Raw genomic sequence first — 54,860 nt, forward strand, 5'->3', positions numbered from 1 at the left:
GCCCTTTACGTTCCAAACCGAGGCGGACTCACAAGGCAGCAGGCGTGGCACCTGCGCCGAGGGCGCACCAAACGCACACCACGAGCGCGAACACGACAGCAGGCCTGGGCGCACGTCACCGACGCCACAACCTTGAAGAAGAGACCCTCCGAAGCCGACGATCGGAAAGTCGCAGGCCACTGGGAGGGAGATCTCATCATTGGTCTCAACCGGTCAGCGATCGCGACTCTGATCGACCGCACGACACGTTTCGCCATGCTCGTCCATCTGCCCCGACAGAAGGGTTACGGACTGGTCAAGCCAACAAAGAATGGGCCCGCATTGGCTGGCTACGGGGCGGTCTCGATGAAGAACGCACTCGTCCGGACCTTCGAGCCACTCCCGGCAAACCTACGCCGCTCTCTGACCTGGGACCGCGGGAAGGAGATGTCCGCGCACGCCACTCTGACCCAGGAAATCGGATTGTCGGTCTACTTTGCCGACGCGAAGAGCCCGTGGCAGCGCGGGAGCAACGAACATCTCAATGGGCTACTCCGGCAGTACTTCCCGAAAGGCACCGACATATCCCGCTGGAGCATGCCAGAGATCCAAGCTGTTGCCGACATCATCAACAACCGGCCGCGCGGCGTCCTAGGATGGCGCACCCCAGCGGAAGCCTTCGCGGACCAGCTAAAGTCAGTCCCAATAGCAACTGTTGCTTCGATCGGTTGAATACGCCCAGTACCGTGCGATCCGCTACACCCAGCGGCTGGAAGAAGCAGACGCTGTGGCCTCCGCCTGGTCCAAGGGCGATAGCTATGACAATGCCCTCGCCGAGGCGTTCAACTCACTGTTCAAGGCCGAACTTGTCCGCAACAAGGGCCCATGGCGGGACATCAGCCACCTCGAGGTTGCCGTGGCTGAGTACGTAGATTGGTTCAACCACCGGCGTCCACACGGCGAGATCGGCCATGTCCCGCCAGTCGAATACGAGCAGCTCCACGCAATCCACCCGGCCCCGGAACTGCTCTCAATTTCCAACTAAAAACGCCTCCACAAAACCCGGGGCTTGACATGAACGAACCCTGTGCTGCTGCCGCGCCCACCCCGCTGACCACCACCAACCCACGTAAGGACACAGATCATGACCACAAAAAACGTCACGGACGCCTCATTCGCTGAAGACGTCCTCCAATCGGACAAAGCCGTCATCGTCGATTTCTGGGCCGACTGGTGCGGGCCCTGCCAGAAGGTATCCCCGTGCTGGACCAGATCGCCGTCGAATACGCCGACAAAGTCCAAGTCGTCAAGGTCAACATCGACGAAAACCCTGCCGTGGCCGCGAGCCTGGGAATCACATCGATCCCCGCCATCTACCTCTTCAAAGACGGCGAAAACAAGGCGTCCGTCATCGGCGCGCGGCCCAAGCAGTTCCTTGAAAAGGAATTCTCGGACTACCTGCGCTAAGCCCGGTGCCCGCCGGAGGCGGGAGGCCCTGACGGTTCCGCGAGCCGTTCCTTCTCTCCGCAACCGATGGCGGCAGACTTGAACTGGCGACCTGCACACCACCACAAGGAGAACCCATGACCACCACCCCGTCAGTCATTGTCTTTGATGTGAACGAAACCCTCTCGGATATGTCCCCCATGGGGACGCGCTTCAGCGAGGTCGGGGCGCCGGCGGCATCGGCCAAACTCTGGTTCGCGACGCTGCTGCGCGACGGCTTCGCCCTCACCGCCAGCGGCGACAACGGCTCCTTCGCCGGGATCGGGGCCGACGTGCTTCGGGACCTGCTAAGCGGAGTGGAGCTGAACCGCCCCCTAGACGCGGCGGTCGAACACATCATGAATGGCATGACCGGCCTGAAGGTTCATCCGGATGTCCCCGACGGGGTCAGGGCACTCTCCGCGGCCGGGTTCCGGCTGATCACACTCAGCAACGGCTCGGCCCGGATCGCCGAAAAGCTATTCAGCGCGGCCGGAATCCGGGACGAGTTTGAGCTGCTGCTCTCGGTCGAAGATGCTCCCGACTGGAAGCCGGCCCGTGCCTCCTACGACTACGCGGCCACCGCTTCCGGGACCGATCCGGCCGGCATGCTGCTGGTAGCCGTCCACCCGTGGGACATCCACGGCGCGGCCCGCGCCGGGATGCGCACGGCGTGGCTGAACCGGACCGGGGGACGCTACCCGGAGCACTTCGAAGCACCCGAATTCACGGTGAGCGCCCTGACCGGCCTCCCCGCGGCCCTCGCCGGGGCAGCCTGACGGGGCCTGTAGCCGTGCCCGGGCGCGGCACAGCGGCGGGTAAGCGCTGTGCCCCATCCCCGGATGGTTCGACTATCCGATGAATCCTTTGCCTTTGAGCCAGACGGCGGCCGCGTCCCGGGGGTTCATTTTGCGGTCGCCGGAGACATCCTGGTTCAGGTTCAGCAGGTCACCGGTCGTCAGTGCCTGTGAGACTTTATTCAGGACCTCCGTGCTCTTCGCGTCCAGACGGTCCTTGAGCGCGAGCGGCAGTACCTGCTGGGCCGCGAAATTATTCAGCGGATCCTCCAGGACCACCAACCGGTTCTGCACGATCAGCGGGGAAGTGCTGAACACGTCTGCGGCCTGGATCCTGTCATCCAGCAGCGCCCTAACGGTGACCGGTCCGCCGCCGTCGCTGAACGGAACGAACTCTTTGGGGACACACCCGTAGGTAGCTTTAAGCCCCGGGAGACCCTGGGGCCGTTCCTTCGCTTCCGGCGGCATGCCAAGCGCAATCTGATCACAGACCTTCCCCAGATCGGAGAGGCTCTTGAGCCCGTATTTCGCCGCCGTCGACTCGGTCACCACGATAGAGTCTTTGTCCCCGGCCTTGGCCGGTTTCAGGACGGTCAGGTCCGCGGGAAGTTTGCCGGGGAGTTCCTTCATCACGTCTTCGGCGCTGACGGCGGTGGCCGTCTTGTCGACGTAGCGCAACAGATTGCCGCTGTAGTCGGGGACAAGGTCGATGGACCTGTCCTGCAGCGCCCTGACGTAGACTTCGCGGGATCCGATCCCGGGCTTGGTCGACGCCGGGATGCCGGCCGCGTTCAGTGCCCCGGCGTAGATCTCGGCCAGCGTCTCGCTTTCGGGGAAGTTGGCCGAGCCGATGATCAGGGCGCCTCCGGAGCTGGCCTGGCCGGAGGGCTGGGCGTTGTTCAGCGGGTCCGCGCCGGCGCCGCAGGCGGCCAGCCCGAGCGTGAGCAGGGTCCCTGCTGCCAGGGCAACGGTCCGTGTCAGGGGATGTCTCATGATTATGTTCCTTTTCTTACCCCGGCAGTTCCCGGGCGCGATGATGGGTGAGGTCGACCGTGGGGGCCACGGACCGTCAGGTTCTGCCGGTGGCCATGACTGCGGCGGCAATGTCTCCTGGGGTGGGTCCGCCGGTGTCCGGCGGGCCGGGGATGAGGGCCCGCGCGGAGACCGGGATCGTGAGTCGAATGGCATCACCGGCGCCCAGCAGACGGCCCCAGGGCGCCTCTGCCTGAAGGGTGATGCCGGAAACATCAACGGTGACCAGCCGTCGGGGTCCCAGCACCCGGATGTCCGTCACGATGGCGGGCACACCGTGCCCTGCGGTGCCCCGGGCGTTGTCCTGGATGCTGATGCTTTCCTGGCGGATGACCATCACACCGGGGCCGTCGGGCCAGTCGGTGTCCGCGGACAGGTCAAGGTCGCCCAGGGCCGAGTAGTGGACTCCGTCCCGGACGATTCCTGTGATTTCGTTTGTGCCGCCCATGAGCCGGTGGACTTCCAGGGACGCGGGTCGGGAGTATACGAGGTCGACGCGGTCGTGCTGGAGCACCCTGCCGTGGCTGAGGAGCGCGATGCGGTCGGCGACGGCGGCCGCTTCGTCGCGGTCATGGGTGACCATGAGGATGGTGGGGGCCAGCCGCTCCCGCAGCTGTGCCAGCAGCTCGTGCATGGTGGAGCGCAGTTCCTGGTCAAGGGCGCTGAACGGCTCGTCCAGGAGCAGGATGGCAGGCCGTGCGGCCAGGGCCCGGGCGATGGCCACCCGCTGGGCTTGCCCGCCGGAGAGGGCCGTCACGGGGCGGCGGCCGTACCCTTGAAGCTGCACCAGGTCCAGGAAATGGGCGGCATCGGTCCGGGCTGCCCGGCGGCGGACACCACGGACGGTCGCGGCGAAGGCGACATTGTCCAGGACGTTCAGGTGGGGGAACAGCAGCGGGCGCTGGGAGACCAGGGCCATGCCGCGGTGTTCGGGGCTGACCCGGGCCAGATCGGCGCCGCGAAGAACGATCCGACCGGCGTCCGGGGCTTCGAGTCCGGCCACGGCGCGCAGCAGCGTACTTTTCCCCGATCCGGACGGCCCCAGGACGGCAGTGCACGAACCGCCCTCCAAAGTGAGGTGCACGTCGTTCAGGACCTGCGCTGATGAGCTGCTGAACGACTTTGAGAGTCCTTCGATAACCAATGTGTCGTTCATGGAAGATCTCCCGGGGGTTTGCGTGCGAAGAAGCCAAGAGCCAGCAGCACGATCAGCGGTGGAAGGACTGCCGTCGCTGACAGCACGGCAACGACGGCATCGTTGCCGGTGCCGGAGGCGGCCGAGGCGACGAGCAGCGGAACGGTGGTAAATGCGCCGCCGCCGACCAGAAGCGTGATGAGGTAGTCGCTCCAGCCGACCAGGAAGGCCAGGAACGCACTGCGTGCCAGTGCCGGGGCCAGCAGCGGCACCTGCACCCGGGTAAAGACCTGCCACCGGGTGGCTCCCAGGGTGCGGGCCTCGTCTTCAAAGCCACGGTCATGCGCCCCGTAGGCCACACGCATGGTGTACGTCGTGTATGGCAGGGCGTAGACGCTGAGGATGAGGATCACCCCGGCCAGGGGCGGGACCTGCAGCCTCAGGAGCAGCACGTTGAGCCCGAAGGCCGCCGCGAACGCCGGGAGCGCCAGCGGAGCAAACAGCACGGCGTTGACTGCCGCGGGGAACGGGACCCGGTGGTAGGCCAGGGCCCGGGCGGCCAGCATGCCGAGCGGGGTGGCGACGGCGCTGACCGCCAGCCCCAGGCCCAGGGAACGGGCGAAGGCCGGGACCGCGCCCTGGGCCAGGGCCGACCGGACGCCGTCGAAGCCCCAGACATCGGGCAGGGCGGCCGGATAGGACCAGCGGTCCGCGAACAGCCACAGTCCCAGCGGTGCCAGGGGAAGGAGGAACCACGCCGCCAGCGCCAGGGTCAGCAGGGTGCGTCCCGCCCGGCCCGGGTTGCGGGAGGCCCGCAGGGCCGTGCCGTCCCCGCGCGGCGGCGTCCATGGTGTCCTAGGGCCGGCAGGAAGTGTCACCGCCATAGCGGAATCCTCCTCAGGAGGGCGAACGCTGCGGTGGCGGCCCCGATGGACACGATTGTGGTCACCATCGCGAGGGCTGCGGCCTCGGGCCGGGACGTCAACGACGCGGAGCTGAAGACCCGCAACGCCATCACCGGAAGAGGTTCGGGATAGGGCCGGCCGAGGAGCCAGGCGACCTCGTAGGAGCCGAAGGTGTAAACGAAGACGATGGTTGCGGAAACGGTCAGCGCCGGAAGGCTCAGCGGCACCAGGACGTGCCGGAGGCGCCGGAGGCGGCCGGCTCCCAGGAGGGCCGCCGTTTCGTCATAGCCCGTTGAGCGGGTGATCAGGGCGCCGGTGACGACGAGGGCGACGAAGGCTGATTCCTTCCAGCTGTAGTCGGCAATGACCGCGATCCACCAGGGTCCTCCCACCAGCCGCGGCCAGGCCTCCCCCGCCCCGGTTAGCCGGGACAGCAGGCCGGAGTCCGAGAGCAGCAGCCCGACGGACGCGGCCCCGACGATGTGCGGAATAGGGATCGTGAGGGTACTGACGGCGGCAACGACCCGGCCGCACCAGCGGCCCTGAACGATGATCAGGGCCGCCGTGAACCCCACGACGGAGGCTGCGATGGTTGACGCCGCCGCGATGGCCAGGGACAGGCCGATAGCGGCGGGGAGATCCGGGGCCACCGCGGTGTACGCCCCGAGGGTCAGTGTCGGGCTGCCGGTCAGCGGCAGCAGGCCCAGGCTTTGGGCAGCTGCGGTCAGCAGCCCGCCCAAAACGACGAAGGATGCCATCAGCACCGCCGGGGCGGCCGTCATCGCCGGCGGCAGGGGTCTGCGCGGGCTCAGCAGGTCACGGCTTGAGGGCACGGTGTCACCGGCCGATGAGGATCTGGCGCCGCCAGGCGTCGTCGAGTTCCGGCACCCATGCGGCCGAAAGTTCCGGGTTGGCGTTTTTCGACAGCACATCGTAGGCGGGCACCACCGGCGATGGCGGGAGGGCATCGAACATGGCCCGCTGAGGGGCGCTGAGCGCGGCCGGGTCAAGGACCGGGAACTGCCCCCAGATTCGGGGGTCCGCTTTGGCGGCCTGCTGTTCCGGGGAGAGCGCTAGGTTCGCGACGACCATTGCCCCCGCCTGGTGCCCGGAGGTTGACGGGATCGCCAGGAAGCTCGCGTTCCCCACCGTGCCCTCCTCCAGGGTGAGGACTTTCGTGGCCGCCGGGTAGGTGCCGTCGGCGACGAGTTTGCTCAAGGTGGCCGGGCCGTAGGTCATGGTGAAATCGACCTGGCCGCCGGCGAACAGGGCGTTCAGTTCCCCGGACGTTTTCGGGTAGGTCTTCCCTTCGCGCCACAGCGACGGGCCAAGGCCGGTGAGCGTGTCGAACAGGGCCGGGGTGAGCCTGTCGAATGAGGCCCGGTCGTAGCCCAGCGGCACGTTGGTGTATCCGCCGGAGACGCTGTAGAGCACCTGCCGGGTGAAGACGGAGCCGGTGAAGTCAGGCGGTGCCGGGTATGTGAAGCGGCCCGGGTGCGTCCGGGCCCAGTCCAACAGCCCTGCCAGGGTCCTCGGCGGGTTGGTGACGGTCGCGGAGTTGTACGCGAAGGTGAACTGGGCTTTGTTCCACGGCGCTTCGCAGCCCTCGACCGGTGTCCCGAAATCGTTGGCCAGCAGCGGATCCGACGGCGCGGTGAGTTTCATGTTGGGCAGCATCGGGGTCCAGCCGCACGACCATGCCCCGGCCTGCTTACCGGTGCCGAAGTTGTCGCCGTTGACCCAGACCAGGTCGACGCCGCCGTCCGGGGTTCCGGCCTGGACTTCGGTCAGGACACGGTTCAGGGCATCCTTCGTGTCGGCGACCGGGACGCGTTGAAGCTTGACGCCTTCTTTCGCTGCCGCGGGGGTAAGGGTGTTGTCGACGAAGGAATTGCCTTGCTCATCTCCGCCATACATCCATAGGCGCACGGTCTGGCCCTGGGCGGCTGCGGTGACCTGGTCCCAGCCGGTGAACCCCGGCTGCGCCGCCGGAGGGCCGGCGCAGCCGGCCAGGGCCAGCGCAGCGACCGCGATCGCGGCCGTCCCGGAGAGCATGTTTCTGGCGCGGAGCGTAAAAGTCATGGGCGGTGTGCCGGTCCTGTCAGGGCGGTGATCGTCTGCGGCAGTGCGTCGTGGCCGGGTGTTGGCTGTTCTCACGGCTGCGGTTTCCCGGCCGGTGCTGCCGGTGTGACGGGGCGGAGCGGCAGCATTTTGCGCAGCCCGGCGTTTTCCGCCGCGTCCAGGGTCGAATGCTGGACGCAGGCCGGGACCAGCCGCCCGGTTTCGGGGTGGCTCATCGCGTACATGCAGGATCCGAGGCGTTCCTGGGTTTCCCGGATCTTCGGGTCATCGCTGGTCACGCCGCGTTCCATCAGTGCCCAGGCCGGTGCGACGTCGGCGGCGTCCATGAAGTTGTGCACCACGAACGCTTTGAACGAGAGCCGGCGGCTCCAGGCTGCGGACGCCACCGCACCCAGGCCGCCGGCCCGGCCCACGAGGCGGCGGGCAAAGGAGGCCATGACGGGAAGGTCGTCCGGGTGGGCCAGGAGTGCCCGGACGATTTTAGCGGCCACGATCCACGCCGGGGTGCCGCCGAAATACATGCCGCCGTGGTGCTTCAGGAGCCTGTCGCGCGCGGCGAGGTCCCGGGGGTCGTCCGGGTCCAGCAGTGGAGTGAGCATCGATCCGGTGCTGAGGGCGACGGCGGTCCGGTTGCACCGGGCGTCCCCGAATTGGGTTCCCTGCCAGGGAATGGGTTGGCCGGCGCCTGCTTCGATGCGGGACCAGACGGCGTCGATGGTGATCTCGTCGAAGTCCTTGGACCATCTGCGGTCATCCCCGATGTAGGCGGCCGGCTGGAAGGAGAGCATGTCGTACGGCATGCCCAGCACCGCGCTGGTCACCTCGGGGACCTGGTCGACGTTGGCCGGGGTGACGGTCATGTTGTGGGCAAGGTAGGAGCTGACGCCGTGGTCGTGTTTGAGGGCGACGAACATTTCGGCGAACCTGGCGCGGAACGGGTTCAGTTCTGCTTCGTTGCGGGGGCGCACGGCCCCGCGCCGGCCCCGCATCAGGGAATCGAAGTGGGCGGCAAAGGATACTTTGCGGAATCGCGGGCTGCCGTCATTGTCCAGGACGACGTCCAGGAGGTAGTCGTAGTCGAAATCGCCGTGGGTCATGGACATGGGTTCGCGTCCGTTGGCGTGCATGGCCTGCAGGGCTGCGGCGTGGTCCTGGGCCTGGAGCAGGCTGACTTCCCCGCCGATCAGCTGGGCGTGGGCGCGGGGGCCGCGCACCCGGCGCAGGAACTCCATTTGTTGTGTGACGGCCGTGACGGTGTGTTCGCCGTCGATCCGGACTTTGTTCGCGTCCGCGGAGTGGTAGCACGGTGAGCAGGTCAGATTGCATTTGGGGAACACGCCGTGGGTGCCTTCGCAGCCGACGGCGCTTCGTCCCAGCAGCTGCGCCGGGGTCTTCACGTGCTCGGGCAGCCCGGCCCAGCGCTGATCCATCGCGGCCCTGCTCTCCGGGTGGACCGGGCGTGTGAGGAGCTCGACGCTCCGGAGGAGGGCTGCGATCTTCATGGTTCTCCTGCTGGTGTGAGGATAGTCGGGGCCCGGGTGGAGGGGGCGCCGGGTACGGGGCCGGGGGAAGGGAGCGGGCGCTCCCTTCCCCCGGCCTGCGGTGTCTCAGGCGGTCAGTTCCGGGACGGCCGGCAGGTCCAGTTCGGTTCCGGCGTAGTGGTTGAAGTAGTTGGTGAACAGGTTGGCCGCGATGTGGGCGAACGCCTCCGAAAGTTCCTCGGCGTTCCAGCCGGCGTCAAGAGCGGCCTGCCAGGTCGCGTCGGAGACGTTCCCGGTCCGGGCTGCGGCTTCACGGGCGACCAGAGAGATGGCTTCGAGTTTTTCGTCGAAGTCCACTTCACCGGCTCGGATCGCGATGATCTGGCCATCGTCCAGGCCCGCCCGGCGTGCCGAGAGGGTGTGGGCGGCCTGACAGTAGTCACAGCCGTTCTGGTTTCCGACGGCCAGGGCAATCGCCTCGCGGGTGCGGGCGTCAAAGCTGCCATGTTCGGCGATAGCGGCGGACATCCCCATGTAGGAGGCGATCACGGCCGGTGAGTGGGCCATCCCGGCATGGATGTTGAGCAGTTTGCCCATCTTCTGCTCCAGTTTCCGGGCGTTCCCTTGGGACGCTTCGGGTACTGTGGCAACGGTGTGGGCGGGAATGCGTGGCATGTTGTATGTTCTCTTGTCTTTGGGGACTTACAGGATAAATCTGTGGGGCGGAGGGAGCGGCAGATGCGTGGCTGCGTCCGGTCAGGGTCGGTCGCCGCTGACGATGACTCCCCCGCCGGGGGCGAAGGCGACATGGTCTTTGATTATCCGGGCCAGGGGTGTCGGCCGCGGGTAGGACCAGGCGGCGTTCGGTGCCCGGTGGTCCCCGGCGCGGACGTGGTGGTAGCGGGCCACACCCTTCCAGAGGCACAGGGTCCGGACCCAGCTGTTTTCCAGTGTGTCCGGCACCAGCGACTCTGCGGGGAAGTAGTGGTTGCCTTCCAGATACACCGTTTGCCCGGAGCGGGCGATCACCTGGCCGTGGAACGTGGCCGTGATCATGAGGAGCTCCTAGCCAGTTTTTGCAGGACGTCGCGGTCCTGGATGACGATGCGTCCGCGGCCCTGGCGGATGGCCATTTTGGCTGTGAGGTCACTCATGATCTTGCTGGTGGCCTCCCGTGAGGCGCCCAGGAGGCCGGCGAGCTGTTCGTGGGTCAGGTGGATGGTCCGGGCCTGCCCGAAGCGCGGCGGCCCCGCGGCGTCGCCGAGTTTGAGCAGAGTGGACGCCACCTGGGCCGAGAGCGGCCGCAGCGCCAGGTCGGTGAGGCGTTCTTCGAGCCGGGCGACCTGTTCTCCCAGGAGCCGCGAGATCCGGATCGCGATGCGCGGATCCGAGAGCAGGAACCGTTCGACCTCCTCCACGCTGAGCTGGCAGATCGCCGCGTCTTCGATGGCCTCGGCGTAGTTGTCATACATCCGCTGGCCCACGAGCATCATTTCCCCGAACACCGCGCCCGGTTCCAGGATGGCCATCGTCAGGGCCTTGCCATCTTCGGCGACCCGGAAAATACGCACCCGGCCCGACTTGAGGATAAACAGGGCCTTGACGGGCTGGCTCTGGCTGAACAGCAGCTCTCCGCGGCGGAACAGCCGGGCCGGGGCCATCAGGTCCATGGCCTCGATCTCCTGTGCGCTCAGGTCAGCGAACAGATCAACTTCATTCAAACAACTAAACGGGTCAGTGGGTCCTGCCATCAGCGGGTCAACCTCTCGTTGCCGCGGGGCCCACGGTCGCAGGTCTCCGGAAACGGTAGCCCCCACGTCCACCCGGCAGGAATCGGTCATGCCCGGCTCGTCAGGACGCGGACCGCAACCAGTCCCAGAATAGCGCCATAGATCGTGTGGCCCATGAGGCTCATCAGAGCGGTGAGGTCAATAGCGAACAGAGGCATGCCCATCATGGCCGGCATGATCATCAGCGGGCCCAGGACCCACCAGATCGCCCCGTAACCGAGCCCGACGAGGGCGCCGCGGCCATAGCCGGTCAGGAACCGGTTGCCGAAAAGTACCGTCAGGCCGAGCCCGATCAGCACCGAAATCATCAGGTGGACGCCGAACCCGATCACCGCCGAGCTGGAGCCGACCATGGACGCGATGACGGGCAGCATGCCCATCATCGCCATGAGCATGCCGAAGACGATACCGCCGGCGATGCCTCCTGCGACCCCGGCGAGGACGCGCCGTCCCATGCCGGTGCCGGACACGGGACGGGAAAGAGCTGATGCAGAAGCCATGACGGCGACCTTCCATGGAAGAGTTTTTTTGCTGACCTCTTCAAGGTATGGCCGGGCCGGGATGCCGTTCAGTAATCTGCACTACACAGCAGAAACTAATGAGGTCAGCGGTGCAATGCGCCCCCGCAAAGCCGGGATGTGGACATGGCGGCGGCGTTCCCCGCTACCTGTCGTGCGTCGTCTTCCCGGCCCGGATCTGCAGGTGTCCGCCGCGGGCCGAGGCGCGCACGACATCGACGCACCGTTCCTCCACGGCCTGCCATGGGGCGGCGGTGATGTCGGATCCTCCGACCGCGCAGGCCAGCCGTGCCAGCGGAGTCAACCACCGCGCCCATCCCTGCGGTTCCTGCAGGTCCACGACACCGACCCGCGCCTGTGCGGCCAGCAACCCGGTCATGTTCATCCAGGCCCGCCGCCAGCCCCCCATCAGGGACAGCGAGTAGGTTGCCAGGGCCGCATCCGAAACCGCGGTTCCCCCGCTCTCTTCGATGCGGGCAGCGATGGCCCCGGGCTCCAGCAGCACCATGTCCGCCTGGAGCAGGATCACGTTCTGCCAGCCGCGGGCCAGGGCGCGGCGCCGCGCCTGGTGGAGCATTTCGGCGCTGCGGTCGATCCCGACGATGGTCCCGGAGGTACCGATGCGTTCCTGCAGCAGCGGAAAATTCAGTCCGGTTCCGCAGCCGATGTCCAGCACCTGCTGGCCCGTTGTGAGGGCCAGGGCCTCGATGCCGAGCACCCGTCCGGCATGATAGACAGGGTATTCGCCCGAGAGCAGATCATAAAACGGGGCAAACAGCGTGTATTTATCGCCGATGGCGGGCTCCTTCTGGTTCGTTCCGCCGCAGCGGAACAGCCGCGGACGACCGCACCGCCGGGCGCTTTTGTCCGGCATTGAACATCACTTACGAGGAGTCCATCATGGCAGTTGAGAACCCGATCATTGACCTCCTGGTCGTCGGCGGGGGAACCGCCGGAATCGTGGGTGCCAAAACGGCGGCCAGGTTCGGAGCGCGAACCCTCCTGGTCGAACAGGCCCGCACCGGCGGTGACTGCCTGTGGACCGGGTGTGTGCCCTCCAAGACCCTCCTGTCGACAGCCGACCACGCCACGACAGCCCGCGCACTGACCGGGCAGCCCCCGGCATTCGCCGGGGTACGGAAACGCATCTTTGCCGCGATTAACACCATCGAACCCGTCGACTCCCCTGCGGCACTTGAAGCCGCTGGAGTTGAAGTCATCAAGGGCGCGCTGATGTTCCGCTCCCCCGGGGTGGCCGAGGTGGACGGCAGGACGATCCGCTTCCGGCAGGCACTGATCGCCACCGGCGGGGCACCGGTCAGCACCGGCATCCCGGGCCTGGACCCGGGGGCCACCGTGACCTCGGACACGATCTGGGAACTCGACACCCTTCCCGGGCGGCTGGCGATTGTCGGCGGCGGCCCGATCGCCTGCGAACTTGGACAAGCCTTCGCCCGCCTCGGATCCGAGGTCACCATGATCGTCCGCTCCCGGATCCTCCCCAAGGAAGATCCCGACGCCGCTGACATCGTCCGGGAGAGCCTGGCATCTGATGGTGTCCGCATCCTGGAGAACACAACCGTCGAGAATGCGGTCACCACGGACGCCGGGTCCCGGCTCCTGCTTGGGGCCGGCACCGCCGTTGACACGGATACGGTTCTGCTGGCCACCGGGCGCACGCCCCGAACCGCTGGGCTGGGCCTGGAGCGGGTTGGGGTAAGCCTGGACAAGGACGGTCAGGTAATCACGGACACCCGGATGATGACCTCCAACCCGCTCATCTGGGCCGCGGGAGACGTGACCGCGAACCCCCAATTCACCCACCTGGCTGGCGTCCACGCATCCGTGGCGGCCTCGAACGCGGTGCTCGGGCTCAAACGCCACGTCAGCGGCACCGTGCCCCGGGTGACGTTCACCTCCCCGGAGGTGGCCGCGGTCGGGCTCACCGTGGCGGACAGCCACCGGCAGCACCGCGTCCGGACTGTCCGTCATGCCCATGTCGACCGGGCCGTGACGGAGGACACCACGGGCGGGTTTACCCGGCTGATCGTGGACCGGCGGGGGAAAATCCTGGGCGGCACCATCGTGGGCCCGCGGGCCGGGGAATCCCTGGCTGAACTGACCCTGGCCGTCCAGAAAGGGATGACAACGTCCGATATTGCCGGGACGACCCACCCGTACCCGACCTTTTCGGACGGGGTCTGGAATGCTGCCGTCGCCGATGTCCGGGAGCGTCTGGCCTCTCCGGGCATGCGCGGGGCCATGGCGGTGCTGCTCTGGTTCCGGCGCCGCTGGCTGGACCGGCCCCTGCCTCACCGCAGGGACCGGTAGCCGGCTATGACCCGCTGGACGCCGCTGGCGGCGACCAGCAGCGCCCAGACAGACGCGATTTCCCACGCGGCGCCCGGGAAGATCAGCCAGAGGCTGTGCACGGCCACGGTCTCCGCGCCCTCGGTCAGGCCGCCCAGAAACGACAAGGACCGGCCGTCCCGGAGCTGGCGGCCGGTTTTTTCGGCGATGGAGGAGAACGCCAGGAACGCCGTGCCGTTGATGTAGTAGGCGAAGAGGACCAGCAGGAACGGCAGCCACGGGGCGCCGAACGCCGCGGTCGCGCCGATCCCGACGCCGACCACCGTGGCGCCGTAGACGATGAAATCGGCGCAGATGTCCCAGAATCCGCCCCGCCCGGAGTCCTCAGTCCCCGCGCGGGCGTTCCGGCGCCGGGCCAGCGGACCGTCGAGGCCGTCGGCTACCCGGCACAGCAGCCACGCCGCCAGGGCCGGCAGCCACCACTGCGATGCCGCCAGGACCGCGCTGGCAAGACCAAGAACCAGGTTCAGGCCCGTCAGCCGGTCAGGGGTGATCCACGGCCGGTCCAGCCAGCCTGCGGCCCGCCCCAGAGCCGGCTCCATGACCCGACGCAACCGGGCATCAAACATCGGCGCCCTTTTCCTTCCGGCGGCGCCGGACCGCGGCCACCAGCCCGGCCACCGTGAGCACGCCGAGGGCGCCGAGGGCGAGGTTGAGCTGCCATCCCGGCTGCAGGCCGAACGCACCCAGGGTCACGAAACTCACCGTTCCCGGGAGAATGCCGATGGCGGTCCCGAGGAAGTAGGGCCACCAGAGGATGGAGGTCAGCCCGGCCGTATAGTTGATGACCGTAAACGGCAGCACGGGTACCAGGCGGACACCGATCATGGCCGCCAGGCCGCGGCGCCGCAGCAGCTCATCGACTTTCTCCACCCGCGCCCCGGTGAATTTCTCCACCGCCTCCCGGCCCAGCCAGCGGCCCAGCCAGAACGCGGCGACAGACCCCAGGATCGCGGCGATAAAGACGACGGCGATGCCGCCGGCGAACCCAAAGACCAGCCCCGCGGCAACTGAGAGGACATTTTTGGGCACCGGCGCCAGCGTCAACGCGGCATAGCCGAGGATGAAGGCCGCCGGCGCCCACCAGCCGGCGGTGCCGAAATAACTCCGGATGTCCTCCACCGGTGGAAGCGGAAACAGCAGCGCCGCCACGGCAGCGGCGGCGACGAGAACCAGCAGGATTCCGAGCCGAATCACGGCCCGGCGCCGGCTGCCCGGGACAGAACCCGTCACGGGGTGTCCCCGGCACCGGCGTCAGGGATCCGGGTTTCGTCCTCGGCGGTGCGGATGGCCCAGGCGGCGTTGACGAGGCCGATATGGCTGAAAGCCTGCGGGAAATTTCCGAGCAGTTCGTTACTGTCCGGGGCGACCTCCTCGGCCAGCAGGCCCAGGTCGGTGGCGAAACCCGCGGCCCGTTCGAAGACGGCGCGGGCGCGCAGGGTCTGTCCGGCCAGGGCCAGGGCATGGGCCAGCCAGAACGTGCACAGCAGGAACGTTCCTTCCTCCCCGGCAAGCCCGTCGTCGCCCTGGTACCGGTACACCAGGCCACGGCTGTCGGTGAGCCGTTCTTCGATGGCGTCGATCGTTGCCAGCATCCGGGGGTGATCGGCGGGCACGAACCCCACGATGGAGAGCATCAGTGCCGACGCGTCCAGGTCCTCGGATCCGTAGGCCTGGGTATATGCGTTGGCTGGTTCGTTCCAGCCGTTCATCCGGATCGAGTCGGCGAGCAGCGCCCGGGTCCGTATCCAGTGGGGAACCCGGTCCTCCGCGTTCAGGACCCCGGCGAGATCGATGGCCCGGTCCACGGCCACCCAGCACATCAGCTTTGAGTGAAGGTAGTGCCGGGGCGCGCCGCGGACCTCCCAGATGCCCTGGTCCGTGGACTGCCAGCGCGATGCGGCAGCATCTGCCGCATCGGCAAGGAACTGCCGCGTCCCGGGTTCCAGATCGTTCAGGTACTCCGGAAGGGTCGCGGCGGCGTCGAGGAGTTCCCCGTAGACATCGAGCTGACGCTGGTCCCAGGCGCCATTGCCGACCCGCACCGGGGCGCTCTCGCGCCAGCCCGGAAGGTGGGCCAGCTCGCGTTCGGACAAGTCCCGTTCCCCGCCGATGCCGTACATGATCTGCAGCTCGTCGCCGCTGCGGAGCCGGCCCGCGGCCGCGGTTGCGAGGAAGTGGAAGAACTTCCCGGCCTCATCCGGACACGCGGCCACCCACAGGGCCTGCAGGGTCATGCTGGCGTCCCGGATCCAGGTGTACCGGTAGTCCCAGTTCCGGGTGCCGCCGGCGACCTCGGGCAGGGACGTCGTCGGGGCGGCAACGATCGCGCCGGTCGGATAAAACGTCAGCGCCTGCAGGATCCTGCCGCTGGAAGCGACCAGGTCCTGCCAGGGTCCGTCGTAACTTTGATGCATCCGGGACCAGCTGCCCCAGCCCTCCAGCGTGTCCTCAAGCCGGCGCGCAATGTCCGCCTGGCTCCAGAACGCCGGCGGTACCTGCCCGGCGGTGCGGTGGTGAAGGGCGAATCCCAGGGCGTCTCCGGTGCGGAGCACAGGTTTCGCGCGCGCTTGGCCATCATCGAGTTCGAAGAGCACCGGCGTGGAGAGAGTCAGCATGTTGGCCCCGCCATGGACGAGGATTCCGCCGGCGGTGTCCTCGAGGAGCGGCCGGACGAGGCCGTAGTCCGGCCGCGGCGCGAAGACCACCTCCATCTCAACTTCGCCGTCGACGCAGGCCACCTGCCGCAGCAACGTACCGGGAGCCCCCGCGCCGAGGTCATGTCCCCTGTTCCCGTCTCCCAGCACCAGGGAGTCGGTGACTTTCACGGTCCCGCCGGCTGTGGTGTGGAGTGTTTCCAGCACCATCGTGGGCCCGAGGTAACGCCGGGTCGAGGAGTGTGGGCACGCGGGCCGGATCGACCAGTAGCCCGCATCCTCGCCCAGGATCCGTCCGAACACCGAGGGGCTGTCAAAACGGGGGAAACACAGCCAGTCCACCGAACCTGCGGCGCTCACGAGCGCCGCGGAGTGGCAATCGGCGAGCATGGCATAGTTGGCGATGGGCTCACTGGTCATATGGACACCCTGCCTGATTCACTCAAGACGGTCCAGCGCGTCTTCAATGGCGCGGTGGAACGTCGGATAAGCGTAGATCATCCGCCGCAGTGTGCTGATCGGAATCCGGGCGTGGACGGCAAGAGTCAGGGCCGAGAGGACCTCTCCCCCGGCGGGCCCGGCGGATGTCGCACCGACCAGCACCCCGTGATCGGCGTCTTCGACGAGTTTGATGAACCCCTGATTGCCGGACTTGTGGAGCCAGCCGCGGGCGGACGTGGCCAGGTCGGTGAGACCGACACGCACGTTCAGGCCTTTCCCGCGGGCCTGGGCCTCGGTGATGCCGACGGAACCGATCTCGGGGTCCGTGAACGTCACCCGGGGAACCGCATGGTATTCGGCCCGGGCCGGGTCCTGGCCCAGGATGTGCGCGGCGGCGATGGATGCCTGGTACATGGACACGTGGGTAAAGGCGCCCTTGCCGGTGATATCGCCGATGGCGTAGACGCCGTCGGCGATCCGCATGTGACCATCAGGGTCCAGGAAGCGGGCGGCCGGATCCAGGCCCAGGCCGGCCACGCCGAGGGGCTCGAGGTTGGTGGTTCGCCCCGCCGCGACCAAAAGCCGTCCACCACGAAGGGTCGACCCGCCGAGGTCTACCGTGAAGGCGCCCGAAGAGTGCCGGATGCTTTCAATTCGTGCCCCGACGCGGACGTCGATGCCCTCTCCGCGCAGCACTCCCTCGAGGAGTTTGCCGGCCTCGGGCTCTTCCGGGGGCAGCAGGCCCGGTGCCGCTTCCAGAACGGTAACCCGGGTGCCGAAGCGTGCGAAGGCCTGCGCCAGTTCCGCGCCGATCGCCCCTCCCCCGACGACAATGAGGGATTCCGGTAACACGGTCGCGGCGATGGCCTCCCTGTTGGTCCAATACGGCACGTCGGCCAGACCCGGGATCGGAGGAATCATCGGTTCTGTGCCGGTATTGACCACGATGGCGCGGCGGGCGGTGAACTCCCGGCCAGCGGCGCTGACCGTCCGCGGCCCGGTAATTCTGCCCCGGCCACGAACAAAACGGCCGCCTTTGCCGGTGAAACGGTCCACGGCGACGGTGTCGTCCCAGTCATCGGTGGCTTCCGAGCGGATCCGGTCCGCCACCGGTGCCCAGTCCGGGCGGACGTCGGCATCCCCGGCGAGGCCGTGGATCCTTCGGCCCTCCGCTAGGGAGTTGCCTGCCCGGATCATCATCTTGCTCGGAATGCAGCCGTAGTAGGGACACTCCCCGCCAACCAGGCGTCCTTCGATTCCCACGACCGAGAGGCCCGCTTCTGCGAGATCGCCGGCGGCGGCCTCACCTCCCGGTCCCATCCCGATAACAACAACATCAACTTCCTCAGCCACGAAATCTCCTTACCATCATCAATCCGATCCTTCTGAAAAATTCATTCCCTGCCCGGACCGGGATCGGTGGGACCCCGTGCCTCCGGCGGTAATGCCCGGTCATTGGGGCCTCCGGCGGACCCGGACGGCGGTCGGCTGGGTGGACGCTCAGCGATGTCCTGCCGTGCCGGCCGGTTCCTGCGGGCCGCCGGGGCTGGCCCGGTCCCGGTGACGGTTGTGTCAATGTGGACTTCCGAATGCAGGGTGCGGTGCACGGGGCATTTGTCGGCAATCTCCCGAAGCCTCTGACGCTGACCGTTGTCCAGGTCACCATCCAGGCGGATGACCCGTTCGATCCTGTCCACCTGCCCGGTCCCGGTTTCGCATCCTTCGCAGTCCCTGGCGTGGATCCGGGAGTGTCTCAGCGACACGGTCACCTTTTCCAGCGGCCAGTTCTTGCGCCGGGCATACATCCTCACCGTCATCGAGGTGCAGGCCCCCAGACCGGCCAGCAGAAAATCATACGGGGACGGTCCGCTGTTCGTGCCGACAGGCTCGGGCTCGTCGGCGGTTAGCCGGTGCCGTCCGATCTGGACATGCTGGGCGTAATCGCCGGTGCCGCGTTCGGAGACCACCACGAGTCCCTCCGCCGGGTCAGCCGATTCCGGCACCGGCACCTCGTCAGGGCCCGGCACCGATTCGGGGAGCGAAGCGAAGGCATAGCGGCTGGCCCAGGTGGCGAGCATCGTCGCAGCGAAAACAGCATCCGCAGGCTTCGTCAGGAGATGGTCTGCGTTATCGAGTGCGATGAAAGTCTTCGGGTGGCGCGCGGCCTCGTAGATACGGCGCGCGTTATCCGCATCGACGGTCGCATCGACGGGCGAATGCATCACCAGCAGGGCTGCGCCAAGACGGCGGATGCGCTCCGATTGGGGCTGTGCGGCGATGTCGTCGAGGAACTGGCGTCTGATGCGGAATGTCCGCCCGGCGAGCAGCACCTCGGCTTCACCGCGCTCTTCGATCTCGGTGCGGCTGGCGCGCATCAGATGCGCTACGTGATCCGGATCCGCCGGCGCCCCGATGGTTGCCACGGCCCGCACCTCCGGGACGCGGTGGGCGGCGGCGAGCACCGCCGCGCCGCCAAGGGAATGCCCGATCAGGAGCGATGGCGCCGCGAAGCGCTCGCGCAGGAAATCCGACGCGTGGACAAGATCCTCAATATTGGAGCTGAAATTCGTGTTGGCGAAATCGCCCCCGGACTGTCCCAGACCGGTGAAATCAAACCTCAGGACGGCGATGCCAAAACCGGTCAAGGCTCGAGAGATCCTGGCCGCCGCCAGAACGTCCTTGCTGCACGTGAAGCAGTGCGCGAACAACGCATACGCCCGGGGCGCCGATTCCGGAAGATCCAGCCGGGCCGCCAGCAGTACCCCCTCCGACCCCGGGAATTCCAGCCTCTCGCTCCGCATGCTCAAGCCTTCCCGTGTCTGTGGATACCTCTGTGGATGGGCCAGATCTGACCGCTGCTGCCTAAATTGGCGCGCAACCCGGCCACTGGCCGGAGGCCTTCAGGCGGGAGCCCTGGCAGGTGCAGGATCCGCCCCTGGCTATTAGGTGATTTGGATTTCTCTCCAGAAAGCAACGTAGTTGCTGTAATCCCGGCCCACCCGATCCAGCGACGCGGGATACGGTTCGGGGTAACTGAAAGCGCGGTCCGCTAATAGGTTCCCGCCGCCGTCTTTGAGACTGAAGTACTGGCATCGGCCTTTCCACCCACAGGTGTACGGCGTTGGACTGGCAATAGGCAGGGCGGAGTCAACGCTCTGCGGCGGGAAGTACCAGTTTCCCTCGATCTTGATCAGCTCGTCCATGGGTGCTTCCGCAAGCACGGTGCCGTTAAATACTGCTTTCATGGGATCCGCCCTTTCAGGGTGAAATCATTCATTCCCACGAATCTAGGGGCGATCCTCGTCCGGGTTCTGCGATCCGGGACACACAAGAGACGATCCGTGAATTACCTGGTGCCGGTCTCACCTGCAGCCAGGGCCCGGGTCCCTTCCGACAGTCGATGAGCTTCCAAGGGGAGCATCAAGGGAGCCCACGGAACGAGAGTGGGTCTTAGGGCGGTAAGTTTCGGGACTATTGGGCCCCGGAGACAGTCGGTTTCCTGACCGGCACCTGGCCTCACTTCCGGAGCTGCGTCGTCCAAATGCTGTGTATCCCAGATTACGGATCTCCGTGCCTCGGGCGGCCTACTGTGGATTGGGCCGCCGTCGGGCTGGGGAACCGCCTGGATATAGAGCGGAGCCAGGCCCGCTGCGGGGCCGCTCAACCACTGATGCGGTGTACATCCTGCGCAAACCGAAAAGGAGCAGACATGTATCAAGCTATCTGGAACGACGTCGTACTGGCAGAGACGGATACGACAACCCGTGTGGAGGGGAACCACTACTTCCCGCCGGACTCCCTGAAGTCTGTGTACTTCAATGTCAGCCCTACGACATCCCACTGCCCATGGAAAGGCACTGCAAAGTACTACACGCTCTCGGTGGACGGGCACCAGAACGCTGACGCCGCGTGGTACTACCCCAGCCCCTCACCGGCCGCCGAACACATTCGCGACTACGTAGCCTTTTGGAATGGCGTCCGGGTTGTGAAAGCAAGGGAGAATCCGCTCACTGCCCTCTGCCGCCGGATCACGACGCGCAAATGACGTCCCCCGCCCCCGGAACAAAGCCGCGGGACGATCCGCGCGATACCGAAGGTTCCACCGGCGCCCCTTCGTTCAGGCGTGTTGCACTCGAGGCAGCCGCCGTGTCCTCCGCTGTGGCGCTCGGCTGGGTACTCATGGCCGTCTCCCACCCGACAACGACCTACCATTTCGCGCCGCTCGTCGCCGTGGTCGTAGGCGCGGTCCTCGTACGTGCCCGCACTCAGAAATCGATTCCGCTTCGACGCGCTCTGGTTCTTACCTCGGGCAGTGCTCTGCCCGCGTTGATTTCGACGGCTGTGATTGAGAGTCTCAATGCTCTTGGCGGGCCAACTCTGATCGGTGCTGGAAACGCGTTGGTGGAGACCCTAGTAGCCATTGCGGCGGGACTAATCATCGGCGTCACCACGATGATTACACCCTGGAGGCCGAGGGATAGGGGGTGATCAAGCCGTTAGCGTGACTTTCCCGAGCATTGGTCCAAGCCCCTTGACCATTTTGGTTTCGCGTCCGGCGTCACTGACTGGCAGCGCTCAAGCACCTGGGCGGGGGCTATTGTGAAATAAGCCACACCTTCACGCGTCCGGGTAACCTCTGGCAGGCGTGCAGCGGCCGTGTCCTGCAGGTGCCCTACCGGCCCCTCACAGGATATTCCTTTAAACGACTTCGGCACAGGACCCGATCGCTCCGGGCGCCCATGCGGCAGCCCATCCGGGAGGTGGTGCGGGATGGAAAGGCAAGAAGCGAGGGCCGACGACTTGCCTGCATTCCCGGTGCGGGGATTCGGGTTCTGGATTCCGGCACTGGTGTTGCCGCTGCTGCTATTGGGGGCAGCAGTAACAGTTTTCCTGCTGGGTTCGGGGGCAGTCGCCGTCATCCTCGGCGGCACACTGCTCCTAGGGGCGGTCTCGTCAGTCGCGTTCTATTCCGCGGGCGTCCGGCGCCGGCGCAGTGCCCGACGCCGACCCGGCGCGACGGATGCGACTAGCCACCGCAACCATCCCGATTAGTGTGATGTAAATCACTCATGCCTGTGCGTGACGAATTCCCTAACGGCGACGTCTCATTCCTGTAGGCATCCAGCCGGGTGCTGAATAACGATGGTTTTGAATACTTTTCCAGGAGTGATTCTTTTGACTACACAGCCCCAGAGCAAGACGCCTGCTGACCTGCCGACCGCATCGGCGTCCACCCCCGTGAATACCAATTCGGGTAAGGACGGCCGTGGAGCGACCACGATTGCCGACGGTGTGGTCGCGAAGATCGCCGGTATTGCCGCGAAGGACATCCCGGGGGTGCATGCCCTCGGCGGTGGTGCAGCCCGGATGATGGGTTCTCTGCGCGATGCGGTGGGACAGAAGGACCTGACGCAGGGTGTCTCCGTGGAGGTCGGGCAGACTCAGGTCGCTGTCGATATCACTTTGGTAGTGGAGTACCCGCATCCGCTGCAGAAGGTCGCCGATGATGTCCGCGACGCCGTTTTTGGCGCTGTTGAGGATCTGGTGGGCATGGAAGTCACCGAAGTGAACATCACGGTCACCGACATTCACATCCCGTCCGAAGATGAAGATGACTCGGACGCTGAAAAGGCCGCCGCATCCACCCGCGAAGGCCGCGTCTCGTGACCCCAATGTTCGCCGGCATCGCGATCGGGGCAACCCTGGCGATCACGGCTCTGGCCTTCGGTTTTTGGGGCTTACTGCTAGTGGCCCTCTTTATGGCCATCGGCGCGGTCCTGGGCCGCAGCGCGGAAGGCCGGCTGGATCTGGGCGGAGTCCTCGACGCGCTTCGCGGCAAGCGCTCCTCCTCATGAGCGCCAGCACCATCGAGCCCCGGCAAAAAGTCCGCGCAGCTCCTCGGGCGGGGCGCCGCGCTGGCCACACTAGAACCACATCGGCCGCCTTGCACCACACGATTGGGGCCATCACGGCGGATGCCTTCGGGATTCCGCCCCGGGCGGTCACAGCCCGTGTCCACGATGACCGGGGACACCTCAGCGTCACGGTCGCAGTGGCATTGCCGATGCCGTCCCTGACTGAGGCTGCCCGGAACCCCCTCGCTGTCACGTCATCCGGCGGGACCTTGTACGAGCGCGCCGAACGTGCAAGGACCGATATTCTGGCCCGGGCGCTGGCCATAGCGGGAACATCTGTCGCTCGGGTCGACATACGCCTCACAGGCCTTCTTCGAGAGAAAAAGGAGGCCACTCTCCGATGAGCACGAACCTGCAGATCCGCCGGATTGCACGCCGGGAGACCCGCCGGTCCCGGGCGCTGGCATCAATAATCACCGCGGCCGCCCTGATTCTCGGCCTGCTCTGGCTAAGCGCCGAAGCCGTCCTCTCGCTGACCGGTAACGCGGCCCTGCTGGCCGCACCGGGACAGATCGGGCAGTGGATGGCAACCCTGGCGGCCAACACCCTCCCGGCCGGGCTCGTCGCCGCCGGGGCGGGTCTGATCCTGACAGGCCTCCTCTACCTGGTTCTGGCGTTGGGCCCGGGCCGCCGGTCCCGCCACATTATGGCCAGTAACCGGGCCGCCGTCGTTGTCGATGACGATGTCATTGCTGCCTCGGTATCCCGCAGCGCGCGTACCGCCGCCGACCTGGCCCCAGAACAGGTCACCACCACCGTCGGCGGGCGCACCGTGGAGGTGGTCATTCACCCGAGTTCCGGCATCAAGGCCGACGCGGCAGCCGCCGACCTTGCGGTCCGTGAGGAAATCGCCCGGTACGGCCTCCCCGCCGCACCCCGGATCACGGTCCGGACCAGCACGGAAGGGGCGCTGGGAATATGAACGCCACGCACCGCGGCATGAACAGGTTACTCCTTGGGCTTCTCGGTCTAGTTCTGGTGGGCGTGGGCGCGCTCATCGGCGCCGCGGGCCTGAACACGTCCATCGCCGAGGGCTGGAACACCACCGGCGCAACACTGCTCGCAGATCTCAGCAACGCGCTTGCCAGCGCACCGATCCCCGGCGCGTCCAGCAGCTGGTGGACCATAGCGGTCCTCGCTCTGGCACTGGTCGTGATGGCACTCCTTCTTGGCTGGATCGCCTCACAAGGCGGCGGGCGTACCAACAGGGCCGGACGACGCGAAGATCCGGAGCACCACGGCACCACCACCGTGGAGACCTTACTTGCCTCCGCGGCGGTCCGAAAAGCAACCGTCGGCGATGACCGGATCATCGCAGCGACCGTCAGCACCTGGAAAGCAAAGCGCGCCGACGGTCTCAAACTGACACTCCAAGCCCGCAAGGGTGTCTCGCCCCGGGACTTGGCCGATGCCGGTGAAGAACTCATCTCCGGGCTCGACAATCTACTTGGGGACCGAGGCCCGGTCCTGATCCGCATAACCACCGGACTGCGCTCCACCCTGTCAGGCACCGACCGCGACCGTTGAGCCGTTGGGGGAACCAACGTTCTCCTGATCACGGATAACCAGTCCTCCGCACTCACCCAACACATCGAAAGGACACCCCCATGGGCATCGACGACAAAGCAGAAATCAGCGTTCAACACCACCTCGGCGCCGCCAAAGAAGGTACCGGCAAAGTCACTGACGACAGGCAGCTGGAACGGGAGGGCCAAAAGGATCAGGCCGCCGCAGGGATGAAGGAAGCCGGTGAGAAAGCCAAGGATGCCGCCGCCGACGTCGGCGAGAATATCAGGAATGCCGCCCGCAAACTCAAAGACGGCTTCAGCAAGTAACCCGCGGTGCCGAACTCCCGTCCCGGCCCGGCTGTTACCCCAACGACCTGCAGCTCTGACAAGGCAGAGAACTTGACTACTCTCGACACCATCGCCGAAGCCCTCGCCGAAGGCAGCGACGAGCTGTTGGCCCGGCGGGCCGGCGACGGCGACATGGACGCATTCGAGCTCTTGGCACGAAGGCACGGGACAATAATGCGCGCCTACGCCCGCCGAGTCCTGGGCTCGACGACAGAGGCCGATGACGTCGTCCAGGAAGCCCTGATCCAGGCCTGGAACCAGATCGGCGGGCTCCGCGACGCGTCCGCCGCTCGTCCCTGGCTGCTGCGGATCACAGGCAACCTGGCTGTTGACGTCCTCCGCCGCCGCAAATCCCACGCCACAATCGAACACACCCCAGACCTAGCCGACCCCGCGCCGGGGCCCGAGTCCTCCGCCATCACAATAACCGGCACGCAAGCCCTCGAACGCGCGCTGGCCGCGCTGCCGGAAGAGCAACGACGATGTTGGGTGCTGCGCGAACTGGGGGGGCAAACATATGAGGACATCGCCCAAACCCTCAACATCAGCCGAGCCGCCGTCCGCGGACGGCTGGCCAGAGCACGGACCACACTGGCCCAGAAAATGGAGGACTGGCGATGAACGACACGACCGACACCGGCTGCGGACGCACCATCGAAGACCTCAGCGACTACCTCGACAAAGGCACGTCCGATGATGTTGATCACATCAGTACCTGCCCACAGTGCCAGGCCGGGTTGGCCGGGCTTCGCAGGCTCCAGGCCTTTACCCGGGACCTTCTCGCCGAAGATCTCGCCGAGGCAGCCCGGGACGACTCGCCCTGGCTGGAAAACATCCTCGCTAACCTTAACCTGGAGATTAAGGCTGGGCGCAGCATCCCCGTCGCACCCGGGCTCGCCGGCGACGTGCTGTTCCAGACAGAAGGAGCCCTGACTGGCCTCGTACGCTCCGTCGGCGACACGGTCGAAGGCGTCATGATCGGCAAATGCCGCTTTGCCGGCGCCGTCACCACCCCTCGAGCGCCGATCATCGTGAACGTCGATGTATCGGCCAGGTATGGCTACCGCCTCCCCCAACTCGCAGCGACCCTGCGCGCGGAACTCGCCGCAGCCCTGGCCACACACTCCGAACTGAACATCGCCGCGCTGAACATCACCATCACCGAACTCCGTCCCCCCTCCCCGCCCGGAACGAAAGGACGGGACGATGACCGACACCGCCCGCCTCAGTAAACTGATCATGTCCCTGGAAGGGGTCCACACCCTCTACCCAGCAGACCCGGCCTGGAAATACCTGGCGCGCCGAGTCCAGGAGGCATTGGCCCCGGCACCCGGTGATCCGGCCACGGACCGTGTGTTCGTCAGCACCGAAGGTACCTCGACAACCGCCAGGGTCCGGGTCGGAGCGGACGGCACTGTCCCGGCCACCGACCTCGCCCGCAACATCGCCGAGATCCTCCGCACCAGCCTCGCTGACAACCCGAGGGGAAGCACCGTGAACGTCGTTGTGGAAATCAGTTCCATCCGGTACGTGCCGTGCGGGACAGGACCGACGACGTGACACGCCGGCCAGCGCCCGGCCCTTCCGTCGCCGGGAGCGGCAGACAGCCCACCCCGGCAGCGCGCTGCGCACTCCCTGACGGCACCGTCCACTGGCCACCACATCAGCCCACGGCCTCGACCGATATCCCGTCGAGGCAACGATCCATGGATCGTTGCCTCGACGCGTTTGTCTTTCTAGACACCCCATCGGACACCGTCCACGTCGAGATAGCGGGCAACCTCACCAAAGTCTCCCGGGGAGCGCTGATAAGTATTGCCTGCAGAATCCGGCAGATTCGGCCTACAGCCCACATCCTGGTCCGCTTGGGCCATGCCACGTTCGTGGAGTCAGCGGCCCTTGCCGGACTGCGCACAGACCTGGAAGCCGCATGCAACGACCCCGGAGCATTACCTGTCCGGGGCCGGGGCATCTCTCTGGACATACGCTCCCGGGAACGCAACCCATCATTGTCCGCACGGTCCGCGGTCAGCCCGGGCGGCGGCCACCGCACCCGCCTGAACGACTTCACCGACAATGAACTTCTCACGGCAAGCGACTTTGTCTTCAGTTGGCTTGATGACGAAAGCGGATGCCCCGGCACCAACGTGGCCGACATGCTCGCCCACTATGAGTTCATCGGGCAGGAGATGTCCGGCCGATCCGGGGCCGCCGATCCCGACGTGCCGGAAACGGCGGACCCGGCACGGCACAGGGATGATAGGTGATCGTAGTTGGCCAGCAACGAATTTGACGGCCGACGCGCAAGGACTAGCTGTGTCCGGGCCCGCCCCAACGCGCCAGGGCAACGGCGGCGAGCAGCTGGTGGCGACGAGATCGGCTAGTGGGTCTACCGGGCCGATAAATCCACTTGCCGCAGTGCCAGGACGCGGTGGGGATGCCCCGCCGATCACAGCCGGTGGGCGCAGGATCCTGATTCTTCCTGGGTCGGCAGGTAGTTCTGGGCCGCTTCGGTAACCTGGTCTCTAGCCGGGGGCGCGTTCTGGGCGTGGGCCTTGATCCTAGGCGCTTCTTCTTCGGCCTTGTTCAAGTACTGTTCCCAGCGAGCGGACATCGGTTTGACCAACCCGCCGCCGACGGGTGCCTGAACAACGGGCCATCCCTTCCACCCCCATCATGTCTTCTACCCGCCACGCAGGAGTCTGTCCTGTTGGGATTTCGCGGCGTCGACGGCGGCCTGGGCGACCAGGCCGCCTGACATCACCGCAAGACCGCCCCGCTACGGCCCGCACTAGCCGGTCTCCGGCGCTCCCATCGTCTGCCGGCAGGCGACCCTGACTTTGGCGACGAGGGGCGAGTCTGTCATGTCGTTGCTGTAGATCAGGCTGACGCGGGAGATGGCGCTGGTGTCCTCGATGTCCAGGTAGGCCAGGCCGGGGATGGCGAAGGCACGGAGCGATTCCGGGACGACTGCGATGCCCAGGTGGGCGGCGACGAGCCCGAGGATGGTGGGGAACTGGACGGCTTGCTGGGCGAGATCGAAGTCAACGTCGGCGGCGTGGAGCAAGGCGGCGATGTGGTCGAAAAGCCGCGAGATCCGGTCCCGCGGGAAGGCAATGAACCTCTCCCCCTTCAGTTCTCCGAGCCCGACTGAGGTGCGGGTCGCCAGGGGGTGGTCTGTCGGGACGGCAACTACGAGGCGTTCGTTTTGCAGGAGTGTGGTGCCCAGGCCCGGCACGGTCCGGACTTCCCGGGCGATTCCGGCGTCCAGGGCGCCGGCGGTGATGAGCTCGATCTGGGCGTCGGTGGTTTCCTCGCGGAGCTCGAGGTCGATGCCGGGCCAGTGGGACCGGAGTTCCCGGACCACGGGTGGAAGTGCCGAAATGGCCGCCGAGGAGACGAAGCCGAGACGCAGTTTGCCGATTTCGCCGTCGCGGGCCTGCCGGAGGGCCGCGGTCATGGCGCCGTACTGGCTGAGGACTTTACGAGCGTGCTTCAGGAGCAGTTCGCCGTCGGCGGTGAGCTGCACGTTGCGGGAGTTGCGCACGAACAGCTGGGTCTTGCATTCCTCTTCGAGTTTGCGGATCTGCTGGCTCAGCGGCGGCTGGGCCATGTGCAGCCGCTCGGCGGCTCGGTTGAAGTGCAGTTCTTCGGCCACTGCGACGAAAAGCTCCAGGCGACGAAGGTTCATACGAACAAGACTAAGTGAGTATTGATGGGAGTCAAATAGATACTTCTTTGGGCCGGGTTTCGGGTTTACCGTTGATCGTGAGGACAGTCACAGATCAACAAACACTAAGAGGTTCGAGAATGCCCGTCATGACCAAGCCCGCCAGCAGCTTTATCAACGGTAGTTGGGTTGAAGGGACCGGGGACACGACGTCCCGGTTCAACCCCTCGGCGCCGGAGGAAGCGGTCACAACGTATCACCAGGCCGGTTCCGCGGAGCTGGCGCAGGCGATCCAGGCTGCTGCTGACGCCGCACCGGCATGGGACAGGCTGGGGATTCTGGCCCGGGGCCGGATTCTGTCGGCGGCGGCGGCACTGATCCGGGAACGGGCCGAGGAGATAGCCCGCGTCATGACGGCCGAGCACGGCAAGACCCTGGCGGAGTCCAGGATGGAGGTCGACGCGTCCGCCGACACGTTCGAGTACCACGCAGGCTCTGCCAGGAACCCTGTCGGCACCGAATACCCTTCCAGCCACCCCGAGGAGCGGATCCTGACCGTGCGGCGCCCGCTGGGGATCGTCGGGGTGATCACGCCGTGGAATTTCCCGCTGCAGATCCCGGCCTGGAAGATCGCACCGGCACTGCTGCACGGCAACACGGTGGTCTGGAAGTCCGCCAGCAACACCCCCGGAGTGTCCGTCCTGCTGATGGACATCCTGGCCGCGGCCGGTGTGCCGGCCGGCGTTGCGAACCTGCTCCTTGGCCCGGGTCCGCTGGGCTCTGAACTCGTTTCCCATCCGTCCGTGGCGGGCGTGACGTTTACCGGGTCCGTTCCGGTGGGCCACCACATTCGCGGGATTGTCTGTGGACGCGGCGCGAAACTGCAGATGGAACTCGGCGGACACAACGCCACTCTCGTCCTGCCCGACGCCGACGTCGAACTGGCCGCGTCCAGCGCCGTCAACGCCGCGATGGGCTCCACCGGCCAGAAGTGCACGGCCACCCGGCGGATCATCCTCGTCGGCGACGGACACGAGGCGTTCCTGGCCAGGGTGAAGGAGAAAGTCTCCGCACTTGTCCTGGGCCCGGGCACTGACCCGTCGGTGCAGATCGGCCCCGTAGTTTCCGGCTCCGCCCGCGATGAAATCAACGCCGCGATCGAGACGGCCATCACCGAAGGCGGGGAAATCCTCGCTCAGGCCACCGCTCCCGCCGGGGACGGGCACTACGTCCTGCCCACCGTGCTGACCGGGCCGGAGTCGATGACGATCTGCCACGAAGAGGTCTTCGGCCCCGTGGTCACCATTCTCCGCGCCGCAACACTGGACGAAGCCATCGCCTTGGCCAACAACACCGAGTTCGGCCTCACGGCCGCGGTCTTTACCAGCGATGAGCGCGCCGCCCGGCAGTGCGTGACCTATCTGGACGCCGGCCTCGTCAAGGTCAATGCGCCCTCGACCGGTTCCGAACTGCATGCACCCTTCGGCGGAATGAAGGATTCAACCTTTGCCGGCCCCCGGGAACAGAACAGTACCGTCGCCGCGGCCTTCTTTACCCACGAAAAGACCGCATATCTCCGTCTGGCACCCGCGAAGGCATGATCATGACACTGCAGGACGAACGAACCGCACACGGGCTCCGGACCCCGGAGGAAGTACTCTCCGGCACCGACATGAACGGTGCCTGGTCCACCCGGCACAGCTTTGCCCGCACCATGCTCCGCCGCGCCGCAGCCCGGAAGTGGTCCGTGTCCAGGACCCGCCTGGATCTCGACGCCGACGCCCGGGGCACCGCCGTCTACACCGTGGACGCCGAAGGCCGGCAGCTGACCTTCATCGCTTTCTGCCGCACGCTGGAGGAAAGCGAACGCACCGACCGGGTCATCGCGGCTGCCTGGGACGTGACCGCGGCCCTCATTGAAGGGGACCTCACGCCGGAGCGCGAAGCTGAACTGCGGCGCAATGTTCCCGTCCAGGAACGCGGCCGCGTCGATCCGGACACCATCGTCCTGACCCGGGCGAACCGCAGCGCACGCTTCTTTGACTACGTCAGCGACTGTTTGGCCGCCGGGTCCCAGCCCGACGTCGACGCCATCGGCCCCAGCCCGTACCTAATCCGCAGCACCGCGTTCTACGGGAACGGAAAATTCGGGCTCAAGGAATTCACGGACATCCCCGCCGACCACCCGCTGGCCGTACCCTACCGGTCCCAGATGCTCACCGCCTGGCTGCTGCGAGAACTCAGCATGGACATGGTTGAACACGTCGCCCGCGCCAAAGCCTCGGCGGCTGGCACCACCGCGGTCCCGCTGGACGCGGCGTGGAGCCGTTACCTGGGACTGGGCAACGCCACCGGACTGGGCATGGTCCCATTCGTGATCAACCACCCGGACTATCTGGACGCCTGGTGCCGGCTGCGGGAAATTCCGCTCGCCGCCGGGCTCGGCCGGGACTACGCACCCGGGCATCCCGATCTTGCCCGCGTCGCGGAGCTTCTGGTTAAGGCTGACCGCCACCTGGAAGAGAAACACGCACTGAACACCGCCCCCTTCCTGCCCACCGATGCGATCCGACCCCAGGTCCAGCAGCTCCTGGAAGAGCTGCGGACCCACATGGCCGCCGCGACGGAACCCGCCCCGGTCCTGGCCCGCCTGCACGAGAAAGCCGCAAGCCTCAGCCCGGAAGCCCGGGGGATCTTTGCCTCCATCGTCATCGAACTCCGTACCGACTTCGACGAGGACGCCGAGTCCCTGCTCAGAGTTGACGGCGCCGCACCCTTCGACGCGGCCATGCCCTGCCGGGAACTGAGGCAGTTGCTGGAGACCAATTACGCCTGGGCCCGCGGCTACGACTTCAACGATCCGGAGAGGACGCGTTATTACTGGTTCTCTTCCGCAGCCAACGAAGAGCCCCGCCGGGACCTGCGCGCAGCCCGGCCCGAAGGTGCCGCCGAGCACGGCACGGACATCGCCCGCCGCATCAATGCCCTCACCGCGGACCTGGAACGGTTTCCGGCACATCAGAGCATCGCGGAGTTCCTCCTGGCCCACCCCGGGCACCGGTTCGCCGCGTCCCGGGTCCAGCAGACCCGCCCCTACCTCTACGGGGAGCTGCAGGACAACCTCATCGACGGTGGATTCCTGCCCCTGAGCACCCAGCGCTTTCAGCTGGCCAGCTACGGGATGAACAACTTCAGCCCGCAGTCAACGGACTGGCTGCGCGTGACCTTGTTCAGCGGAGCCCCCCGCGCGGTGGACATCAACCACGGAACGGACGAGGACGACTGGCTCTTCCCGACAGCGCCGAAGGAGCAGGGAAAATGAGCCTGCACCAGCAGCTGACCGTCGTGGACGGCCTGCAGATCAGCAACTGGAGCCGCCCCGTCCTGGAAGAACTGCGCACCGGGGGCGTCAGCGCGGTCAACGCGACCTGCGCCGTCTGGGAAAACGCCGCGGACACCCTCCGGTCCGTCGGCCAGTGGCTGGAGCTCGTCAACCGCAACCCGGACCTGGCATTCCTGGCCTCAACCGGGGCAGACATTGAAACCGCGAAGGAGCAGAACAAGATCGCCGTGTTCCTCGGGTTCCAGAATGCCAGCCCCTTCGAAGATGACTACCGCTACGTTGAACTCTTCCACCGGCTCGGGGTCCGGATTGCGCAGCTGACCTACAACAACCAGAACCTGATCGGCGGCGGATGCTTCGAAGCCGACGACGCCGGCCTGACCCGCTACGGGCGGGTAATTGTGGAAGAAATGAACCGGGTCGGCATGCTCATCGACCTCTCCCACGTCGGATACCGGACCAGCCGCGAGGCCATCGAAGCATCCTCGGTGCCGGTCTCCATCACCCATTCAAACCCGCTCTGGTTTTTTGATACGCCCCGGAACAAACCCCACGACGTCATCCAGCCGCTCGTGGACCGCGGCGGCGTCATCGGCTGCTGCCTCTACCCCACCGTCAGCGGCGGCGAACACGTCACCCTCGAAAGCTTCTGCACGATGGTGGCACGCATGGTGGACCAATACGGGCCCACCAGCATCGGTATCGGCAGCGACTGCACCCGCGGCTGGGACCAGGAATTCGTCGGCTGGCTCCGCAACGGCCGCTGGCAACCGACCGATCCGCAGAACACGCCGACCTGGCCCCAATGGCCGGACTGGTTCACCGGCCCCCTGGACTTTCCCCGGCTCACCGACGGCCTCGCAGCAGCAGGCCTCACCGACCACACCATCACAGCCGTGATGGGCGGGAACTGGGCCCGGCTCTTCACCCAAGTCATGGACACCACAAAGGAACACGCGCATGTCTGACACCATCACCGGTCCAGCCCTGGACGGGCAGCAGACGGACAGAACCACCACCGTCCAGCCCCGCGAAATCAAAGAAGCGGCCTTCCGGTCCCTCTGCGCGGCCGGCGCGGACCCCCTCGAGGCCCAGGAAGGAGCCCTCGCAGTCCTCCGCGCCGAAGCCGAAGCACACGCCGGTCTCCGCCTCCTGAAAGAACTGCTGGACGCGGACTGGAGAACACCCCTCCGGCCGGCGACGGCCCGGGACACGTCCTGGGTGGGAGGCACCCTGCGCGAGCTTGACTGCGCCGGACAGCCTCCCCTGCGGACCGCACTCCAGCTCCTCGACCTCGCCGCGGACGCCCCGGCCGGAGAAGTATCCGTGACCCGCACATCTGATGCCCGCATCCCGGGACTGCTCTGGAATGACCTGGTGCTGAGGCACACCGCCTCCCTGGGCCGCCGGATCATCATCGCCACCGCCCACGCCGGCGCGGCACCGGATGACGGAGACGCCACCGACTACCTCACCGTCACCGAGGGGGAGCTTTCGGCCACCCAGGCCCTGGCATCGGAGGCAGTCGCGGTCCTTATTCCGCAAACCGCCGGGGACAGCACCGTCGTCATGGCGCTACCCGAACGGGTCCACACGAACCCGGAAACAACCTTCATCGCGCCCAAACCGCTGACAATGTGGGAGAAAGAATGGCAGAGCATGTACCAGATGTCCCGGAAGTACCTGGTGCCGGACGCATGAGCGCGATCACCAGGACCCAGTTCACCGATGGTCAACCGCGTCCCTACTCCGCCTCCGCTGCAACTGGCGGCATCATCTACCTGTGCGGGCAGATACCGGCCCGGGAAGACGGCACCGTCCCGGCCGACATCGCAGGCCAGGTCACCCAGGCCTTCGACAACCTCGAAGCCGCCCTGGAACACGCCGGGTCAACCCTGTCCCACCTGCTCAAGCTCACGGTCTTCCTGGCCGACCTTGACGAATTTGATGACTACAACGCCGCCTACCTCACCAGGCTCAGCGGCCACCCCCTGCCTCCCAGGACCACCGTGCAGGTTGCGCGGTTCCGAGGCGAAAAACGCATCGAGATCGATGCGGTCGCAGCCGTAACAGCCTGACCGACCACGGCCACGGATCTGTTGGGTTACCAACGTCGTTTTCCCTCATCCCAGATCGGAACCACCATGCTTTCCCACGCACCAGCACCTGCACCTCAAATGACCATCGATTCAGCGCCGCTGAACTCCTTCCACAAACGCCTCACCCTCTTCAGCTCAGGGGGCCCGTTCCTCGACGGGTACATCCTGGCCATCATCGGCATTGCCCTGGTCCAGATCATCCCGGCCTGGCAGATGAATGACTGGTGGAACGGCCTCATCGGCGCCTCCGCCCTGATCGGGGTCTTCCTCGGCGGCCTGATCTTCGGCAACATCACCGACAAAATCGGCCGCAAGCTTATGTACACGATCGACCTCATGGCCATCATCGTGTTCTCCATCGCCCAGTTCTTCGTCCAGGAACCCTGGCAGCTGTTCCTCCTGCGGCTGCTCATCGGCATCGCCGTCGGCGCCGACTATCCCATCGCGACATCCCTGGTCGCCGAATTCGTGCCCAAGAACTGGCGTGCCCGGCTCCTCGGCGGCCTGAACGCCATGTGGTTCGTCGGCGCCACCGTCGCCGCCTTCGTCGGCTACTGGCTCCTCTCCTTTGACGACGGATGGCGCTGGATGCTTGCCTCCTCCGCCGTGCCCGCCGTCCTAATCCTCATCGCCCGGGCCACCATCCCCGAGTCCCCCCACTGGCTCGTCGGCAAAGGCCGGCACCAGGAAGCGCTGGAGATCCTGAAGAAAACCATCGGCGAGGGCGCCACCCTGGACGGCATCACCGCCCATGACCCCAACGCGGCCAAACTCAGCACCGCCAAGGCCTTCAAACTGGTTCTGACCGGCGGCTACCTGCACCGGGTCATCTTCATCTCCATCTTCTGGACCTGCACCATCGTGACCCTGTTCTCCATCTACGCCTTCGGACCCCAGATCCTGGCCCTGTTCAACCTCCAGTCCGGCGACGAAGCCAACATCGGCTACGGCCTGATCAACCTCTTCTTCCTCGTCGGCAACGTCGCCGCCCTCCTCGTCGTGGACAAGCTCGGCCGCAGGCCCGTCCTGATCTGGGGCTTCATCCTCTCCGGCGTCGGCCTGCTGTTCCTGGCGATCTTCCCCACCGCGCCCTTGGGCCTGATCGCACTGGCCTTCGCCTTCTACGCCATCTTCAACGGCGGCCCCTCGATCCTGGAATGGATCTACCCCAACGAACTCTTCCCCACCAAAGTCCGGGCAACCGCCGTCGGACTGTGCACCGGCACCAGCCGCATCGGCGCCGCCATCGGCACCTTCGCCACCCCGCTGGCCCTGACCCACCTCGGGCTCTCCGGAACGATGTGGATCGCCGCTGGCATCGCGCTGCTCGGCGCGGCCGTCAGCTTCTTCATGGCCCCCGAAACCAAAGGCCAGAACCTCGAACAAGCAGCCGCCCTCCACCCCTGACACCACCTACCAAACACAGCGAGCGGGAGCGACTGTCCATCCGAGGCCATGCCGCTCCCGCCACCGCGTGAGACGACCCCGCCCCCAGCTTTACCCCGGCGTTCCAGGGAAAGGGGCCGGGACTGTTTCGGGCCGCAGAGCCACGCCAGCCCCATCATGGTCATCTCCAGGCAATGTCGAACCGTGACAGGGTCCTCAGTTCCGCAGCGAGTCCGGCATTTTTCCGGAAGTCCTGCCCGAGGTACGGTCCAGTCCCCGGGTCAGGATCAGGCGTTCCCGGAGTACGGCGATGTGGTCATCCGGGTGGACAGTGAGTAGGCTGCGCAGGGTGGCCTTGACAGAGGCGTTTTGGGGGTCGGGGTCGGTCAGGACCGCTTGGATGATGTCCCGGGCCTGGTCGTGCAGCGACATGGCCGTGTCGTTTTCAGGTCCTTGGGGTCGGGGTGCCGTTCCGGTCCTGGGACCCTGGGGCTGTTTAGAGTTCATCGGCTCGTCCTTTGCTTGCGAGCGTTCGTTATCGGGACCTGCTGGCAAGGCCTTGCTTCGTCCAGCACAGACACCCACGGGACCGTGCATGCGCGTGCAGAACGCATCGGCGGCTGCGGGTCTTCGGGATGATTGGTTTCCCAAGATACTGGCTGGCCGGGAGTTTCGCTTTGGAATAGCGGCGCAGCAGGGCCCTCACCGGTTCGGGCTTTGATCCTTTTTCGGACGTACCAGGCTGCCACCGCGGCCGTGAGGACGGCCAGCAGCGCGATGGTTACTGTGGGTCCGAAGGTTTTGGCGGCCGTAAGGTAGGCGTTTCCGGCGAAGTATCCGGCGAGGACCACCGCGGCCCCCCAGATGGTGCCGCCGGCGGTGTTGAAGGCCAGGAAGCGGCGGTAGGGCATGTGGGAGAGCCCGGCGAGGGCGGGCATAACGGCACGGAAGAACGCTGTAAACCGTCCGAGGAACACGGCGGATCCTCCCTTGCGGGCGAGCAGTTCCCGTGCCCGGTCCAGTTGGGTCCGTCGTTTTTGGAGTAAGGGAATCTGCAGGATCCGGGACCCGAAGTGGTGGCCGATCTGGTAGCCGACGGTGTCTCCGATGATGGCTGCGGCTATGACGAGGACCAGGACCAGCCAGAGCTGGAGATGGTTCTGGCTGGCCAGGACCCCGCCGAGGACGGCTGCCGTTTCGCCGGGCAGGATGAAACCGATGAACAGGGCGTCTTCGGCGAAGACCAGGGCAGTAATGATTAGGTAGGCGGGCAGGGGCCCGGCGTTGCGGACAGCGTCGATGATCCAGGTCATGACTTGACCTTCTGCTGCCGGTCCGCCGGGCGCATCGATCCATTACCGGCGGTCGGGCCCGGGCTAATAGGGATCTGCATGGTGGTGCCTCCTGCGGGTTCGTATCGGTACTACCAGCATGGATGCTGACGCCTGAGGGGATCCTGAGGCGTGTCCCTAGACCGGTGCGTGGCCCCGGCGGGCGCCCGTCTTAGTCGATTTTTTCGCCGGTGCCTTTGGCTTTGGTGGCGGTCGCGGTGGCCGGGGCGAGTCCGGGTGCGGCTGCTTCTACGCTGATTTTTACTTCATTGGTGGAGGTGCGGTAGAGGCTGTATTTGTTTTCCGGGTAGTGACCGGGGCCGGTGCCGTTGTCGAAATACACTGTGGCGGAGGTATCCGGTGCCAGGGTCAGTCCGTCGAGTTTCTGGTAGTAGGACTCCGTCTGTCCGGTGCCGGCATCCTTCATGGTGTAGTAAACCTCCAGGCCGCCAAGCGGCGCGGCGGTGGAGTTGCTCAGGGTGAATTGAAGCCGGTCCGGAACTGCTGCGTTGGTCTGCGGGTCGGTGTTGTCTTCGGCCTTGGCCTTGCTGATGGTCAGTCCGGGGGCGGTCCCGGTAGCGGTGATGGGGTTTTTCGTGACGGGCAGCACGGTGGCCGCGGGAGCCGCTGATGAGGGCTGGGCCGATGGCGTGCCGGCCCCGGAGGTCCCCTGCCAGATCAGGATCCCGGCCACGGCGGCGATGACGAACAGTGCCAGGGGGAGAATTTTCTTAAGGGTGAGCGTCTTCATGGTTTTAGACCTTTCGGAGGAGTTTGTCCCGGGTGCCGGCCAGGAGTGCTGCGGTGACTGCCGCGGCGAATCCGGCGAGGAGCCAGAGGGTGTGGTTGAAGGTCCCTGCCCACACAAATGCCGGGGACTGTTGGTTGTATTGGTTTTTGATGCCGAGCCAGGCGAACAGGGGGCGTTCGTATTGTTTGGTCAGGGAGGTTTGTTCGATGAGGTCCCGGGATGTTTCGTAGCCGGTGAAGTTGGCCATGACGGCGTGTTCGTGGGCTTTGTCGATTTGGAGGCTGGCGAACAGGCCGCCGGGGATCTGGTTATCCGGGTCCATGGTGTCGCCGATTTGCGGGATGATCAGGACCACGACGAGCCAGAGGACCAGGGCAAGGATCAGCCCTGTACCCGGGGCCCGGGTGAGGGCGGCCAAGGCCAGCGCCGCGAGCGACCACAGGGTGAGGTAGATGGTGGTGTGCGCTGCGGCAATGATCAGCCGGATCAAGTCTGTTCCTGTCAGGGGTGCGTTGCCGGCAATCAGCAGGGTCGCGGTGATGACGGCGAACAGGGCTGTGGTGACGGCGGTCCAGATGATGAGGGCGGCCAGGATTTTTCCGGCGGCGAAGCTGTACCGGCCTAGCGGACGGGTGAAGAGCAGTTCCAGGGTCCCGTTGTTCTTTTCCTTAGCGATCAGTCCATAACCGAGGATCACGGCGAAGAGGCTCCCGACGATTTCCAGGTACTCCATGCCCGCCCGGAGCATCTGCAGCGGGAAGAGATCCGGCGGGGGGGCATTGACGGCACCGCCGCTGGCTTTGAGGGCCTGAAGGTAGCTGGTGTAGTCGGCAGTTTTGGTCCGGAAGTCTGCGGCCGCGACCAGGACGGAGAGCACGACGACAACGGCCAGGAAGGCGATGAGCAGCTGCACGGAGCGGTTGCGGGAGAGGTCCCGGAGTTCCTTCCCGCAGAGCGTGATAAGGCTAGTCATGAAGTTCCTTTCGCATACTGGTCCGCCCGGTCAGGACGACCGCGCTGATACCGGCCGCGAGGAAGGCCAGGATCACCGTGATCCCGCCGGCCATGGTGCCGGTGGCCTGGGGGTCCTTCAGCAGGATTGCGGCGACGTGTTTGAATTGCTCCCCGAGGGACAAGGGACCGGTGAGGGATCCGGTGAGTGCGAAGATCCCGGTCTGCGGGGCTGCGGGCGGTGTCACGGGGTTCAGCAGCGAGACGGGGTGCGCGGCGGTACCGAGCAGCGGCAACACAAAGATGATGACACTCCAGATCACGATGGGGACCAGCAGTGCGGAGGTGTAGCTGGATGCGTGGATCCCGCTGAGCATGCCCAGTGCCACGAAGAAGAGCAGGAAAAGCCATGCCACGCCGAAAAGCGCGAGGAGTCGGAGCAGCTGATCGAATGCGGGGATGGTTCCGGTGACTGCGCTGATGCAGGCCGCGCTGATCAGGGCCGAGGACCCCAGCACCGCGAGGAGCCCCAGACTGATGCCGGTCATTTTCGCCGACAGGTACCCGGCCGGGGACAGGCGCCGGGTAAGGACCAGATCGACCGTCCGGGCACGCCGGTCACGCATCGCGGACTGGACGCCGGTCACGATGGCCAGCAGAGCCCCAATCAGGAGGATGTAAATGACGGTGTTGCGGGCGTAGTAGAGCGGCGGGACATTTCCGAACGGATTAGGGGCACTCGTGAGGCCCTGGCCGGCCGCTGAGTTATAGACCTCGGTAACGGTTGCTTTCGCGGCCGAGCCGATAAACGCAGCGGATGCGGTCATGCCGATGAAGATGACGAGGAGCAGTTGGGGCAGGCGTTCACGGCCGGCGCTGCGCAGTTCATGCCCGACGGTGGCAGCCCACGGGCTCATGAGGGGGTGCCTGCTTCGATGTGGAGGTAAATGTCTTCCAGCGACGCCTGGTCCGGGAAAGCCCCCAGCGTGGCCGCGACGGAGTTCTGGTAGATCAGCCGTCCTGAGCTAAGGATCCCGATGCTGGTACAGGTCTTGGTCACTTCTGCCAGGAGGTGGGTATTCATAAACACGGTCATCCCCAGCGACTGGTTGAGACTGATGATGATCTCCCGCAGTTTGGCCACACCCTGCGGGTCCAGCCCGGAGGTCGGTTCGTCCAGGAACAGCACCTTCGGTTCGTGCAGGATGGCCTGAGCGATCCCGGCCCGTTGACGCATCCCTTTGCTAAACGTGGACATCCGCTCCTGGCCGTGGCCGGTGAAGTCCACGGCCTCCAGTGCCGCCGCGATCCGGGCAGCGGGATCAGGAACCCCGGAGAGCCGGGCGAAGAACATCAGGTTCTCCGCCAGCGTGAGGTTGTCGTAGAACTGGACATTCTCCGGAAGGTATCCGATCGACCGGCGCACCAGATCGGCGCCGGTGGTGACGTCATGGCCCGCTATCCGTGCCGTGCCGGATGAGGCCGGAAGCAGCGTGGTCAGGATGTTCACGGTGGTGGTTTTTCCCGCCCCGTTGTGTCCGAGCAGGCCGAAGATCTCACCGCGGGGAACCTCGAGGCTCAGGGCCTCAAGGGCCTGTTTCGATCCGTAGGTCTTAGCCAGCATGCTGGTTTGAATTGCCATGTCCGTCATGCTTTGAAACCTATGCTCCAGTCGATAAGAGAACCCTGAGGATGCGTCGGTCATCGGATTCCCGGTCTTAGCCGCTCAGCCCCAGGATCGGCGCGAGCCAGTCCATGGCCGGGGCCAGAGACTGCCGCGGTACCTCCCAGGAGTGTCCCTGACCGGGCACCAGTGCGGTCGTGACGTCCATGCCGGCCTTGGCCGCCGCGTCAGCGACCCGGGCCTGGTAGCCAGAGAACGTCCCGTCCTGCGCCCCGGCGGCAAGGTAAATCCTGCTGTGGGCGTAGTGCCGGGCCGCCAGCACCTTCAGGGGCACCACCGCGTCAAAGGCGGCCGTGTTGCCGCCGAACGCCTGCCCGATGGTCGCTGCCCGGTCGGGACCCAGGGCCGGCTCCGCTTCGCCGCTGAGGTCGATCGCTGATGGGTAGACATTCGCGTGCAGGGACGCCATCTGCAGGGCGCAGGTCCCACCAAACGAGAAACCGCCGATCGCCCACCGGGCGGGGTCCGGATCCACCCTCAGAGTGGCCTTGATCCAAGCCGGGACATCGGTAGAGAGGTACGTGTCGGCCTTGGCGATCCGGGAATCCATGCACATGGTGTTGCCGTTCGCCGAGCCGTTGACATCGGGGATGACCACGACGGGCGCGAGCCCGTCGTGTGTTGCGGCAAAAGCATCCATGGCCGTTGCTACCGCGCCGGCGGTGATCCAGTCGGCCGGGGAGCCGGGCTGGCCTGCGACCAGGACCAGGACAGGCAGCGCCGGCCGGGACGCGTCCTGGTAAGCCGGCGGGAGGTAGACGTAGGCATTGCCGGCGGCGAAGCCGGACACCGCACCCGGGATCTGCACCGAGTTGACCGTCCCGGCCGCCGGGAGTCCCGCGGGTTTCACCCACGTCCTCGCCAACGGCCCCGCCTTCGGGCCGGGCGCAGGCTGGAGCGCGGTCTGGGGCCCCACTCGGGCGCCTTCCGGAAGCGTCTGGATGGCTGCGGTACTGGCCCCGGTCAGGTCCCTGAGAGTCCGGTAGGCGCCGAAGTAGGCATTCACCTGCAACGCGGCACCCAGAATCAGCACTGCCATGGCCACCGGTGCCAGTGCTCTGCGGCGCCAGCCGGTTCCGGCCAGGTTCAAACCCGCCAACAGCACAGCCAGGCACGCGATGCCGATCCACGCGGTAACGGGCCACGGCAGCTCCTGGGCTGATACGGCGGCCACGTGGACCAGAAACCAGCCTGTCCCCAATGCCAGCAGGGCCGCGGCGGCGACCGCCGCGGCTATCTTCATCCACCAACTCCGCCCGCGGCGGATGAGGAGGTATAGTCCTGCCGCCGCTGCCGCGGACCCGACACTGAGGGGAACAACCCCGGTGAGCAGATCCAACCCGGAAAGAGCGTTCATGCCTTAATCCTTCGAACTGCCGGGGCTCCCGGACGCTGGAGTTGATAACGGACGCTGGTGCTGTTGCCCGGGCGCCGGAAAACCCGCGAAGCGGGGTGCTTCGCGGGTCCCGGTACGTCGGCGGCGCTGTGTTGTCGGCCGGTCCTTTCCTCAGGTCCGCCTGCGCGGCGGCGCTACGGGGAACCCGGGGCGTCGCCGGGATCGGTGTGGTCACCGGTCTGTTCGACGTTCGGGCCGGTGTCACCGGGGGCTTCGGGGGCGTCTGTCGTTTCGGTACCCTCGACAGCCCCCGGGGCATCCGCAGCGTCACCGGCTGTGGGGGTGTCGACAGCACCTGGTACGTCGGCCGTGTCGCCCGGAGTGGGCGTGTCCGCCGTGACGGACTGGGTGGTGGTCGGCGTCGGGGTTGCAGCGTTAGCGGCCCCAAGCCCCAGCCCGGCCATGCCGAGGACTCCTGCACTGACGATGACGATCTTGGTCTTGGTTTTCAGGTCTTTGACGTTCATGTCCGGCTCCTTTCCTAGCGGACTCTTGGGTCCGCCGGCGCCTCCCGGTGCGGGTGGCTCTGGATCCAGTGTGGTCCGTGGAGGCTGAGAGGAGACTTAGCGTGCTTGAGGCCTGGCTGAGACAGGCCCCGGGGGCGGGGTTTGTTTTCTGCCCGTTGCCGGGCCCATCCTTGGAACATGGATGCTGCTCAGGGTTTGGCGCGCTGGCGCCGTGCACGATGGGGTGTGCGCAAGCGCGCGACCGCGACCGCGGTACTGGTCGTCGCGGCGGCACTGGCAGTGGGCGGGATCGTCCTGCTCGTCCTGCTCCAGAGCTCCCTTGTGGCGTCAACGGAAACGACGGCACGGCAGCAAAGCTTGGACGTCATCGCACAGATTTCCGGCCAGGACGTCGGTGAGGCCGGCCAGTACATCGCCTCGACCGCCCACACCGGACAGTACGTCCAAATCCTCGCGCCGGGAGGTTCTGTTTTCGCCTCATCGATACCTGCAGCGGCCGCGGCCCCGTTAACTTCCCTTCGTCCCGGGGCCGGACAGACCCTGACCCAGGACGTTTCCGGGCTGCCGAGCCTGCGTGACGATGATGATTTCCTGATCGTGGCGACCGGCGTCGATGTCGGCGGCAGGCTCTACACGGTGGTCGTCGCTGCGACCGTCCAAGTCCAGGCCGACACCGTTTCCACAGTGGCCTGGTTCATCCTCGGCGCCACCCCGGCGCTGCTGGCGGTTGTGGGCATTTCCGTCTGGGTGCTGGTGGGACGGTCACTGCGGCAAGTGGAACGCATCCGTGGCCAGGTCGCGGGGATCAGTGCCCGGAGCCTGGACGGGCGCGTGGACGTGCCGCCGACCGCCGATGAGATCCAGGCCCTAGCCGAGACGATGAACATGATGCTGGGTAGGCTGCAGGCCTCGGACCAGGAACAACGCCGCTTCGTTTCCGACGCCAGCCACGAACTGCGCAGCCCGCTGGCGACCCTCAGCGCCGGGGTGGAGATCGCCGCCGCAGACACCTCCGGGGCCACCTGGGAGCAAATGAAAAACATCCTGGCAGGGGAAACAGCCCGCATGCGTTACCTGGTGGAGGATCTGCTGACCCTGGCCAAAACCAACGACGGCGGCCTCCGGATTGAGACCACAGACGTAGATCTTGATGATGTCCTGAATGAGGAAGTCCGCCGGCTGCGTTCCACCACTACCCGCCTGATCGAGGTCACCCTTGAGCCCGTCAGGGTCGCCGGAGACCCGCGGCGGCTGGGCCAGGTCATTCGCAACGTCCTGGACAACGCCGACCGGCACGCCGTCTCCCGGATCAGCATTAGGCTGCTCAACACTACCGACGGGGCGCTCGTCACGATCGATAACGACGGGCCGCCGGTGCCGGTGGGGGAACGGACGCGGATCTTCGAGCGGTTTGTCCGGCTTGATCAAAGCCGGTCCCGTGAAAGCGGCGGCAGCGGCCTCGGCTTGGCCATCGCCGCGGGAATCATGGCAGCCCACCACGGCTGGATCCGCACAGGTGAAACCCCCGACGGCGGATGCCGGTTCGAGTTGGGCTTCACGCCGGCCCCCGCCACAGCCCGCCAACCAGGGGCGCCGAACCATGCAGTGGACCCGCGCCTGGCCGAAGCGCCGTAAAGACGCCGCGCCCGGCTGCTCAAGGCGTCGAAAACCTGGCACAGGTCAGTTGCTGCCTCATCGGATGCAGCGGATGCGGCCTTCCGGCGCGGGAAGCCACAGTGGTTCCTCAGTTCACCTACGGAAAGGTGGTCCGTTTGAACTGTCGTAGCGCATCCAGCACCACACTGGCGATCATCCTCGCTTTGACCCTCGGCTTGGGTTCGGCGTCAGCGGCGGAGCACGGCAAAACGACGGGAACCGCCGCCAGCGCAGCCAGGCCCCGGGACCGGGCACGGCGGGCAGAGGTAAGGTCGGCCCGGATCTGGATTTTCTCACCGGGTACCCCCAGGAACTCCACACTGACGAGCGAAAGATCGAAGCGGAACGCTAATTCGGGGAAGCCGTTCCGCGCACGCTATGGCGATTCCACACCGGCAGCGCAATGTTCCGGCCGAACACCACTGGCCGCCGGGTGCCCGAAGCAGGAGCCGGTCGCGGACGTTCTTTATGCGGGCGGCCGGTCGGCGGTAAGTTTGTAGCCCATTCCCCGCATGGTGGTAAGGGTCTGCAGCCCGAACGGGGTATCAATTTTCCGCCGCAGATAGCCAATATAGACCTCTACGACGTTCTCACCGCCCTCGAACGCCGGGTCCCAGACGTTGTCGAGGATCTGGGACTTTGACACGACCTGGTCGTGGCTGCGCATCAGGTAGTGCAACAGACCGTACTCCCGGGCGGTCAGTTCGATGGTGGAGCCGCGACGGCGCACATTGCGGCTGCCCGGATCCAGGGTGAGGGACCCGAGAGTCAGTGTGACGGGCCGTACCGGGGCGCCGCGGCGGACCAGGGCACGGATCCTGGCGACCAGGACGATGAAGCTGAAGGGTTTAGTCAGGTAGTCATCGGCTCCCAGATCGAATGCGTCCGTCTGGTCGTATTCGCCGTCTTTGGCCGTCAGCATCAGAACAGGGGTCCAGATCAGGCGTTCACGCAGTTCCTTGAGGACGTCGTACCCGTTTTTGAGCGGAAGCATAAGATCCAGCAGGATCACGTCGTACGGGTTCTCCGTCGCTGCCCACAGGCCGCTGACCCCGTCGGCGGTGACGTCGACGACGAAGCCCTCATTAGTGAGTCCGCGTCGAATGGTCTCCGCCAGTGTCGTTTCATCCTCGACCAGCAAGATCCGCATGATGGTCCCCTTTCGTTGATAACCGCAGTATCCCCGACGCAGCTTGAGCGGCGCCTGAGAAACGGCGGTGATCCTCTCAGCTTTCTCTCAGAGCCGCTGCTCCATGCTGGTGGGCATAAGGCCCGCAACGACCAGCTCACTGTCAGGACAACATGATGGATTCATTTTCCGAACACCCGAACACGATCTTCCCCGGGCTGCGGTCCTGGTGGTGGGCGACGGCCGCGCTCTCCATTTTCGCGACCACGACCGCGGCCGGGATGGCCGCGAAGTCCTTCGGGCCCCTGGCCCCGGAGCTGGGCCTGGACATCTTCCTGAGTCATGGGAGGAACAGTGCCTTGACTGCGCTCAGTGAGGCCATTCACTACGGACTTGGACCGGCCGGTGCCCTGGCGCTGGTGCTGATGATCTGCGGGTACCTGCTCTGGTACCGCCGTCGACCGGTTCAGGCGCTGGCCTTCGGCTCCGTTGTTGCTGTCGGGTGGCTGGCCGCAACAGCCGGAAAGATCTTGGTCAGCCGTTCCCGGCCGCCTGCCGACGCGACCGGAGCGCTGATCGCCGAAACGGGCAACAACAGCTTCCCTTCCGGACACACGGCCTTCGCAGTCTCCCTGGCGCTGGCCGCCGTGCTGGTCCTCGCCCACGGAACCGGGCAGCGCCTGACAGTACTTGCCGCAGGCTCCCTTTTCGCAACCGTTGTGGCGTTCTCCCGGATGTACCTCGGGGTGCATTACCTTAGCGACGTCATCGGATCCGTCCTGATCAGCAGTGCGGCGATCCTGGCTTGGCTGCCGGTCTGGAACAAAGTCATCGCGCCGCGGATCTCCGGAATTGGCCTGATTCGCGGATTCGATGCAAAGACGCTGGATCGGCGGCGACGCCACAGGACCAGCAACCATGCGGGATAGCCTCGGGCAATTTCCGTTCCCTCCGCATCTGCTCAAAGGAATTCCCGTGCCAGTGCCACCGCCGGATCCCGGAACCGTGCCCCACCAAGGGCGTTGGCTGTCCCGGATCGAAATTCTGCGCCGTGCCCCGGTTACAGCGGGTTTTGTCCTGGTCTTTTGGGCCGCCGGAGCTCTGACATCCACCATCATCACCGGCCCGGCCGGCACCTTGCGTCCCAACGTGGCAGCAACAGCGCACTCACTGCCCGGCCGCTGGTGGGCGCTTCTGAGTTCCGGGCTGTGGGCGCAGAACCTGACCGGGTACCTGCTGGGAAGCGCAGTTGTGCTCGTAGTCGGGCTGGCACTCGAATACCGGATGGGAAGCCTCAGGTTCGCCGTAGCGGCCCTGGGCAGCCAGATACTCGGAATTAGTGCAGCTCTCGCGTTCCTCACGGTTGCACATCAGATCATGGGGACCTGGACTCAGGAAATGAGCGGGCACCTCTTCCTTGGTCCCACTGCACTCATGACCGGGGCCATTATGGCGGGGACGGCGATGATGCCGACCCTGTGGCGGCGGCGGGTCCGCCTCGTCGTCTTCGCCCTGCTGGTACTCCTGGCCCTCTACAGCGGCGGGTTCGCGGACCTGGTCCGCCTCAGCGCCGCAGGTGCCGGGGCGCTCCTGGGCCCGGTCCTGTGTGGGAGGGCGCCCCGTTTCGTCCGCCCCGTCAGCTCCCGGCATGAGGGCCGGGTCCTCATCGCGCTGCTGGTGGCCGTGTCGGCCGTCGGGCCCGTCGTCGCCGGCCTGACGCCGCACGCCGCGGGACCGCTATCGGTGCTGCGTTTCCTGTTCACCAACATTCAGCCCGTGGACCCGGCGACACTCCAAGTCCTGTGCGCCGACCCGGGACAAGCGAAGGAATGCGCCGGCGCGCAACTGCAGCTGCGCGCCGGCGCCGGCGCAATTTTCATGGCGGTCCTGCCATCTTTTCTCTTACTGATCCTCGCAGACGGTTTACGCCGAGGACGCCGCTTCGCCTGGGCCGCCGCCGTGCTGGTTCAGCTGGGTTTGTCCGTGCTGGCCGGAATCACCATCGCAGGGGTGCTGTATCCGGGAGCACCGGGCACCGTGGCGCCCGAAGGGATCGGCGCCATCGAAACTGCCCGGTACACGCACCCTCTCGCGCTGGTGCTGCCGCTACTCCTGCCCGCGGTGCTGACGCTGGTGCTGCTGATCTTCCGCGGGCTTTTTCCGGTGTCGGCCCCTGCCGGAACCTACCGACGGCTCGCGGTCAGCACCGGGAAGACAGCAGCCGTCCTTGCCTCCGTCTACCTGTTGGCCGGAATCCTCCTGGCTCCCAGCATCACACCCGTCCCGGGACCCAGGGAACTGCTCGCAGATATACCGGATAGGTTTCTGCCGCTGGGATACATGCTCGATCTTGCCCCGGCGTTCGTTCCCCAGGGCGCCGCTGCAACCGTTCTCTATGAAGGAGTCGGCATTGTCTTCTGGGCTGTCACCGCAATCATGACCTTAAAAACCTTCCTGCGCCCGGCCCCAACACAGCACCACTCCGGTACCGGACTCGCACGAGAAATACTGAAAGCCAACCACGGTGGCAACTTGTCCTGGATGACGACCTGGCCAGGGAATATGTACTGGTTCTCCTCCACCGGTGAAAGTTTCATCGCCTATCGTGTCATCGCTGGGGTTGCCCTGGCCCTGGGCGGCCCGGTCGGACCCGTGACCCCTCGCCATGCCACGTTCGAGGAGTTCACCCGTTTTTGCAGTGGGCAAGGCTGGACCCCGTGCTTCTACTCCGTCCCCCTGGATCTGCGCGACCACGCCGCGTCCCTGGGCTGGGGCTCAGTGCAGGTCGCCCAGGAAACGATCCTGCCGCTTGATGCGGTGTCCTTTAAAGGAAAGAAATTCCAGGACGTCCGAACCGCGATGAATAACGCCGCCAAAGCCGGGATCAGTGCCGAATGGACCACATACCGGACCGCATCGTTCTCGGTACTGGCACAGATCCAGGAGATCTCGGAAGAATGGGTCGCCGACAAGAAAATGCCCGAAATGGGATTCACCCTCGGAAGCCTGGACGAACTCAACGACCCCGAGGTCCGACTGCTGGTTGCCGTCGGCACTGACCACATGGTCCACGCCGTCGCCTCTTGGCTGCCCGTCTACAACAACGGCACCATCGAAGGCTGGACCCTGGACTTCATGCGGCGCCGCACCAACGGATTCCGTGCCGGCATCGAATTCCTTATCGCTTCCGCCTCACTCAGCCTCAAAAACGAAGGATACGGGTTCATCAGCCTCTCTGGAGCGCCGCTGGCCCGGCACAACGAACCACCACAGCGCGGACCAGCTTCGGCAAGCAACCAGAGCTCCGGCAGCCTGGACCGGCTCCTCGACCGGCTCGGCGCGACCCTGGAACCTGTCTACGGGTTCAGGTCCCTGCTGGCATTCAAAGCAAAATTCCAGCCCCGCTACGAACCCCTCTACATGCTCTACCCTGACGCAGCCGCACTGCCCGCCATTGCCAACGCCATCACCCGCGCCTACCTCCCCACTGTCAACCTCGCAGAAACCCTAACCCTGGCCCGGCGCCTGCTAAGTGCACCCAAACAACCCCGCACCCGAGTCAGTAGACCGTACCGTCACCCGCCATCCCAGCCCGAAACGCCGGTGAAGAAAAGCGAATAACAACTTGACCCTGCCCATCACGGTCTCGGAGGTTGCCCGCCGCGCCGACGTCAACCCCGGGCTGGTCCGGTCGGAACTACTCATGCAAGAAATCAGAAACTCCAAAGCCCTACTCACCAGCGGGGCGCATCCAAGGAGACGGACTCAACCGGCGATTCGCTCAGCGGACGTGAGCTCCTGCGCCAGTAAGACCACCACCTCCGCCCCGAGATTCGTCAATACCGGGCGGATCGCGAACTCATGGTCGAGCAGATCGACGGGACCGACGCCGACTCACAGCCCTCCCCGCCGACCCTGTCGAACAGATCTCTAGTTCCGGATCGGGGCAGGACCGGCGCCGGAGTGCCGGCGCTGCCCGAACCCGCTCCTCGTTCCTAGCTCCCGGGCACGACGGGTTCGGGGAGGTAGACCTTCCCGCCGGATTCGCGGAACTCGTCGGATTTAGCGTTCATTCCGGCGATGGCTTCCTGTTCGGACATGCCTCCGAACTGGTCGCGGATGTCCTGGGAGAGCCGCATGGAGCAGAACTTGGGTCCGCACATGGAGCAGAAGTGCGCGGTCTTCGCCGGCTCGGCGGGCAACGTCTCGTCATGGAAGGATTCGGCTGTTTCCGGGTCCAGGGAAAGTGCGAACTGGTCCCGCCAGCGGAACTCGAACCGTGCTTTTGACAGGGCGTCGTCGCGTTCGTGGGCTCCTGGGTGTCCTTTGGCGAGGTCGGCGGCGTGGGCCGCGATTTTGTAGGTGATGACGCCGGTCTTGACGTCATCCTTGTTCGGCAACCCGAGGTGTTCCTTGGGCGTGACGTAGCAGAGCATTGCGGTGCCGTAGCGGGCGATTTCGGTGGCGCCGATGGCCGAGGTGATGTGGTCATAGCCTGGGGCGATGTCGGTCACCAACGGGCCGAGGGTGTAGAAGGGGGCGCCGTCGCAGAGTTCCTGCTGTCGCTCGACGTTTTCGCGGACGAGGTGGAAGGGGATGTGCCCGGGGCCTTCGACCATGACCTGCACGTCGTACTTCCAGGCCCGCTTGGTGAGTTCGGCGAGGGTGTCCAGTTCGGCGAACTGGGCGGCGTCGTTGGCATCCGCGGTCGCGCCGGGCCGCAGGCCATCACCCAGGGAAAAGGCGACGTCGTACTTGGCGAAGATCTCGCACAGTTCGTCGAAGTGTGTGTAGAGGAAGTTCTCCTGGTGGTGGGCCAGGCACCAGCCGGCCATGATCGACCCGCCGCGGGAGACGATACCGGTCACCCGGTTGGCGGTCAGGGGGACGTACCGCAGCAGCACCCCGGCGTGGACGGTCATATAGTCCACGCCCTGCTCGCATTGTTCGATCACGGTGTCCCGATAGATTTCCCAGGTCAGGTCATTGGCCTCACCGTTGACCTTCTCCAGTGCCTGATAGATCGGTACTGTCCCAATCGGGACCGGAGCGTTGCGGATGATCCATTCACGGGTGGTGTGGATGTCATCGCCGGTGGAGAGGTCCATCACGGTGTCGGCGCCCCATCGGGCGGCCCACTGCAGTTTGTCCACTTCCTCAGCGATGGAGGAGGTGACCGCGGAGTTGCCGATGTTGGCGTTGATCTTCACGAGGAAGGCCTTGCCGATGATCATCGGTTCGGATTCGGGGTGGTTGATGTTGTTGGGAATGATGGCCCGACCTGCGGCAACTTCGCCGCGCACCAGCTCAACGTCGCAGTTTTCCCGCACTGCCACAAACCGCATCTCGGGAGTGATGACGCCCTGGCGGGCGTAGCGCATCTGGGTAACGGTCTTACCCTCGAGGGCGCGGCGGGGAACCGGCTGCGCGCCTTTCCATTCAGCAGAAGCGGCACCCCGTCGCACGGCGGATTTACCGTCGTCGAGCAGGTTCCGTTCCCGGCCGCCGTAGGGCTCGGTGTCGCCCCTGGATTCTATCCATTCGGACCGGAACGGCTCCAGGCCGATCACAGGATCGCTTCCGGGCCCGGCCGTCCGGTAGACCGTGAACGGTGGATTCTTCGTCCCGTTCGGAGAGTCCTCCAGAGCAATCTCCGTGACAGGGACCCTAATGCCATTTTCGGGGTCTCGGGCGTACGCGAGCGAATGTGAATTCATGGAGCTCATCAGTGGTTTCCTACTTCCTTCGCCGGCATGACCCGGACAGGTTCAACGGTCGCAGACTGCATCAGCCCGATCTCAGCCCTTGCATGGGCACCCGTGTGGATGGAAAAATCGTAGCACCCCAGCGTGCCCGTTCTACCGCTCTGGATGATCCCGGGTATCCCCCGGACGGCAGCCATTATCGGAAGCAGGCCCTCCAGCAACGCAGTGCACGCCGAATCACCGGAAGCTGAGACTCCTGTCGGCAGCTGCCGAGGATGATGCGCTCCTCTGGCCAGCCGGCAGTCCTCCGAACGCACAGCATTCGAAATGATGCAGACGCCTGCACTGTTGATCCGTGCCGGGGCAGCGAGGGCGAGAGGGTGCGAGGACGATGTCGGTAACCTGTGAGGACGGAGGTCGGCTGGATCGATGAAGTCGTACTCAACGAGGCCTGCTGCATCCGTGTGGAGGCCTAGCTGGTCACGAGGCGCAGCATGAGAGTTTGGAGACATCGGTGGTGAAGGACTGGGCGGCGATCTTGATTCCTTCGGCCATTGTGAGGTACGCGCTCCATAGGTTCGCCACCTGCTCCACAGTCATTCCAGCTTCCATGATGAAGACCCCGGCCGCGGCCAGGTCACCGGCGTCCTTGGCGACGGCGGTCATTCCCACGATCCGTCCGTTGTCCGCGTCGGCGACAATTTGGATGAAGCCTCGGGTGTCCCTGTTCACCAAGGCTCTGGGGACGAATGCCAGGGGAAGCACCCGGCATTCGCACCGGATACCGGCTGCGTCGACCTCACGGCCGGCGTTGTTGAAGGCGTTCTCCACCAACAGGGAGCCGTGGGCGGCTGCGACGTAGACGAATTCGGGGTGTCCGGTCCCTTCCCCGGCGGCCCAGATCCGTTCGTGGGAGCTGGCTAGGATGTTCTGCAAGAGGATTTCGCCCCGGTGCCCGGTTTTGCCGCCGACCGTGGCCAGGTTCAGTCCGTTCGTGACCGGCCGGCGTCCGGTGGCGACGAGCAGTCTGGCGGCCCGGAATTCCTGCTGCCCGCCTGAGACGATCGCGGTCGCGATGATCCCGCCGGTGGCCGGGTCCGTGCGCACCGAGGACACGGCCGCCCGGCGGACGACCCGGATACCTTCGTCGGCGAAGACGCCCATCAGGGCCTGGGAGGCGTCGGGTTCCTCGGCCGAGGCCAGACTCTGCTGCGTCGACAGTATGGAGGGACTCGTCTGCATACATGAGGACGGCAAATTGCGGCATTGACCTCGAAGCCGCCGCCGGTATCCTCGCTGTCGAGGCTTATCACGCCGGAATCATCAGAACCACCCTCTACGCTCGTGATCTGCAGGTACCAGCCCAAGCGATCTCCGACGCCCGGGACAGCCTCGATGGATCAACTGATCTCGATCAGGGTATTGGCACTAAAGACACCGCCAACCTTGTCCCGACCGACGCAAACGGCATCGCTTTCAGCCGCAGCCCGGGGCAGGTCCTGAACATCGCCTACCTCACCGCCAAAGCAGAAAGAGAAGGCGGGTTCTTCCCCAAGGGGGTAAACGGCGAGATCAACCGGAGCGCAGCCAGCGCCTGACCCACCCCACACCCATACAGAAACGGATGGACCACGGCAAGCGGGCACCCCGGGGGCTGCCCGCCGGCCGTGGTCGGGGCAGAAAGGCCCATGCGCCGGCGGGCCTCACCGGGCTGATCCGCTTCCCGCCAGGCACATGGTGCGCGGCTGACCCGTTGCGCCAAGGGCTAGAGATTCCCCAGTTCGGAGCCGGGCGTTGCCAGGTCCGCGCGGGCTTCGGTCTCCGCGGCAAGCTTGACCGTCCGCCGTTCCCGGCGGCGATCATTAAGCAGGCAGAGCCCGATGGCCGTGAAGAACAACACCAGCATGGGCACGGCAAGATAGAACATACTCGTGGCATCCGCGCCCGGCGCGGCCATGGCGGCAAACAGACACACGAGGAACACAGTGATCCGCCAGCTCTTGAGGAGTTGGGCGCCCTTGACCAGCCCGGCCAGGTTCAGGCCGAACAGGACCACAGGGAGCAGGAACGCGATGCCGAACGCGAGGAGCAGGCGCAGGACGAAGGACAGGTAGATCTGGGCGCTGATGAAGTTGGAGCCCCCGGCGGGAGTGAAATCCGTCAACACCCGCACGGCGTTCGGCAGCACGAGCCAGGCCAGGGCCACGCCGCCGAGGAACAGCGGCACGGCTGCCGCGACGAACGACAAGGCGAGCCGGCGTTCCTTCTTATGCAGGCCCGGCACGATGAACGCCCAGAGCTGGTAGAGCCAGACCGGACTGGCGAGGATCAGGCCCAGGAACACGGATACTTGGATCAACAGGTCGAAGGAGCTCGCCACGCCGTCGAAGTTCAGCGTGGCCTGCCGGCCCTCATGTTCGTTCAGATCCCGGATCGGCTTGATGAGCGCCGTAAGAAAGGGCTGGTATACGAGGAAGCCGACGACGGTCCCCAGCACGACGGCGACCGCAGCCTTGAAAAGCCGGTTCCGCAACTCCTTGAGGTGGTCCAAGAGCGCCATCCGCCCCTCAGGGTTGGATCGGCTGCTCTTACCGGCTGCCATGGTGTCTTAGGCGCGGGTCGGCGGCGGTACGTCGGTTCCGTCTCCGGTACGGCTTTCGACCCCCGTGGACTTCGGGTGGTTCACGGTCCGGCCCTCGACGGGTTCGGCGTCCGCGGCGTTCTTCTCAGGAGGGCCCTCCTCCTTCATCTCGCGGACTTCGGACTTGAAGATACGCATCGATTGGCCCAGGCTCCTGGCCATTCCCGGCAGCTTCGGTGCAGCAAAAAGCACCAGAACTAGAACGATGATGATGATCAGATGCCAGCCCTCAAGCCTCATGACGGAAGTCCTTTCCTGTCACTGAATTCTACGTCGAACTGAGTTCGGTGTCGCGTCGATACCGGACCGCCCGGCCCCCGGTCATGCGCACTCCTCAGACGGTGCAATCCCCGAGTTTCTGGCATCTGCTGTCGGTCATGGAGCCCGGGCACGGCGATACTTTGCTGCCGATCGGACGCTTAGCGATCCCCAAGACGGCCCAGCAATTCGTTAGCCCATCGTTGAACAGCCCTATAACAAGCGAGCGCATCCCAACAGAACTGTCCGAATGCGCGTTCCTGCCCTTGTTGTTGATGCTGGCCCCCATGAGGACACAGCCGTAGCATGCTCCCGGATCAGCCGCTTAATATGCCTCCCCATGGAGAAACCAAAAACCCGAGGCAGTTCAATTAGCCGGGACAGGTGATCTCCGATCTTGGCGCCAAGAGGCCATCATCCAGATCCTCCTCCAAGAATGACAACCCGGTGAGCGGAGCCCGAATTCGAGCAACCCGGCAAACTGGCTCGCGCAGCGAGTCCCTACGCGAAATTAATCATGGCCCCTGCGTGGACCTTTTGTGTGACCCCCCGATCATCATTGCGGCATACGCGGCAGCGTCCAATTGTTCATCGCTCAAGCCACGCCCTCTGGGCGAACTAGACCCCCTGCATGCCGCCTAGGCGGCATGCGCCCCCGAACACCCCGGCAGCTCCGGAACCAAAGACGAAGTCGCTCCGGACGTCACCCATTTCGGTCCGGCTCCCAGACCCCTGCTCCGAACTTGCGCCGAGTCCTGTGGACCGCCCCGGCCAACATCTGCCCCTGTACCCTGAAGACGGCTGATCTCCCCCGAACCCGGCGCGCAGGCCGTTCGGCGGCGGCTGACCAAGCTGTCGGATGTCGAGAAATGCCCGTGACGCCGCCGGGATCATCCACGATCCGACCCTGGTCCGGCTTCCCCGCCTGCGCATGCTCTGCGCGGACTGCTTGGTGACGCCCTGCGCGCTGAGAACGAGAACCCCTGACCCATCCCAGCCGCACCCGAAGCCAGACCACGTTTAGCGAGCTCTCGCGGATGATGGGGGCACGCCATTTCGCGAGCACTATTCGTGAGTCTCGACGGGCTCTGGCGTAGAGGCCGGTCGGAGCGCATAATCGTCACGTGCTGACCTTGACCCTCGTCAGCACGGGATGGGTATGCGAGGGCGCTTCGTGGGCGGACAGGGTGAGTGGATTGTCAACAAGCCAGGCACTGGACGATGTGGTCAAGGTCGCGAGGGAGCACGCCGAGAGGGTGGACACCGACGGGGTATATCCTCTTGAAGCGGTCGCAGAGTTGCGGGCCGGCGGACTCCTGGGACTGGTGCTGCCGGTCGAGGTTGGCGGTGCCGGTGCCGGGCCGGAGGTATTCACCGAGACGGTCAGTGCTCTGGCAGAGGCGTGCGGTTCAACAGCCATGATCTATCTGATGCATGCCGCCGCCGCAGTTACGATTGCGGCCGCGCCGCCCCCTGATCTGCCGGACCTGCTTGCAGGGATGGCGCGCGGGACGACGCTGGGCACCCTCGCCTTCAGTGAGCGGGGATCCCGGTCGCATTTTTGGGCCCCCGTGTCGATCGCTACCGCCAGCGGGTCGACTGTCGTGTTGCGCGCTGACAAGAGTTGGGTGACTTCGGCCGCTCACGCCGATGTCTATGTGGTCTCGACCGGCACGCCCTCGGGCGTGCCGGGTGAGGTGGATCTGTACGCCCTTCCCGCCGGCACGCAGGGTGTGGACGTCGCCGGTCCCTGGCGGGGGCTCGGGCTGCGCGGCAACGACTCCGCACCGATGACTATCAACGCTGGCATTCCGGTCGGGTACCGACTGGGCGGGCCGGCGACGGGCTTCGCGCGCATGATGGAGACGGTGCTGCCGTGGTTCAACCTCGGCAACGCGGCGGTCTCGCTGGGTCTGGCATCTGCCGCTACCCGGGCCGCTGTCGAACACG

The 54,860-nt window shown here is 65.8% G+C and carries 58 protein-coding genes, 2 pseudogenes and 1 riboswitch (1 of these 61 running past the window's edge); of the genes and pseudogenes, 27 read left to right on the forward strand and 33 right to left on the reverse strand.

The features are described from left to right. The 4 genes and pseudogenes from ABIB49_RS15735 to ABIB49_RS15750 all read left to right on the forward strand — a co-directional run. Positions 1–711: IS30 family transposase (locus ABIB49_RS15735; protein ID WP_354157338.1), on the forward strand; the 711-nt coding region annotated here is incomplete at its 5' end. After that, positions 695–1,024 carry an integrase core domain-containing protein gene (locus ABIB49_RS15740; protein ID WP_354157339.1) on the forward strand — a complete coding sequence of 110 codons (330 nt, stop codon included), beginning with the start codon at positions 695–697 and terminating at the stop codon, positions 1,022–1,024. The genes ABIB49_RS15735 and ABIB49_RS15740, both read left to right, overlap by 17 nt. A 99-nt stretch (positions 1,025–1,123) precedes the next feature. Next, positions 1,124–1,446: pseudogene (gene trxA, locus ABIB49_RS15745) on the forward strand (thioredoxin). 116 nt (positions 1,447–1,562) lie between these two features. Beyond that, a complete protein-coding gene (locus ABIB49_RS15750; RefSeq protein WP_283481119.1) occupies positions 1,563–2,243 on the forward strand; it encodes a haloacid dehalogenase type II in 681 nt (226 codons plus the stop codon). Between the two features lie 72 nt (positions 2,244–2,315). Here the strand turns inward: ABIB49_RS15750 and ABIB49_RS15755 are convergent, their stop codons facing one another. From ABIB49_RS15755 to ABIB49_RS15805, 11 genes are all read right to left on the reverse strand, one after another. After that, positions 2,316–3,254 (reverse strand): ABC transporter substrate-binding protein, encoded by a 939-nt coding sequence (locus ABIB49_RS15755; protein ID WP_283481121.1) that lies wholly within the window; start codon positions 3,252–3,254, stop codon positions 2,316–2,318. 76 nt (positions 3,255–3,330) lie between these two features. Beyond that, positions 3,331–4,449 carry an ABC transporter ATP-binding protein gene (locus ABIB49_RS15760; RefSeq protein WP_283481122.1) on the reverse strand — a complete coding sequence of 373 codons (1,119 nt, stop codon included), beginning with the start codon at positions 4,447–4,449 and terminating at the stop codon, positions 3,331–3,333. After that, positions 4,446–5,312 carry an ABC transporter permease gene (locus ABIB49_RS15765; RefSeq protein WP_283481124.1) on the reverse strand — a complete coding sequence of 289 codons (867 nt, stop codon included), beginning with the start codon at positions 5,310–5,312 and terminating at the stop codon, positions 4,446–4,448. Before ABIB49_RS15765 ends, ABIB49_RS15760 begins: the two co-directional genes overlap by 4 nt. Continuing rightward, complete coding sequence (locus ABIB49_RS15770; protein ID WP_354157340.1) at positions 5,303–6,166, reverse strand: ABC transporter permease; 864 nt, start codon at positions 6,164–6,166, stop codon at positions 5,303–5,305. The genes ABIB49_RS15765 and ABIB49_RS15770 overlap by 10 nt, the downstream gene beginning before the upstream one ends. A 4-nt stretch (positions 6,167–6,170) precedes the next feature. Further along, on the reverse strand, positions 6,171–7,415 hold the full coding sequence (locus ABIB49_RS15775; protein WP_283481127.1) for an ABC transporter substrate-binding protein: 1,245 nt from the start codon (positions 7,413–7,415) through the stop codon (positions 6,171–6,173). A 71-nt stretch (positions 7,416–7,486) separates the two neighbouring features. Next, complete coding sequence (locus tag ABIB49_RS15780; protein WP_283481128.1) at positions 7,487–8,917, reverse strand: hypothetical protein; 1,431 nt, start codon at positions 8,915–8,917, stop codon at positions 7,487–7,489. Between the two features lie 105 nt (positions 8,918–9,022). Beyond that, positions 9,023–9,571 carry a carboxymuconolactone decarboxylase family protein gene (locus ABIB49_RS15785; protein ID WP_283481129.1) on the reverse strand — a complete coding sequence of 183 codons (549 nt, stop codon included), beginning with the start codon at positions 9,569–9,571 and terminating at the stop codon, positions 9,023–9,025. 81 nt (positions 9,572–9,652) lie between these two features. After that, the gene (locus tag ABIB49_RS15790) at positions 9,653–9,952 is read right to left on the reverse strand and encodes a DUF427 domain-containing protein (RefSeq protein WP_283481130.1); all 300 of its coding nucleotides are present in this window, start codon (positions 9,950–9,952) and stop codon (positions 9,653–9,655) included. Further along, positions 9,949–10,617: a Crp/Fnr family transcriptional regulator gene (locus ABIB49_RS15795; RefSeq protein ID WP_283481132.1), complete on the reverse strand. Its 669-nt coding sequence runs from the start codon at positions 10,615–10,617 to the stop codon at positions 9,949–9,951. The genes ABIB49_RS15790 and ABIB49_RS15795 overlap by 4 nt, the downstream gene beginning before the upstream one ends. 116 nt (positions 10,618–10,733) lie before the next feature. Beyond that, positions 10,734–11,186, reverse strand: a complete 453-nt coding sequence (locus ABIB49_RS15800; protein ID WP_283481133.1) for a hypothetical protein — start codon at positions 11,184–11,186, stop codon at positions 10,734–10,736. A gap of 163 nt (positions 11,187–11,349) precedes the next feature. Then, entirely contained in the window at positions 11,350–12,078 is a 729-nt protein-coding gene (locus ABIB49_RS15805) for a class I SAM-dependent methyltransferase (RefSeq protein WP_283481134.1), read from the reverse strand. A gap of 26 nt (positions 12,079–12,104) precedes the next feature. Between ABIB49_RS15805 and ABIB49_RS15810 the strand changes: the two genes are divergently transcribed. Continuing rightward, the gene (locus tag ABIB49_RS15810; protein WP_283481136.1) at positions 12,105–13,535 is read left to right on the forward strand and encodes a dihydrolipoyl dehydrogenase family protein; all 1,431 of its coding nucleotides are present in this window, start codon (positions 12,105–12,107) and stop codon (positions 13,533–13,535) included. Here the strand turns inward: ABIB49_RS15810 and ABIB49_RS15815 are convergent. The 6 genes from ABIB49_RS15815 to ABIB49_RS15840 all read right to left on the reverse strand — a co-directional run bounded on the left by ABIB49_RS15815 (position 13,517) and on the right by ABIB49_RS15840 (position 19,917). Further along, positions 13,517–14,143, reverse strand: a complete 627-nt coding sequence (locus ABIB49_RS15815) for a CDP-alcohol phosphatidyltransferase family protein (protein ID WP_283481138.1) — start codon at positions 14,141–14,143, stop codon at positions 13,517–13,519. The genes ABIB49_RS15810 and ABIB49_RS15815 overlap by 19 nt on opposite strands. After that, positions 14,136–14,807, reverse strand: coding sequence for a TVP38/TMEM64 family protein (locus ABIB49_RS15820; protein WP_283481140.1), 672 nt, complete (start codon positions 14,805–14,807; stop codon positions 14,136–14,138). Before ABIB49_RS15820 ends, ABIB49_RS15815 begins: the two co-directional genes overlap by 8 nt. Further along, entirely contained in the window at positions 14,804–16,651 is a 1,848-nt protein-coding gene (locus tag ABIB49_RS15825) for a glycoside hydrolase family 15 protein (RefSeq protein WP_283481141.1), read from the reverse strand. Before ABIB49_RS15825 ends, ABIB49_RS15820 begins: the two co-directional genes overlap by 4 nt. 18 nt (positions 16,652–16,669) lie before the next feature. After that, on the reverse strand, positions 16,670–18,025 hold the full coding sequence (locus ABIB49_RS15830) for a dihydrolipoyl dehydrogenase family protein (RefSeq protein ID WP_283481142.1): 1,356 nt from the start codon (positions 18,023–18,025) through the stop codon (positions 16,670–16,672). Between the two features lie 41 nt (positions 18,026–18,066). Beyond that, a complete protein-coding gene (locus ABIB49_RS15835) occupies positions 18,067–19,473 on the reverse strand; it encodes a bifunctional alpha/beta hydrolase/OsmC family protein (RefSeq protein WP_354157341.1) in 1,407 nt (468 codons plus the stop codon). Positions 19,474–19,614: 141 nt separating this feature from the next. Beyond that, positions 19,615–19,917 (reverse strand): DUF427 domain-containing protein, encoded by a 303-nt coding sequence (locus tag ABIB49_RS15840; RefSeq protein WP_283481144.1) that lies wholly within the window; start codon positions 19,915–19,917, stop codon positions 19,615–19,617. Between the two features lie 464 nt (positions 19,918–20,381). Here ABIB49_RS15840 and ABIB49_RS15845 point away from each other — a divergent pair, with 464 nt between their 5' ends. The 11 genes from ABIB49_RS15845 (at position 20,382) to ABIB49_RS15895 (ending at position 26,710) form a co-directional block, all read left to right on the forward strand. Then, positions 20,382–20,717, forward strand: a complete 336-nt coding sequence (locus ABIB49_RS15845; RefSeq protein ID WP_283481145.1) for a DUF427 domain-containing protein — start codon at positions 20,382–20,384, stop codon at positions 20,715–20,717. Between the two features lie 725 nt (positions 20,718–21,442). Continuing rightward, complete coding sequence (locus ABIB49_RS15850) at positions 21,443–21,724, forward strand: hypothetical protein (protein ID WP_226775949.1); 282 nt, start codon at positions 21,443–21,445, stop codon at positions 21,722–21,724. A 123-nt stretch (positions 21,725–21,847) separates the two neighbouring features. Continuing rightward, entirely contained in the window at positions 21,848–22,339 is a 492-nt protein-coding gene (locus ABIB49_RS15855; RefSeq protein ID WP_396021311.1) for an Asp23/Gls24 family envelope stress response protein, read from the forward strand. Between the two features lie 5 nt (positions 22,340–22,344). Continuing rightward, positions 22,345–22,527 carry a DUF2273 domain-containing protein gene (locus tag ABIB49_RS15860; RefSeq protein WP_502913822.1) on the forward strand — a complete coding sequence of 61 codons (183 nt, stop codon included), beginning with the start codon at positions 22,345–22,347 and terminating at the stop codon, positions 22,525–22,527. Positions 22,528–22,927: 400 nt separating this feature from the next. Continuing rightward, positions 22,928–23,509: a hypothetical protein gene (locus ABIB49_RS15865; RefSeq protein WP_282468129.1), complete on the forward strand. Its 582-nt coding sequence runs from the start codon at positions 22,928–22,930 to the stop codon at positions 23,507–23,509. Beyond that, a complete protein-coding gene (locus ABIB49_RS15870; RefSeq protein WP_354157343.1) occupies positions 23,506–24,114 on the forward strand; it encodes a hypothetical protein in 609 nt (202 codons plus the stop codon). The genes ABIB49_RS15865 and ABIB49_RS15870 overlap by 4 nt, the downstream gene beginning before the upstream one ends. 80 nt (positions 24,115–24,194) lie before the next feature. Then, positions 24,195–24,422: a CsbD family protein gene (locus ABIB49_RS15875; protein ID WP_226775945.1), complete on the forward strand. Its 228-nt coding sequence runs from the start codon at positions 24,195–24,197 to the stop codon at positions 24,420–24,422. Between the two features lie 72 nt (positions 24,423–24,494). Next, positions 24,495–25,064, forward strand: coding sequence for an RNA polymerase sigma factor (locus tag ABIB49_RS15880; RefSeq protein WP_354157344.1), 570 nt, complete (start codon positions 24,495–24,497; stop codon positions 25,062–25,064). After that, positions 25,061–25,675, forward strand: coding sequence for an anti-sigma factor (locus ABIB49_RS15885; protein WP_354157345.1), 615 nt, complete (start codon positions 25,061–25,063; stop codon positions 25,673–25,675). The genes ABIB49_RS15880 and ABIB49_RS15885 overlap by 4 nt, the downstream gene beginning before the upstream one ends. Further along, entirely contained in the window at positions 25,650–26,003 is a 354-nt protein-coding gene (locus ABIB49_RS15890) for a hypothetical protein (protein ID WP_226775942.1), read from the forward strand. Before ABIB49_RS15885 ends, ABIB49_RS15890 begins: the two co-directional genes overlap by 26 nt. Before the next feature lie 146 nt (positions 26,004–26,149). Then, entirely contained in the window at positions 26,150–26,710 is a 561-nt protein-coding gene (locus tag ABIB49_RS15895; protein WP_226775941.1) for a hypothetical protein, read from the forward strand. A gap of 182 nt (positions 26,711–26,892) precedes the next feature. Here the strand turns inward: ABIB49_RS15895 and ABIB49_RS15900 are convergent, their stop codons facing one another. Together ABIB49_RS15900 and ABIB49_RS15905 are read right to left on the reverse strand one after the other, a co-directional pair. Beyond that, positions 26,893–27,057, reverse strand: coding sequence for a hypothetical protein (locus ABIB49_RS15900; RefSeq protein WP_226775940.1), 165 nt, complete (start codon positions 27,055–27,057; stop codon positions 26,893–26,895). Between the two features lie 177 nt (positions 27,058–27,234). Further along, the gene (locus ABIB49_RS15905; protein WP_226775939.1) at positions 27,235–28,134 is read right to left on the reverse strand and encodes a LysR family transcriptional regulator; all 900 of its coding nucleotides are present in this window, start codon (positions 28,132–28,134) and stop codon (positions 27,235–27,237) included. A gap of 128 nt (positions 28,135–28,262) precedes the next feature. Here ABIB49_RS15905 and ABIB49_RS15910 point away from each other — a divergent pair, with 128 nt between their 5' ends. The 6 genes from ABIB49_RS15910 (at position 28,263) to ABIB49_RS15935 (ending at position 34,962) form a co-directional block, all read left to right on the forward strand. Continuing rightward, the gene (locus tag ABIB49_RS15910; protein WP_354157346.1) at positions 28,263–29,714 is read left to right on the forward strand and encodes an aldehyde dehydrogenase family protein; all 1,452 of its coding nucleotides are present in this window, start codon (positions 28,263–28,265) and stop codon (positions 29,712–29,714) included. A gap of 2 nt (positions 29,715–29,716) precedes the next feature. After that, positions 29,717–31,435 carry a hypothetical protein gene (locus tag ABIB49_RS15915; RefSeq protein WP_226775937.1) on the forward strand — a complete coding sequence of 573 codons (1,719 nt, stop codon included), beginning with the start codon at positions 29,717–29,719 and terminating at the stop codon, positions 31,433–31,435. Continuing rightward, the gene (locus ABIB49_RS15920; RefSeq protein ID WP_226775936.1) at positions 31,432–32,424 is read left to right on the forward strand and encodes a membrane dipeptidase; all 993 of its coding nucleotides are present in this window, start codon (positions 31,432–31,434) and stop codon (positions 32,422–32,424) included. The genes ABIB49_RS15915 and ABIB49_RS15920 overlap by 4 nt, the downstream gene beginning before the upstream one ends. Then, positions 32,417–33,157, forward strand: a complete 741-nt coding sequence (locus tag ABIB49_RS15925; RefSeq protein WP_226775935.1) for a hypothetical protein — start codon at positions 32,417–32,419, stop codon at positions 33,155–33,157. Before ABIB49_RS15920 ends, ABIB49_RS15925 begins: the two co-directional genes overlap by 8 nt. After that, positions 33,154–33,534, forward strand: coding sequence for a RidA family protein (locus ABIB49_RS15930; RefSeq protein ID WP_226775934.1), 381 nt, complete (start codon positions 33,154–33,156; stop codon positions 33,532–33,534). The genes ABIB49_RS15925 and ABIB49_RS15930 overlap by 4 nt, the downstream gene beginning before the upstream one ends. Positions 33,535–33,633: 99 nt before the next feature. After that, positions 33,634–34,962: an MFS transporter gene (locus ABIB49_RS15935; RefSeq protein ID WP_226775933.1), complete on the forward strand. Its 1,329-nt coding sequence runs from the start codon at positions 33,634–33,636 to the stop codon at positions 34,960–34,962. 195 nt (positions 34,963–35,157) lie between these two features. Here the strand turns inward: ABIB49_RS15935 and ABIB49_RS15940 are convergent, their stop codons facing one another. From ABIB49_RS15940 to ABIB49_RS15975, 8 genes are all read right to left on the reverse strand, one after another. Next, entirely contained in the window at positions 35,158–35,448 is a 291-nt protein-coding gene (locus ABIB49_RS15940; RefSeq protein ID WP_354157347.1) for a hypothetical protein, read from the reverse strand. Next, positions 35,445–36,254, reverse strand: a complete 810-nt coding sequence (locus ABIB49_RS15945) for a DedA family protein (protein ID WP_226775931.1) — start codon at positions 36,252–36,254, stop codon at positions 35,445–35,447. Before ABIB49_RS15945 ends, ABIB49_RS15940 begins: the two co-directional genes overlap by 4 nt. Before the next feature lie 190 nt (positions 36,255–36,444). Then, positions 36,445–37,023, reverse strand: a complete 579-nt coding sequence (locus tag ABIB49_RS15950) for a hypothetical protein (RefSeq protein ID WP_226775930.1) — start codon at positions 37,021–37,023, stop codon at positions 36,445–36,447. 4 nt (positions 37,024–37,027) lie between these two features. After that, positions 37,028–37,996, reverse strand: a complete 969-nt coding sequence (locus ABIB49_RS15955) for an ABC transporter permease (RefSeq protein ID WP_226775929.1) — start codon at positions 37,994–37,996, stop codon at positions 37,028–37,030. Continuing rightward, complete coding sequence (locus tag ABIB49_RS15960) at positions 37,989–38,891, reverse strand: ABC transporter permease (RefSeq protein ID WP_354157348.1); 903 nt, start codon at positions 38,889–38,891, stop codon at positions 37,989–37,991. Before ABIB49_RS15960 ends, ABIB49_RS15955 begins: the two co-directional genes overlap by 8 nt. Then, positions 38,888–39,616, reverse strand: a complete 729-nt coding sequence (locus ABIB49_RS15965) for an ABC transporter ATP-binding protein (RefSeq protein WP_226775927.1) — start codon at positions 39,614–39,616, stop codon at positions 38,888–38,890. Before ABIB49_RS15965 ends, ABIB49_RS15960 begins: the two co-directional genes overlap by 4 nt. A gap of 76 nt (positions 39,617–39,692) precedes the next feature. Continuing rightward, positions 39,693–41,015 carry an alpha/beta hydrolase gene (locus ABIB49_RS15970; RefSeq protein WP_226775926.1) on the reverse strand — a complete coding sequence of 441 codons (1,323 nt, stop codon included), beginning with the start codon at positions 41,013–41,015 and terminating at the stop codon, positions 39,693–39,695. 173 nt (positions 41,016–41,188) lie between these two features. Next, entirely contained in the window at positions 41,189–41,521 is a 333-nt protein-coding gene (locus ABIB49_RS15975) for a hypothetical protein (protein ID WP_226775925.1), read from the reverse strand. A gap of 177 nt (positions 41,522–41,698) precedes the next feature. On the opposite strand from ABIB49_RS15975, the gene ABIB49_RS15980 reads away from it, so the two are divergent. Next, positions 41,699–43,156 (forward strand): sensor histidine kinase, encoded by a 1,458-nt coding sequence (locus ABIB49_RS15980; RefSeq protein WP_226775924.1) that lies wholly within the window; start codon positions 41,699–41,701, stop codon positions 43,154–43,156. Positions 43,157–43,274: 118 nt separating this feature from the next. On the opposite strand, the gene ABIB49_RS15985 is transcribed toward ABIB49_RS15980, so the two are convergent. Together ABIB49_RS15985 and ABIB49_RS15990 are read right to left on the reverse strand one after the other, a co-directional pair. Next, positions 43,275–43,496 carry a hypothetical protein gene (locus ABIB49_RS15985; RefSeq protein ID WP_282468127.1) on the reverse strand — a complete coding sequence of 74 codons (222 nt, stop codon included), beginning with the start codon at positions 43,494–43,496 and terminating at the stop codon, positions 43,275–43,277. A 147-nt stretch (positions 43,497–43,643) separates the two neighbouring features. Then, positions 43,644–44,327 carry a response regulator transcription factor gene (locus tag ABIB49_RS15990; protein ID WP_226775923.1) on the reverse strand — a complete coding sequence of 228 codons (684 nt, stop codon included), beginning with the start codon at positions 44,325–44,327 and terminating at the stop codon, positions 43,644–43,646. Between the two features lie 152 nt (positions 44,328–44,479). Between ABIB49_RS15990 and ABIB49_RS15995 the strand changes: the two genes are divergently transcribed. Together ABIB49_RS15995 and ABIB49_RS16000 are read left to right on the forward strand one after the other, a co-directional pair. Beyond that, entirely contained in the window at positions 44,480–45,235 is a 756-nt protein-coding gene (locus tag ABIB49_RS15995; protein ID WP_354157349.1) for a phosphatase PAP2 family protein, read from the forward strand. Positions 45,236–45,281: 46 nt separating this feature from the next. Further along, a complete protein-coding gene (locus ABIB49_RS16000) occupies positions 45,282–47,927 on the forward strand; it encodes a bifunctional lysylphosphatidylglycerol flippase/synthetase MprF (protein WP_354157350.1) in 2,646 nt (881 codons plus the stop codon). Between the two features lie 374 nt (positions 47,928–48,301). Here the strand turns inward: ABIB49_RS16000 and thiC are convergent, their stop codons facing one another. Next, positions 48,302–50,032 (reverse strand): phosphomethylpyrimidine synthase ThiC, encoded by a 1,731-nt coding sequence (thiC, locus tag ABIB49_RS16005; RefSeq protein ID WP_282360937.1) that lies wholly within the window; start codon positions 50,030–50,032, stop codon positions 48,302–48,304. Then, a riboswitch (TPP riboswitch) is annotated at positions 50,030–50,137 on the reverse strand. (Overlaps the previous gene by 3 nt.) Positions 50,138–50,491: 354 nt before the next feature. Continuing rightward, a pseudogene (locus tag ABIB49_RS16010) lies at positions 50,492–51,223 on the reverse strand (oxidoreductase dimerization domain-containing protein); the annotation flags it as partial. Positions 51,224–51,255: 32 nt separating this feature from the next. Here ABIB49_RS16010 and ABIB49_RS16015 point away from each other — a divergent pair. After that, on the forward strand, positions 51,256–51,609 hold the full coding sequence (locus ABIB49_RS16015) for a hypothetical protein (protein WP_282468126.1): 354 nt from the start codon (positions 51,256–51,258) through the stop codon (positions 51,607–51,609). A 167-nt stretch (positions 51,610–51,776) separates the two neighbouring features. On the opposite strand, the gene tatC is transcribed toward ABIB49_RS16015, so the two are convergent. Both tatC and tatA read right to left on the reverse strand, forming a co-directional pair. Then, positions 51,777–52,571 carry a twin-arginine translocase subunit TatC gene (gene tatC / locus ABIB49_RS16020; protein ID WP_282468164.1) on the reverse strand — a complete coding sequence of 265 codons (795 nt, stop codon included), beginning with the start codon at positions 52,569–52,571 and terminating at the stop codon, positions 51,777–51,779. Positions 52,572–52,619: 48 nt separating this feature from the next. After that, positions 52,620–52,892, reverse strand: coding sequence for a Sec-independent protein translocase subunit TatA (gene tatA, locus ABIB49_RS16025; RefSeq protein WP_226774126.1), 273 nt, complete (start codon positions 52,890–52,892; stop codon positions 52,620–52,622). 1,214 nt (positions 52,893–54,106) lie between these two features. Between tatA and fadE16 the strand changes: the two genes are divergently transcribed. Further along, a protein-coding gene (gene fadE16 / locus ABIB49_RS16030; RefSeq protein WP_226774125.1) for an Rv1679 family acyl-CoA dehydrogenase crosses the window boundary here: on the forward strand, positions 54,107–54,860 show its 5' portion. It continues 377 nt past the right edge of the window; only the first 754 of its 1,131 coding nucleotides appear in the window; its start codon is at positions 54,107–54,109; its stop codon lies beyond the right edge, outside the window.

This window comes from Arthrobacter sp. UYCu512, assembly GCF_040547075.1.
Classification (GTDB): Bacteria; Actinomycetota; Actinomycetes; order Actinomycetales; family Micrococcaceae; genus Arthrobacter.

What these genes read in the sequence shown, in the direction of transcription:
- ABIB49_RS15750 (WP_283481119.1), top strand. Translation starts at nt 1,563, where the DNA reads ATGACCACCACCCCGTCAGTCATTGTCTTTGATGTGAACGAAACCCTC.
- ABIB49_RS15755 (WP_283481121.1), bottom strand. Translation starts at nt 3,254, where the DNA reads ATGAGACATCCCCTGACACGGACCGTTGCCCTGGCAGCAGGGACCCTG.
- ABIB49_RS15760 (WP_283481122.1), bottom strand. Translation starts at nt 4,449, where the DNA reads ATGAACGACACATTGGTTATCGAAGGACTCTCAAAGTCGTTCAGCAGC.
- ABIB49_RS15765 (WP_283481124.1), bottom strand. Translation starts at nt 5,312, where the DNA reads ATGGCGGTGACACTTCCTGCCGGCCCTAGGACACCATGGACGCCGCCG.
- ABIB49_RS15775 (WP_283481127.1), bottom strand. Translation starts at nt 7,415, where the DNA reads ATGACTTTTACGCTCCGCGCCAGAAACATGCTCTCCGGGACGGCCGCG.
- ABIB49_RS15780 (WP_283481128.1), bottom strand. Translation starts at nt 8,917, where the DNA reads ATGAAGATCGCAGCCCTCCTCCGGAGCGTCGAGCTCCTCACACGCCCG.
- ABIB49_RS15785 (WP_283481129.1), bottom strand. Translation starts at nt 9,571, where the DNA reads ATGCCACGCATTCCCGCCCACACCGTTGCCACAGTACCCGAAGCGTCC.
- ABIB49_RS15790 (WP_283481130.1), bottom strand. Translation starts at nt 9,952, where the DNA reads ATGATCACGGCCACGTTCCACGGCCAGGTGATCGCCCGCTCCGGGCAA.
- ABIB49_RS15800 (WP_283481133.1), bottom strand. Translation starts at nt 11,186, where the DNA reads ATGGCTTCTGCATCAGCTCTTTCCCGTCCCGTGTCCGGCACCGGCATG.
- ABIB49_RS15805 (WP_283481134.1), bottom strand. Translation starts at nt 12,078, where the DNA reads ATGCCGGACAAAAGCGCCCGGCGGTGCGGTCGTCCGCGGCTGTTCCGC.
- ABIB49_RS15810 (WP_283481136.1), top strand. Translation starts at nt 12,105, where the DNA reads ATGGCAGTTGAGAACCCGATCATTGACCTCCTGGTCGTCGGCGGGGGA.
- ABIB49_RS15815 (WP_283481138.1), bottom strand. Translation starts at nt 14,143, where the DNA reads ATGTTTGATGCCCGGTTGCGTCGGGTCATGGAGCCGGCTCTGGGGCGG.
- ABIB49_RS15825 (WP_283481141.1), bottom strand. Translation starts at nt 16,651, where the DNA reads ATGACCAGTGAGCCCATCGCCAACTATGCCATGCTCGCCGATTGCCAC.
- ABIB49_RS15835 (WP_354157341.1), bottom strand. Translation starts at nt 19,473, where the DNA reads ATGCGGAGCGAGAGGCTGGAATTCCCGGGGTCGGAGGGGGTACTGCTG.
- ABIB49_RS15840 (WP_283481144.1), bottom strand. Translation starts at nt 19,917, where the DNA reads ATGAAAGCAGTATTTAACGGCACCGTGCTTGCGGAAGCACCCATGGAC.
- ABIB49_RS15845 (WP_283481145.1), top strand. Translation starts at nt 20,382, where the DNA reads ATGTATCAAGCTATCTGGAACGACGTCGTACTGGCAGAGACGGATACG.
- ABIB49_RS15850 (WP_226775949.1), top strand. Translation starts at nt 21,443, where the DNA reads ATGGAAAGGCAAGAAGCGAGGGCCGACGACTTGCCTGCATTCCCGGTG.
- ABIB49_RS15860 (WP_502913822.1), top strand. Translation starts at nt 22,345, where the DNA reads ATGTTCGCCGGCATCGCGATCGGGGCAACCCTGGCGATCACGGCTCTG.
- ABIB49_RS15865 (WP_282468129.1), top strand. Translation starts at nt 22,928, where the DNA reads ATGAGCACGAACCTGCAGATCCGCCGGATTGCACGCCGGGAGACCCGC.
- ABIB49_RS15870 (WP_354157343.1), top strand. Translation starts at nt 23,506, where the DNA reads ATGAACGCCACGCACCGCGGCATGAACAGGTTACTCCTTGGGCTTCTC.
- ABIB49_RS15875 (WP_226775945.1), top strand. Translation starts at nt 24,195, where the DNA reads ATGGGCATCGACGACAAAGCAGAAATCAGCGTTCAACACCACCTCGGC.
- ABIB49_RS15885 (WP_354157345.1), top strand. Translation starts at nt 25,061, where the DNA reads ATGAACGACACGACCGACACCGGCTGCGGACGCACCATCGAAGACCTC.
- ABIB49_RS15890 (WP_226775942.1), top strand. Translation starts at nt 25,650, where the DNA reads ATGACCGACACCGCCCGCCTCAGTAAACTGATCATGTCCCTGGAAGGG.
- ABIB49_RS15895 (WP_226775941.1), top strand. Translation starts at nt 26,150, where the DNA reads ATGGATCGTTGCCTCGACGCGTTTGTCTTTCTAGACACCCCATCGGAC.
- ABIB49_RS15900 (WP_226775940.1), bottom strand. Translation starts at nt 27,057, where the DNA reads ATGTCCGCTCGCTGGGAACAGTACTTGAACAAGGCCGAAGAAGAAGCG.
- ABIB49_RS15905 (WP_226775939.1), bottom strand. Translation starts at nt 28,134, where the DNA reads ATGAACCTTCGTCGCCTGGAGCTTTTCGTCGCAGTGGCCGAAGAACTG.
- ABIB49_RS15910 (WP_354157346.1), top strand. Translation starts at nt 28,263, where the DNA reads ATGACCAAGCCCGCCAGCAGCTTTATCAACGGTAGTTGGGTTGAAGGG.
- ABIB49_RS15915 (WP_226775937.1), top strand. Translation starts at nt 29,717, where the DNA reads ATGACACTGCAGGACGAACGAACCGCACACGGGCTCCGGACCCCGGAG.
- ABIB49_RS15920 (WP_226775936.1), top strand. Translation starts at nt 31,432, where the DNA reads ATGAGCCTGCACCAGCAGCTGACCGTCGTGGACGGCCTGCAGATCAGC.
- ABIB49_RS15925 (WP_226775935.1), top strand. Translation starts at nt 32,417, where the DNA reads ATGTCTGACACCATCACCGGTCCAGCCCTGGACGGGCAGCAGACGGAC.
- ABIB49_RS15930 (WP_226775934.1), top strand. Translation starts at nt 33,154, where the DNA reads ATGAGCGCGATCACCAGGACCCAGTTCACCGATGGTCAACCGCGTCCC.
- ABIB49_RS15935 (WP_226775933.1), top strand. Translation starts at nt 33,634, where the DNA reads ATGACCATCGATTCAGCGCCGCTGAACTCCTTCCACAAACGCCTCACC.
- ABIB49_RS15940 (WP_354157347.1), bottom strand. Translation starts at nt 35,448, where the DNA reads ATGAACTCTAAACAGCCCCAGGGTCCCAGGACCGGAACGGCACCCCGA.
- ABIB49_RS15945 (WP_226775931.1), bottom strand. Translation starts at nt 36,254, where the DNA reads ATGACCTGGATCATCGACGCTGTCCGCAACGCCGGGCCCCTGCCCGCC.
- ABIB49_RS15950 (WP_226775930.1), bottom strand. Translation starts at nt 37,023, where the DNA reads ATGAAGACGCTCACCCTTAAGAAAATTCTCCCCCTGGCACTGTTCGTC.
- ABIB49_RS15955 (WP_226775929.1), bottom strand. Translation starts at nt 37,996, where the DNA reads ATGACTAGCCTTATCACGCTCTGCGGGAAGGAACTCCGGGACCTCTCC.
- ABIB49_RS15960 (WP_354157348.1), bottom strand. Translation starts at nt 38,891, where the DNA reads ATGAGCCCGTGGGCTGCCACCGTCGGGCATGAACTGCGCAGCGCCGGC.
- ABIB49_RS15965 (WP_226775927.1), bottom strand. Translation starts at nt 39,616, where the DNA reads ATGGCAATTCAAACCAGCATGCTGGCTAAGACCTACGGATCGAAACAG.
- ABIB49_RS15970 (WP_226775926.1), bottom strand. Translation starts at nt 41,015, where the DNA reads ATGAACGCTCTTTCCGGGTTGGATCTGCTCACCGGGGTTGTTCCCCTC.
- ABIB49_RS15975 (WP_226775925.1), bottom strand. Translation starts at nt 41,521, where the DNA reads ATGAACGTCAAAGACCTGAAAACCAAGACCAAGATCGTCATCGTCAGT.
- ABIB49_RS15980 (WP_226775924.1), top strand. Translation starts at nt 41,699, where the DNA reads ATGGATGCTGCTCAGGGTTTGGCGCGCTGGCGCCGTGCACGATGGGGT.
- ABIB49_RS15990 (WP_226775923.1), bottom strand. Translation starts at nt 44,327, where the DNA reads ATGCGGATCTTGCTGGTCGAGGATGAAACGACACTGGCGGAGACCATT.
- ABIB49_RS15995 (WP_354157349.1), top strand. Translation starts at nt 44,480, where the DNA reads ATGATGGATTCATTTTCCGAACACCCGAACACGATCTTCCCCGGGCTG.
- thiC (WP_282360937.1), bottom strand. Translation starts at nt 50,032, where the DNA reads ATGAGCTCCATGAATTCACATTCGCTCGCGTACGCCCGAGACCCCGAA.
- ABIB49_RS16015 (WP_282468126.1), top strand. Translation starts at nt 51,256, where the DNA reads ATGAGGACGGCAAATTGCGGCATTGACCTCGAAGCCGCCGCCGGTATC.
- tatC (WP_282468164.1), bottom strand. Translation starts at nt 52,571, where the DNA reads ATGGCGCTCTTGGACCACCTCAAGGAGTTGCGGAACCGGCTTTTCAAG.
- tatA (WP_226774126.1), bottom strand. Translation starts at nt 52,892, where the DNA reads ATGAGGCTTGAGGGCTGGCATCTGATCATCATCATCGTTCTAGTTCTG.